The sequence below is a fragment of the Chitinophaga niastensis genome (genome assembly GCF_003014755.1).
Lineage (GTDB): Bacteria > Bacteroidota > Bacteroidia > Chitinophagales > Chitinophagaceae > Chitinophaga > Chitinophaga niastensis.
Map to the genome: position 1 here is coordinate 1 of NZ_PYAW01000003.1, position 57,671 is coordinate 57,671.

Annotated in this window: 36 protein-coding genes (1 of these 36 running past the window's edge); 13 read left to right on the forward strand and 23 right to left on the reverse strand. The window is 43.9% G+C overall.

Features of this window, described 5'->3' with window-relative positions; genetic code table 11:
* The 10 genes from CLV51_RS14780 to CLV51_RS14825 form a co-directional block, all read right to left on the reverse strand.
* A partial coding sequence (locus tag CLV51_RS14780; protein WP_146151289.1) for a DUF6443 domain-containing protein occupies positions 1-5,735 on the reverse strand: 5,735 nt, incomplete at its 3' end.
* Positions 5,736-5,764: 29 nt separating this feature from the next.
* Positions 5,765-6,580 carry a hypothetical protein gene (locus CLV51_RS14785; protein ID WP_106528843.1) on the reverse strand — a complete coding sequence of 272 codons (816 nt, stop codon included), beginning with the start codon at positions 6,578-6,580 and terminating at the stop codon, positions 5,765-5,767.
* The gene (locus CLV51_RS14790; RefSeq protein ID WP_106528844.1) at positions 6,580-13,359 is read right to left on the reverse strand and encodes a PA14 domain-containing protein; all 6,780 of its coding nucleotides are present in this window, start codon (positions 13,357-13,359) and stop codon (positions 6,580-6,582) included. The genes CLV51_RS14785 and CLV51_RS14790 overlap by 1 nt, the downstream gene beginning before the upstream one ends.
* Positions 13,356-13,889 (reverse strand): hypothetical protein, encoded by a 534-nt coding sequence (locus tag CLV51_RS14795; RefSeq protein WP_106528845.1) that lies wholly within the window; start codon positions 13,887-13,889, stop codon positions 13,356-13,358. The genes CLV51_RS14790 and CLV51_RS14795 overlap by 4 nt, the downstream gene beginning before the upstream one ends.
* Positions 13,889-14,992, reverse strand: a complete 1,104-nt coding sequence (locus CLV51_RS14800) for a DUF928 domain-containing protein (protein ID WP_106528846.1) — start codon at positions 14,990-14,992, stop codon at positions 13,889-13,891. Before CLV51_RS14800 ends, CLV51_RS14795 begins: the two co-directional genes overlap by 1 nt.
* A 6-nt stretch (positions 14,993-14,998) precedes the next feature.
* A complete protein-coding gene (locus CLV51_RS14805) occupies positions 14,999-17,476 on the reverse strand; it encodes a hypothetical protein (RefSeq protein WP_146151290.1) in 2,478 nt (825 codons plus the stop codon).
* A 1,074-nt stretch (positions 17,477-18,550) separates the two neighbouring features.
* Positions 18,551-19,345: a glycosyltransferase family 2 protein gene (locus CLV51_RS14810; protein ID WP_211302013.1), complete on the reverse strand. Its 795-nt coding sequence runs from the start codon at positions 19,343-19,345 to the stop codon at positions 18,551-18,553.
* 438 nt (positions 19,346-19,783) lie between these two features.
* On the reverse strand, positions 19,784-21,202 hold the full coding sequence (locus CLV51_RS14815) for a DNA/RNA non-specific endonuclease (RefSeq protein WP_106528849.1): 1,419 nt from the start codon (positions 21,200-21,202) through the stop codon (positions 19,784-19,786).
* Positions 21,203-21,614: 412 nt separating this feature from the next.
* On the reverse strand, positions 21,615-25,148 hold the full coding sequence (locus CLV51_RS14820) for a T9SS type B sorting domain-containing protein (RefSeq protein WP_158267029.1): 3,534 nt from the start codon (positions 25,146-25,148) through the stop codon (positions 21,615-21,617).
* 274 nt (positions 25,149-25,422) lie between these two features.
* Entirely contained in the window at positions 25,423-26,637 is a 1,215-nt protein-coding gene (locus CLV51_RS14825) for a family 16 glycosylhydrolase (protein WP_211302014.1), read from the reverse strand.
* A 267-nt stretch (positions 26,638-26,904) separates the two neighbouring features.
* On the opposite strand from CLV51_RS14825, the gene CLV51_RS14830 reads away from it, so the two are divergent.
* Entirely contained in the window at positions 26,905-28,146 is a 1,242-nt protein-coding gene (locus tag CLV51_RS14830; protein WP_106528851.1) for a multidrug effflux MFS transporter, read from the forward strand.
* On the opposite strand, the gene CLV51_RS14835 is transcribed toward CLV51_RS14830, so the two are convergent.
* Together CLV51_RS14835 and CLV51_RS14840 are read right to left on the reverse strand one after the other, a co-directional pair.
* Positions 28,143-28,868, reverse strand: coding sequence for an SDR family oxidoreductase (locus tag CLV51_RS14835; RefSeq protein WP_106528852.1), 726 nt, complete (start codon positions 28,866-28,868; stop codon positions 28,143-28,145). The two genes, CLV51_RS14830 and CLV51_RS14835, sit on opposite strands and share 4 nt — an antisense overlap.
* Positions 28,869-28,940: 72 nt before the next feature.
* Complete coding sequence (locus CLV51_RS14840; protein ID WP_106528853.1) at positions 28,941-29,522, reverse strand: Crp/Fnr family transcriptional regulator; 582 nt, start codon at positions 29,520-29,522, stop codon at positions 28,941-28,943.
* Positions 29,523-29,616: 94 nt separating this feature from the next.
* Here CLV51_RS14840 and CLV51_RS14845 point away from each other — a divergent pair, with 94 nt between their 5' ends.
* The 3 genes from CLV51_RS14845 (at position 29,617) to CLV51_RS14855 (ending at position 32,419) form a co-directional block, all read left to right on the forward strand.
* Positions 29,617-30,684: a serine hydrolase domain-containing protein gene (locus tag CLV51_RS14845; protein WP_106528854.1), complete on the forward strand. Its 1,068-nt coding sequence runs from the start codon at positions 29,617-29,619 to the stop codon at positions 30,682-30,684.
* A 39-nt stretch (positions 30,685-30,723) separates the two neighbouring features.
* Entirely contained in the window at positions 30,724-31,065 is a 342-nt protein-coding gene (locus CLV51_RS14850; protein ID WP_106528855.1) for a TfoX/Sxy family protein, read from the forward strand.
* A gap of 118 nt (positions 31,066-31,183) precedes the next feature.
* Complete coding sequence (locus CLV51_RS14855; protein WP_106528856.1) at positions 31,184-32,419, forward strand: cation:proton antiporter; 1,236 nt, start codon at positions 31,184-31,186, stop codon at positions 32,417-32,419.
* A gap of 334 nt (positions 32,420-32,753) precedes the next feature.
* On the opposite strand, the gene CLV51_RS14860 is transcribed toward CLV51_RS14855, so the two are convergent.
* Positions 32,754-34,910: a glycoside hydrolase family 3 protein gene (locus CLV51_RS14860; RefSeq protein WP_106528857.1), complete on the reverse strand. Its 2,157-nt coding sequence runs from the start codon at positions 34,908-34,910 to the stop codon at positions 32,754-32,756.
* Positions 34,911-35,057: 147 nt separating this feature from the next.
* Here CLV51_RS14860 and CLV51_RS14865 point away from each other — a divergent pair, with 147 nt between their 5' ends.
* Both CLV51_RS14865 and fusA read left to right on the forward strand, forming a co-directional pair.
* Positions 35,058-36,179, forward strand: coding sequence for an aminotransferase class V-fold PLP-dependent enzyme (locus CLV51_RS14865; protein WP_106528858.1), 1,122 nt, complete (start codon positions 35,058-35,060; stop codon positions 36,177-36,179).
* Between the two features lie 559 nt (positions 36,180-36,738).
* Entirely contained in the window at positions 36,739-38,814 is a 2,076-nt protein-coding gene (fusA, locus tag CLV51_RS14870; protein WP_106528859.1) for an elongation factor G, read from the forward strand.
* A gap of 52 nt (positions 38,815-38,866) precedes the next feature.
* Here the strand turns inward: fusA and CLV51_RS14875 are convergent, their stop codons facing one another.
* From CLV51_RS14875 to dusB, 6 genes are all read right to left on the reverse strand, one after another.
* The gene (locus CLV51_RS14875) at positions 38,867-39,511 is read right to left on the reverse strand and encodes a hypothetical protein (RefSeq protein WP_106528860.1); all 645 of its coding nucleotides are present in this window, start codon (positions 39,509-39,511) and stop codon (positions 38,867-38,869) included.
* 8 nt (positions 39,512-39,519) lie between these two features.
* Positions 39,520-40,026, reverse strand: coding sequence for an RNA polymerase sigma factor (locus CLV51_RS14880; RefSeq protein WP_106528861.1), 507 nt, complete (start codon positions 40,024-40,026; stop codon positions 39,520-39,522).
* 158 nt (positions 40,027-40,184) lie between these two features.
* Positions 40,185-40,571, reverse strand: a complete 387-nt coding sequence (locus CLV51_RS14885) for a type II toxin-antitoxin system VapC family toxin (protein ID WP_106528862.1) — start codon at positions 40,569-40,571, stop codon at positions 40,185-40,187.
* The gene (gene vapB, locus CLV51_RS14890; RefSeq protein WP_106528863.1) at positions 40,571-40,774 is read right to left on the reverse strand and encodes a type II toxin-antitoxin system VapB family antitoxin; all 204 of its coding nucleotides are present in this window, start codon (positions 40,772-40,774) and stop codon (positions 40,571-40,573) included. The genes CLV51_RS14885 and vapB overlap by 1 nt, the downstream gene beginning before the upstream one ends.
* A 64-nt stretch (positions 40,775-40,838) precedes the next feature.
* A complete protein-coding gene (locus CLV51_RS14895) occupies positions 40,839-41,432 on the reverse strand; it encodes a nuclear transport factor 2 family protein (RefSeq protein WP_106528864.1) in 594 nt (197 codons plus the stop codon).
* A gap of 111 nt (positions 41,433-41,543) precedes the next feature.
* Entirely contained in the window at positions 41,544-42,581 is a 1,038-nt protein-coding gene (dusB, locus tag CLV51_RS14900) for a tRNA dihydrouridine synthase DusB (RefSeq protein ID WP_106528865.1), read from the reverse strand.
* A 197-nt stretch (positions 42,582-42,778) separates the two neighbouring features.
* On the opposite strand from dusB, the gene CLV51_RS14905 reads away from it, so the two are divergent.
* From CLV51_RS14905 to egtD, 5 genes are all read left to right on the forward strand, one after another.
* Positions 42,779-44,161, forward strand: a complete 1,383-nt coding sequence (locus tag CLV51_RS14905; RefSeq protein ID WP_106528866.1) for a mercuric reductase — start codon at positions 42,779-42,781, stop codon at positions 44,159-44,161.
* A gap of 43 nt (positions 44,162-44,204) precedes the next feature.
* Entirely contained in the window at positions 44,205-45,149 is a 945-nt protein-coding gene (locus tag CLV51_RS14910) for an ABC transporter ATP-binding protein (protein WP_106528867.1), read from the forward strand.
* 6 nt (positions 45,150-45,155) lie between these two features.
* Positions 45,156-46,724: an ABC transporter permease/substrate-binding protein gene (locus CLV51_RS14915; RefSeq protein ID WP_106528868.1), complete on the forward strand. Its 1,569-nt coding sequence runs from the start codon at positions 45,156-45,158 to the stop codon at positions 46,722-46,724.
* Between the two features lie 12 nt (positions 46,725-46,736).
* Positions 46,737-47,897 (forward strand): ergothioneine biosynthesis protein EgtB, encoded by a 1,161-nt coding sequence (egtB, locus tag CLV51_RS14920; protein WP_106528869.1) that lies wholly within the window; start codon positions 46,737-46,739, stop codon positions 47,895-47,897.
* Positions 47,898-47,959: 62 nt separating this feature from the next.
* On the forward strand, positions 47,960-48,949 hold the full coding sequence (gene egtD / locus CLV51_RS14925) for an L-histidine N(alpha)-methyltransferase (RefSeq protein WP_106528870.1): 990 nt from the start codon (positions 47,960-47,962) through the stop codon (positions 48,947-48,949).
* On the opposite strand, the gene CLV51_RS14930 is transcribed toward egtD, so the two are convergent.
* Positions 48,946-49,422, reverse strand: coding sequence for a DinB family protein (locus CLV51_RS14930; protein ID WP_106528871.1), 477 nt, complete (start codon positions 49,420-49,422; stop codon positions 48,946-48,948). The two genes, egtD and CLV51_RS14930, sit on opposite strands and share 4 nt — an antisense overlap.
* 215 nt (positions 49,423-49,637) lie before the next feature.
* Between CLV51_RS14930 and CLV51_RS14935 the strand changes: the two genes are divergently transcribed.
* Positions 49,638-52,328 carry an outer membrane beta-barrel protein gene (locus CLV51_RS14935; RefSeq protein WP_106528872.1) on the forward strand — a complete coding sequence of 897 codons (2,691 nt, stop codon included), beginning with the start codon at positions 49,638-49,640 and terminating at the stop codon, positions 52,326-52,328.
* A 151-nt stretch (positions 52,329-52,479) separates the two neighbouring features.
* On the opposite strand, the gene CLV51_RS14940 is transcribed toward CLV51_RS14935, so the two are convergent.
* The gene (locus CLV51_RS14940; RefSeq protein WP_106528873.1) at positions 52,480-53,340 is read right to left on the reverse strand and encodes an OmpA/MotB family protein; all 861 of its coding nucleotides are present in this window, start codon (positions 53,338-53,340) and stop codon (positions 52,480-52,482) included.
* A gap of 283 nt (positions 53,341-53,623) precedes the next feature.
* Between CLV51_RS14940 and CLV51_RS14945 the strand changes: the two genes are divergently transcribed.
* A complete protein-coding gene (locus CLV51_RS14945) occupies positions 53,624-54,649 on the forward strand; it encodes a LacI family DNA-binding transcriptional regulator (protein WP_106528874.1) in 1,026 nt (341 codons plus the stop codon).
* Between the two features lie 237 nt (positions 54,650-54,886).
* Here the strand turns inward: CLV51_RS14945 and CLV51_RS14950 are convergent, their stop codons facing one another.
* Positions 54,887-56,125, reverse strand: coding sequence for an alkaline phosphatase family protein (locus CLV51_RS14950; protein ID WP_106528875.1), 1,239 nt, complete (start codon positions 56,123-56,125; stop codon positions 54,887-54,889).
* A gap of 126 nt (positions 56,126-56,251) precedes the next feature.
* A protein-coding gene (locus CLV51_RS14955; protein WP_106528876.1) for a S9 family peptidase crosses the window boundary here: on the reverse strand, positions 56,252-57,671 show its 3' portion. Its footprint extends 743 nt past the window's final position; 1,420 of the gene's 2,163 nt are visible here — the last part of the coding sequence; its start codon lies off the right edge, out of view; the stop codon is at positions 56,252-56,254.

Sequence of the window (57,671 nt, forward strand, 5' to 3'; positions counted from 1 at the left end):
TCCAGCTGTGCTACATCATAGTAGGTCCGGGTAATCTGTGCGTTGGTGCCACTGTTAATGAACAGGTTTGCAGTAGCATCAGGCACAAAAGCGGGTGAACCAAGATCCAGTGCATTCTTTTTCTCTCCTACTTCTGTAATTCTGCCCAACAAATCATAGTTCGTATAGCTGTACTGGTTAGTTCCCAGGTATTGAACCGCATTACGGGATGCAATCAGCCGACCTTTCAAATCGTACCAGAAATAGCTGGTATTGGCATCGGGGGTATTTTGCTGTATTACCTGCCCCAGCGAGTTATAAGCGTAATCCGTGCTTAAGCGATGCCTGGGGTATACTGAGGTTGTCTGCACTTCTGTGGTGCCACCATCCGGCAAGGTGGTAGGCGAGCCGGGAGCTGGTGTATTGAAACGGCCCCATGATATTGTATCACGCAGCAAGGCAGTGCTGTAGGCTGCTGCCAAACCAAGACATGACTCTTTAGCATTGGCTGCTATTTCTGTGCTGCTGAGCAGACGTTTGTACATGCGCAGTTGCCGCAGGTAAGACAGGTTTTGCGCAAATGTGGCAGTTCCTGTTGTTGCTGAAGTAATGTCCCATCCGCAGCCGCCAGTCGGGGCATTGGGTGCTACCGGGCAACTTACCCCGTTTACAAATACGCTGATGATCCCGCTGCTGTCCATGTCTGGTCCCTGCAGCACTACGTGTACCCAGGGGTCCAGTGGCAACAGGGCACTGATATCTACAGATACATCGTTGGATGCACTAATGTCGACACTACCCGTAACAGGGGGGACCAGTTTATATATGCTGGCATTCAGGTAACTTCCATCTATGCAAAGATTAAAATAAGCTTTATCTACGGCAGCAGAGAGCACCTGCGTAGGACCTCCGTCCGGATTATACAACCACATTTCCACAGCCTGGTTGGCACCGGTAAGGGTAGTTCCCAACCTGTTCAAAGTGGTATCGGGATTGGTATTAACCTGAGGGCCGGAGTAAGTACACGAGCTGTAATCAGCACGACGGGCGCGATCTATCTGATCCAGTTTTCCTGCATCATCTATCAGGTCCACTCCTTCCGGTGGAACGGTGCGCAACAGATTACCTGCCTGATCATAATAATACAGCGTATAATGATATACCTGCTGAGAAGTATTCAGGCTTACTTTAGTACGTGTTCCACTGCAAACGCTTACATACTGGTTACGGAAATCGCGTTTCACAGAATCGATATAAGCACTGTAAGACCTGTTGGCGCCTGTTACGGCGCCATCCACCAGGCTGAGCATACAGCTGTAAGGATCCACCGCTTCTACACTGTAGGCCGGCGTATTACACAAGCCCACGAGAGGGTTGGTCTGTAGCTGTCTGCGATAGTTATCATAATCTCCGAAGCTAAGGGTAAAACCCCATCGCTGGTTCAGGTAATTCCGGTATACATTTTTATAGTTGGCGTGCAAGGAATCAACAGTGTTCCCCATAGCAACATTAAAATCATTTCTTGCCGTCCAGAATTCAGCAGCGGTAATACAGCCTTTGGCAGTACCATCCAGGAATACGGGCAGTTTCACTTCCCCATCCAGCAGATAGCGGCAGTTACTACAGCCTTTCAGCAACATATCCAGCTGGGCTGAAGTAATAGACATCCCTTTACCATACTTCGCCACCAGGAAGTTATAAAAAGTAACGCCCGGCTGGGTAGTTTGCTGCTCCAGCTTTAATGCATTCAGGCGCCTGCAGGTACCTGTATCCGTAGCATTAACTGACCTGGACACCGTTTGTGCTTTGACGTTAGCCGGGTAAGGTACATCCAACAGCCATGGGTTGCAGAGCATGTTGAACGGTGTTGCACCCATGTAACGCTTTAGCACCTGCTGAAAGGAGGTGTCACCATCTGTATTGGGCTTTCCTCCGATGGTAGTGCTGGAACCGTATATGTGATCAATATCTCCGCCCAGGGAGCATATTTCTATAAGCCGTGCGCGGAAGATGTCTATTGTCGCAGGCGGTATGCATCCGCCAAGCTTTGCCAGCCATTTGTCAACAGTAACCCCACAAGAGGTTTGTATCTGCGCGGCTACTGCTACTCTGGCTTTAGACAGATAAACACTCGTATCAGAAGGTGCGCTTTCGTTGTAATTGTAATTGTTGGTACGGGTAATTTTGGTGCTGTATCCTACAGGGCAAGTACCCGGCGGGATAGTCGGTGTACCGTAACAACTGAATTGCATTTTACTAAAGACGAAGTCTGCCTCAGGAACAAATGTTGAACTGGGTCCCCGCTGATCCCCGGTAAAGAGAGTTGTATATATCACATCCTGAGCCCTTCCTGAAATAGTACCGTATATATCTACTCTAAGCGTTAATCCGTCTGGTATAGTCGGTGAACTGGCTTTCCTGCTAACATTAATCCTGGTAGTATATCCAGGATGAGGTGGATCCAGCCACCAGGTAATCATCGAGGCATTAAAATCAGCGCATGTCAAAGCAGACGATGATGGCGGCGGAACATAGTTCGTGGAATCTATTAGCGGCACTCTTCCTACAGCACAACTACCTTTACAATACGCATCCGTATTCCTCAATTGCTGATAATACTTTTCTTTTGCTTCCAGATAAAAGTTCACATACATCTGCCACTGCTTGTCCGGAATACGGCAGTTAGCATCAGGCGTACACTGGTTCCATCTGATAATAAAATCGGGGTTACTGTTTACATTGCTGGTGCCACTGGAGTCCATACAATATAACTGGTAGTCCACGTACTGCGACAGGCTTTTATTATTCAGTCTTGAATCAGTAATATGTAAAACGCTAGAAGCATAATTGTCAAGGTCTGTTTTAAATACACTGTAATAAGCAGCTCCTTTGCCGCCTGTTGCAAAAAAAGGATCTGCTGCCAACAGCCAGGAACCATTGTTTAGATCATATGCCAATCCGGAACTGATCTGGGGGATATCGGCTACCGTAGTATAGATCTGCGCCAGCCGCTGATCCCATGCCTTGTAAGCGCTGTGATCATTACAAAATCTCAAGGCACAATACTCAGGATGGAATGGTAAAAACTTGCTGCCCCAGTCCGGTTGCCAGTATTTTAACAGCATCTGCAAGGTGAACGACTGATCACAGGGAGAAATATAAGAGCCATCTTCCAGTAGCACTTTGCTGGCTTCGTACAAAACGTCGCCGGGTGGTCTCACAGGAAATGAATCGCGCCAATGCAGATAAAGCACATTGATATCTGTTTCCAATGGATTACCCGCAGAATCAAACAATGCAAATTGCCCGCCCGGACTTACATCCTGTATCAGTAAATTTTTTAAACGATCACAGGGAGAAGCCATACAGGTAGTGCGCAAGGTTTGGCAGTTGCTGTACAACGCATCATACAATCCGCCGGACCAGGTATCAATAGCCGCCAGATTGAGAACTGTATCCACCCCGTTCTGCTGCATCCTGACTCTGAGGCCGCGCATAAAATCCGCTTTCAGGCCCAATGCATCACGGCAGGTAGTACATTCTGAAAAGCATCCGGTAAAATCCTCTCTGCTCAACTGCTCCATTACAAACTGGAACTGTGTTTTCAGATTGGTATTGCGTGTTATAAAGTCGGTCGTGTATGATTCAATTACACGTGAATTGAGTGCCAGTTCAAAAGTGATATAGTACTCCCCAATTTTATTCATGGGGGCGGTAAAAGTAGTATCACTGGTGCCGGTGAGGCTACAATCTGATAAGGCGCTTCCTCTTTTTATATTGGCAAGGTCCAGTATCTTATTGTTACAATCATCGCTCATGCTGATCTTCAGCTCATAATAACAATTACTGCAAATCGTTACTCCGTTCTGCACATAATTTTTTATCAGCTTATCCATGCTAAAGGTGAAAGATGCCGTTGCATCCGGCACGGAAGCCAGGTAAGTGGTGGTGGCAGTAAGCTTCAAGGTGGCCGGATCAAATACAAATCGCTCCGGCTGCAGCAATACCAGATTCTTTTTTATGGCCGCCGGCTTTGATGGCAACGGGAGTAAAGTGGTATCGGGAGTATCTCCGGTAAGTGCCGTTGCCACTGTTTTTCCTGATGCATTCTGGTAAGAAATGCTGATTTGCCCGTTGGGATCTATCACCATATTTTTCAGATAGTGGTCTGCAAAACCGGCATCATTACCAAACAATCTGTCCAGTTCCCATTGTTCCGGTTTTCCGTAGTAATACCTCGTAGCATGATTATTCAGTACCGTAGTATTAGGCTGTAGTATCGCGCCCACTCCACCTTTCACGGCTACCCTTCCGGTGTTATCAGGAGTATAGGAAGTAATGGCCAATGGCAAACCTTCTGCATCCGGAATATATTTATTGTATGGGTCTGTGGTTAAGAAATCATTTGCGGGAGAATAATACTTAGCGGCTCCGCCAGTGGTTTCCAGTAGGTCGGGCTTACCGATGCAGTTGCCCACCAAACCTTTGAACACATTAGTGTAGGTATATGCTCCGCCACCAACTTTCCGGTTGAAGGAAGGGAAATACTGCAATATCTGTGAATTGGTAGGCGCCGGTAAAATATTGGCTACTGAGCGGCCAAACTGATCATAAACATTTTCCTGTACAACAGCTACTGCATCGCTGTTATTGACCGTAACAATCTGCCTGTTCCGCAGGGTACCATCAAAATAGCTCACCACTTCTTTTTTCTTGCCTTCTTCTGCGTAAGAAGCATTGTATTGCCAGTTAAGTCCGGGCTGATGCCAGCTGTTATTCAGTATTACCACACCGGGAACCGTTATCCCGTCAGATTTAATCTGATAACTCCAGGGGCCTTCATTTCTGTAAGTACCGCTTTCATCTACAGTACGTAACCGGAGAAGGAGATATTGGTTGTTGTTAACCAGTGAAATAACATAGCTGTTCTGCACTACCGTAACGCGGGTGGCGTTATTGCGGAACATAGGCGCCAGCACAGCAACAGTGGCAGAAGTGCCTGCCTGTGCCAATATAGCGCCATTGGAGGATTCTTCATCTATAAAAGTCCATTCAAGATCATACTTCTGTGCACCTGCTATTACATCCCAGTTCACGCTTACGGAGCTGGCAGTGGGAATAATGGCGGCAGCTCTCATGATCATGCCTGAGCCGCTCTTCACCGTGGGATCACTTCCTGTGCCGGTGTTGACAGATACAGATGGTATCAGTGATTGCCCGCTTTGCGGAAGATAGTCCCTGTTCACCACCACCTGTGCATTCAATGAAAATATAGGTGGTAGCTCCTGTAGTTCTTTACTACTGATATCGTTGATGGTGATCTTTATCTTATAGGCATTTTTAAAATCATATTGTGCAGACACCTGGTACACAGCCCCCACTGCGGTGTCATAATTGATTTCAAGAAGGGCATGTTCAATAGTGATGGGGAGGTCCTGCCCGGGTTGACTCCAGTATTCTATCTTCAGGTCGGCCTTACAGGAGAATGGTTTATCAAATACGGTGATGGAATCACGGTAAAGACTAAACGTGATTACGTTCAATACAGAATTGTTCCTTATGCTGTTCCAATCATAAGCGGGATTCTCGAACTTTTCGTCTTTCACCAGCAGGGTATCGCCTTTTTTTAGCTGTCCCTGTATCTTTTGCTGGTAAGGCTCTACGGCAGCCGTTGACTTGCTGGCACTGGCACATAACAGTAGCATTGCCACTGCTATAATCCCGGATAATTTCATGAAGTGCTTGATCAAAGCCATATATAAACAGGCATTAAATGAGGTTAACATTAGAATAAGCTGATCAGTGTGTAATCCGCGTAGGCGCCGGCGGGTTTCCACCCCTCCCGTCCCTGTACGAGGTAACTGCCTGGCCGGAGTAAAGCATCCGGTATATGATCTTCTCTCCATTGGTTTATAGAAATCTTCACCTCCTTATCCATGCTGTTATTCAGCGGATCATTGAGATTGGTAAGCCGCATATAAAGTCCTTTCAGTACTCTGGCCGCCGGGTCATAATCGAACCGGTATTCCTTACAGGTAATGTGGTTGCCGCATAATAACCTGACACTGCCCTTTGATTCTTCTGCGCTGCCCGCAAGGGTATAATGTTCACTCATCCAGATCCTGACCAGGCTGTCTGCCGGAAGCTGGAAAGGCGGCATTACTTTCCTGGCCGGCCCAACAAACATTTTCTTTGTGTTATGACTAACGGAGACGTATATATTTTTAAGCGCGATCATTTCCACGTCGCCGGTCTGATAATACAGCTCATCTCCATTTTTGCAGAACCTGAAGGGACTATGCAGGGAGGCAGTGCTATCAGCAGGATCAGTAGCGTCCATTGCACCGCTGGCAAAAACTACGCGGCAGGAATCCATGTGAGCATATACTGCAATCAGTTCATTCAGCCTGTTTTTATCTTCCTGGGAATAAGTAACCCCATTATCTGCAACAGGTGGTGTTACCGCTGTATGCGGTGCACCATGCAGCCAGTGCGGCACACGGGCAAATGTCACCGCTACAACGGTAATTGCCAGTAAAGGGACCAGTATCTTCAGCAACCAGGCATATTTTTTCATAGCAAGGGATTGAATCTTTTTCATTAATTAATTTTGCGAAATACAGAACGGGTTTCTTTCAGTGTCATAATCCCCAGATCGGTTTCTTTCTTCACTCTGACAAGGGTACCTTCATCATCGTACTCATAAAATGTGGCAAAATTGTTTTCATCCATTTCGGCCATCAACCGCAGTGTCCTCTCATCGTAAGCATACGTTTTAATGGTGGCGTTATATGGGAATATGCGGATATCATCAATAGCCGCAGATGCCGATGCCGGAATCAATAACCGGAGCCCGCCTGATGTAGTGGTTATCAGTGCCATATCCAGCACTCCTTCCACTTGCTTCCAGCCTTCCACTACAGCTTTCACTTGCAGTGGGATATTTTGATTATTGGCATAGAGACTTATAGGCTGACTGCCACCGCTGCTGCCGTCTTTCACCCATGCCGAGAAAACATATTTCTTTGTCGGCATAGGCTGAAAACCTTGAGGATAAAGGCCCTGGGTGAGTTTACGTATATACTGCCCCGTTACATCATTATCCAGGTAATTGCCACTCTGAGGTTTATGCTCCAGGCTATGTACATTGGCTACCAGTTCTATGGATTTAGTCAGTTTGAGGCAATAATTGCCGGTATGCGCATCATCAGATTTCAGGTAATCAGCATAAGTACTGCCCAGGGAATTGTAGATATTGAAACTACCATCTCCACAGGAAACAGCGCCGCAAATGCCATTAAATTTATAATCCTCAAATCCATCGTAAAACAATTCCCGGCTCATGCTGTTGCTGCCAACGGCCACCGGAATGGCGCCCCTGTAGCCATATACCGCACTGCTGTACCTGAACAACGCATCTTTATTCTCCAACTCCTGACCATACTTATCGTATAATGTTACGTAGCGGCTGGTAACCCATTTATCATTGGCAGGAACGGCATCCCATTTAACACCGGTAGCATCATAGTACCAATAGGATCTAAATCCGGGGAGATAACCACTGTTACGCAAATTAAGCCCGGCACCTTTGTTAGCAAATATCTGCTGATCAGTACGGCTTCCCTCATACACTTTTTCTTCTGACACACGCCAGTTCCCCAGAACACCGGTCAGGTAAGGGTTAACTATTACCGACCTGGAATCGCAGACATAGGGCGAATCACAGATGTTGGGAGTTGCTCCGTTCACGCACTGGTACCTGGATATTCGTCTGTTACCGTTCTGGTCCAGTATATAACTATTTACCGGAGCCGTATTTAGCGCGCCCGTATTTAGTGTATCCTTGAATTGCGTTGAGGAAAAGACAGTGTAGTTACTCACCAGGCCTTCACTGATATTGAACAAGGCATCAGGCGACATGCTATAGATTTCAAGACCTGCTGCACCCGGATTCTGAGCATCCGGAAGCATTGGTGTGGAAATATTCTGGAACTCCATACGCAGCCGGTGTTTGCCTGTTGTAACCGTATAGGGGACTATCTTCCATGCGTTGTAGTAATTTACATTATCGCCCAAATTGGGCGTATTAATTACCAGCTGATCATCAATATATACTCTCAGTAAATTATCTGCACCGTAACCAATGGCATATGTTCCTGCTGTTGGCGCAGTAAAACAGGCTTCCACCCCCATCCAGGTATTCATATAACCAATCGCCACACCATTAAGCCAGATGGCTACCTGGTTCATGCGCCCGCAGACGGTGGATACAAGCGGTACTATTGAGTTCATGCTTATAGCCGCGGATTTCATGGCTGCAATTTTGCCGGCAGAATCTGTAGGAACACTGGCTGCAGGTGTGCTGCTTGCTGCAAAGGAAGCGCTTTGCGCCATGAAGGAGGTTCCACCGGAGCAATTGCCACCCCAGAATGAGTTCGACTTAGTTTTGGTACTATTATCAGCCATCACAAATACAGCACCGCTGGTTCCATATACAGCGTTCATTAGTCCGGTTACCACCTTCAACGTATCATTCATATTTTTAACCGGCAAAAGTTCACATCTGGTGCCATCCGGGTTAAGCGTATATCCCGACGGACAGCTGAGACACATTTTTGCGCCCCACTCCTCTTCATATAATACGGCTTTGGCATCTGTTACTTTATAAGAAGTACCATCTGCTGTAGAAAAAACAGCCAGCTGGTTCGCTACAACAGGATTTTTCAGACATAATATGGTGCCCGCAGAAGCGCCAGGCTGGTTCCTGTAGCCAGAGCGATACAATTTTACATCACCGTTAAAATTACTTACGAGATTACCTCCATCGTCTATCAGTCTTACGCGGCTAACTGCATCATTGGCTGTTGGAGAACTGATCACCCAATATCTCTTACCAAAATTATTCGGATTATTCAGATCCATCATTTCATCACCACCGGTAAGCAGACTTGAAAATTGTGGCGCTATGATACCGTTGGCATCAGTAGTAAGTTGCTTAAAAACAGTATTTATATTCTTATATGCACCCGACATTTTATTGTACCTCCAATAAGCCGGCAGATTCACGGAGTATACAGGATCGTTGTACTCATTATTAGTACGTGTAACAACCGGTTGACCTGTATAGCGGTCAAATACCAGGTTGGCAGCAGTAACGGTAGATCCGTTTATAGTTTTCACTACATGGTCCAAAATACCCGTTTGCTGCACTGTTTTAAGGACAGCAGCTGAACGGAACAGTTTATAGTTATCGTTATCCTTGCGGGGCCAATGTGGTATGGGTAGTGGTATTCCAAATATAAACGGGATCACATCAACTCCCAGCTGAATGGCTGTTCCAAAGTCTTTGCTCTCCTGTTCACGCATATCTGTAATCATCTCTATTTCACGGCCAATCACTTCCGCCGGATTGATATTACCTTTTTCATCGATGGTAGCCACTGTATTGTTCAGTTGCTGTTTACCAGCATCCAGTGCAGCCGATTTATAATAATAAGCGGAGGACGATATTTCCGCTCCACTCTGGTTAAATACCCTTTCTGCCTTTGACTTGCCATGCATATCATTTAACCAGATCACATATCCCTGCGACATGGCCAGCTCATATACCTGATTGGCGCCGCTGAAAGAAGACCAGCCTGAAGGCCCTTTCCGCATTACATCCGGCCTTGCCTGAGCGGCTACGATAACCGGATAATCCTTTGCAGTATAAAATTCGTGTTGTATCCAGCCGGTTGACTTCAGTGGATCTGCATTGCCCGAGGCATCCAGATCCCGCACAATTACATTGCTATACCCTACCTGGGGCGCAGGGAATAAACTTTCTCCAAAAGGTTCTTCCAGATAAAAATAATTGGTAAGCGTTCCTTTGGATTCCTGGCTATAAGGTACCGGCATACGCATAGGATTTTCATCGGCCCCGATAGAAGGCTCATAGGATGCCACACCACTGCTGATAGTATCAGCACCTGTGGTAATACGATATTCGTATTGCTGCCCGTAACCGGCAGCGGGAGCTGTATTGCCGCTCATTACATCCCAGGCATCCATCATCCGGATTTTCCTGACCCTGGCCGGTCCGCCTATTTTGATACCATTACCTTTCACCACACGGGCAAAACTTTTACTAAGATTGGCAGTAACTGCAAAATTGTTTTGCTGCGCCCGTTCATTAAAATTCTTTCTCAGTTCACTAAGATTACCTATAGCATTTACAATCGCATTCAAAGCTCTTTCAATACCTGACGCGTCTTTGATCCGGTCTTCATATCCCGGATAGGCGTACATAGGGTATTCCAGCCGCATCTTCTGCCAGGCAGCCATAATGAAAGGATTTGCGGTAACATTTCCTTCGGTAATATCCTTAAAGATGATGTTATAGGTCCCGTCTTTATTATCCCTCACTTTTACCACTTCCCCATAACACGACACATTATCAAAATAACTGTCGGAGGTATTGTAGGGCTGGTCGGAGACATTCATATTCATCTTTACATAAAAATCATTTCTCCCGTTCAGGTAATCCGTCACAAAATTCTGCAGGATAGCGGCATCATTTGCCCCCCGGAGTGGGCCAGGCGCAGCTATCTTAAAGCCGTGAGCATCTCCCATAGAAGTAGTTACTGTACCAAGGCTATCCTTTACCATTGCATTAATGCTGACCATCTGCATGGCTCTACGATCCTGCACATACGCATAGTCTCCCGATTCATACTCCACATTAATGCTTCCTCCTGTGGGCAAGGTTATTGTGGAAAGGTTCCATTTTCGGGCGTTGTTATTGGTAATGGCAGTATCCTGAATGGTATAGGGAAACTCGTCATTTCTCATAGCGCCAAAACCACCACCGGCATTATCTGTACCAGGCTTGAACATCCCCCAGCGGTCTGATGAGAGGAGCGCATAGTTCTGATTATTGGCATAATCAAACTGATAAGGATGATGCATGCCTTTTTTTGACGTTGCATATGTAAAGTATACTTTCTTCAATGTGAGTTTTCCGCCCCCTTTGCTGTTATTAGGTACGCCGGGGCAGAGAGAATAATCATATTCGAAGTAGGCGGTTTTAATAGGCTGCGTAAGGTCACTTTTAGAATACAACCTTATTTCTTTCAGTCTGCGTTGTTTTACGTTGTTATTAATCTGGCCATAAAAATTTGTTACACCCAGCGCATCGTCCCTGTCATCCGTAATAAAATAGGCGATCTTTGTTTTTGTTTCTATAGAATTGAGATACCACAATTCTTTTTCACCATATATCACGCTGCCCTTATCATCTGTAGGATCTGCATTCAGTCCGCGGTTGTATAAAGCCTTGCCGGCTGCCATTGGTGTGCGCCAGCCAAAGTTGCCGTCAACTTTCGAGTAATTAAATTTCACAGCAGTACCCAGATCATCGTCGGTAATCCCGTTGTTGGTCACGTCTACATAATCAGGGCTTAATATGGAAGTGAGAAGAAAAGAAGATGCGTAAGCCGGCTGTATTTCATGCTGGTAATATTTATCTTTCCCGTAATCATGCATGACCTCCCCGTTCGGCAAAGTGTCCATACTGATTAGGTTCTGCGCGATATCTGCCTGAGTAGATTTGTATGCCGGGTTTACTGCAAAAGTATATTCATCCTGATGCAGGTTATAAACGGGTAATCCATATACTGCCCTTTTGCCATCACTTTCGGTGACGGTAATCTCCGAAATATGTTGCATTTTTTTATTCGCATCTTTTCTGCTGATAACGGATGCTATATCCGGCCCGCAGACAGGTGGCGTCTTTAAAGTGCTGTCGTAAAATTTATACGAATTATAACTATTATTGGCAGAGGTTCTCAATGCCTCTGCTACAGTAAGATAACTGATAGGAGAAGTCCTGATCTGACGGCCATTTTTCTTATACGCACCAGATGGTATAAAGGTATTCCCATTTTTATCATGCAGTTTTGCCAATGCGGTTCTTTCCGTCAGCGATACAGCCACCAGCTTATCTCCCTGTATGCTGTTCACATAACCTGCATCTTCTGCAGTCTGTTCATTCATCATCTTAAAATAGGCCTGTTCTTCCAGCAGCTTGGTGGGATCACTTTTATAGTCGGCAACGGATAAAAACAAATTATTGTTCTGCCACTTCCTGGTAGTATTGGTTACCGTCTGGTCATAAAACTGCACACCGCCATGAAAATATCCTCCAAAGCCATAATCTGCTCCTATAGATAAATTGCTGGACTTGTCCTCCACATTAGGATCGAACACTACGCCGGAGTTTCCCCTTTGCAGCCTGAATTGGCCGCTGCCAGCCTGATTGGTATAGGAAAATACATCCGGCGTAACCACAGGAAGTGCTATGTTGGGTAAATTGGCGATAACAGGATTTTCTTTTTCCCGCATGAAGTCCATGACGGCTTCTTTTACATTCGTGCCCCTATCCGCATACAAATAGCCATAAGCCGCATTTGTATTAATTTCAGACTGCACTTCCTGTTTGCTCATGTAACCTGTAAGGCCTCCGCCGGCAAACACCGTATATCCGGCGCCACCTATCGTAAGCGCATATGATTGGCTGGATGATTTATATCCGAAACCGATTTTAGGATGAAACGGTGGTGTATTATAGGAATAGATGGAACCCACCTCCCCGCTCAGGCGGGCAATTGAAAAAGTATTTCCCAGTGTAAGCTCTTTGTATCCTTCACGGGTGTTATAGCTCAGGTTGGCGGCAACACCTGTGGACACAAATTCTGCATCTTGCACATGTGCATCCAGCGACAAACCTGCGCTTACTGTTACACCGCTGCTGGTATTGGAATTAACCCCGGCATTTAAGTTTCCCGTGAGTAAGCCGTTATTGCCAAGACCTAATGACAGCCCCGCATTGACACCAAATTCGGCACCCATACCGGTATAGCTGTCGCTAAAAACACCCAGGGAGATAGACCCTGATAACTTCGCCACGTCTGTTCCTTTCAGTTCAAGCCTTACCATTCCTCTTCCCCCATAAGTGGTCCGGGGAGCGGTATAATGTTTTGTGGTGATAACATCTCCGGAGAAATCATCCGGCACGCCGCGTAATTGCCTGTTAACAGCGCCTACATTGAGGTTCCAGCCAAGTCCCACCCAACTCGCTTCGTCATCCATGCCAACACCAGATGCATAATTAAGGTTCACCGGATATCCGTCTACATCCATAACCGGTATGTTATATTTAAATGCACCTGTAAAAGGGTCCACCATATCATTGGTGCTATACGCAGCAAACTGCTTGTGCTCCGGCTGATTAGGGCCGGAGGTGAGTGCCAGGGAATAAAGCGGCAATAAGGTTTCCAGCGATAGTAATGACAGGAAAAAAAATGCCAGTGTCTTTTTAATCTTTATACTCTTTATGATCATAGCCTGCAGCTTAAAGAATCAGATTTTTGGAGATAATTTTTTTGTAGAGGGAATACCAGTCGTGTGGAGGTGAACAGCCAGTCTTTGTACACCAGTGCCGCTTGTTGCACTGCTGACAATGGTCTCCGCTCAAAAATGACCAGGTATTCCACACCGTTAATGTTGCCGTTGGCAATACGTTGCGCCAGCAACGGCGACAGGGTATCGTGATTCAGTATCAGTTGAAAAATGGTATCCAGTCCATAGCTCATGGCTTTATTCTCCTGCTTCTGGCTATCGTTTACGCCTGTACGTAGAATATTGATCTTAAAACACATTTCCGTCTGATCTGCTTTTGCAGCTTTATTATTCACACGCTCCCAGCATTCCGGCAAATAGGTCAGCCTGACTACTGTATTACCAATATGTTTTTCCTGTACCAGTCCGCTTTTCCGGTCATCCATCAATTGCTGCAATGGGCGACGGGAATTGCCATTGCAGGCGGTCATCATTAAATAAATGGCTAACAGCCATTTCACGGGCCTCCTCATTATTCAGTTTCTTTTTTATAAAGGAATCTTAATTGCTTCGTTTCTCCGTCGGGGAGTTTAATGGTTAACTGGTAGTAGTAACCATCCGTAAAAGAGCGGTTATCTTCCAGATCGATGGTAACATGATTATTACCTCTTTCCAGTTTTATGGAAGGCAGTTTTTTAATCACCTGATCGGGTGCGGTAATACAGGTAATCGTGTATTCAAGCGCTGTTTTGTCGTAAATATTATGCACCGCAAAAAGGATACGTCCCCTTGCCACATAAAAATTACCTTTCACCAGATCGTCAATATCCCGGAAGCTTTCAGGTACCTTCTTTTTCACACTATCTGTGCAGCTTATTTTAAAAGTCCACATTTCGGAGTTGGCCAATATCATTTCGTTTCTGTAGGCAGTTACCTGCCATACATATTGCCTGCCTTCTTCCAGCTCCCGGGCAGCAGGCGGAAAAAAAAGCATTGGCATATTTATAAATTGCTGGTTAATGAGCGGCAGGTTGTATCGCAGCGCCTCTGCCTTCGCCTGACCTGGTTTCAGCGCTGTAAGTATCAGCCGGTACTGCAGGCCAGGAACGGCAGGCAGCAGCGGTTGCCAGAAGAAGGTAGGACGCTTGTCGCATATATCATCTTCTTCCGCCGGTGTTACCAGCAACAGCGGAGAAAAGGGTTGGAGATAATAGTTAAAACACTGCTCCCCTATTATGTCTCCCGCATGGGAATTATCGGCAGCTGTTAATTCAAAACAATAATCATATTCCTCTTCCGTAAAATAACCTGATTGTCTGCAGATCGCAGCTATTTTATTGTTACCAAAATTAATGGTAGCTCCAGCCATTAACCCTACCGGAACGGGGTTCAATCCTGGCATGAGTTCAAAGGGCCTGGTTTTGATGGTTACCACGCGGCCAGCTTTTTGTGCCGTTACCGTGATATTCAAATTAACCAGCATCTTTTGCGATGCCGGCGCATTCAACCTCACCTGGAAAAGTCCATCCAGTGTACAGCCATGCACTTCAGGTAAAAAAACGAACGACACCTGTGCCTTTGCGCAGATTCCCAGGAATAAAAATAATACAATGATCAGGTATCTAAACTTAGCCATGTCGCTCTATTTATTCAATAAATAATATAATGCCAGCTGTGTGCTGAAATTTCCGAAAAGATAATTCTGTGGTGTATTCAGCAGATTTTTTCTACAATCCATATAAAGGTTCATGTTCAGCCGGTTAAATAAATTTGCAGCAACTGTTTGTTTCACGCCTACCTGCTGTACTACCTCCTTATTATCCAGGTAAGTGAGGCCGCTGGTGCAAGAAAACAGTTTTCCCAACTGATAGCTCCAGCCGGTTTCCGCTGTAAGCAGGTTGCCATACAGCGCCTGATCTTTGATATCCTTATTATAGAACATGCTCACAGAAAGCACATGCGTGTTTACTACAATACTATGATTGACATTCAGGTTCAGCAGCAGGCTTTTAAGCGGGTAGATATCCATCTGCTGAAAACCAAGCGTGATGTTGTTATGCTGTTGCAGGTCAAACATTTTTCCACTAAGCTGAGAAGTAACACTTATCTGCCGGTTCAGGTAACCGGTTTGGCTGATATGCGCGGAAATGTTTTTCATGGCCGACTGGGCGATGCGGGCTGACAAAGAGAAATTCTTTTTCACCCGGATGCGGGTATCCACTGCATATTGGCTGTTCTTCCATTTACTGTCGGTGATGGCAGACATGCTCATATCCTGGCGGTCCATCTTAAAACCTACAGTCACCCTTCGTTTGTTCCATGATTTTTTCAGTCCCAGGCCATAGCGTACCGTTCCCCTGCTGGCTCCTGGTGAAGCAGGGTTGCTGTAACCAAGTCCGGAGTAGCTCACATAGGCTCGCTGGGATAATTGCATGGCATCAATAGCACCGGTATAGTCCAGTCCTATTGATACTGTTTGCCAGAAGTCGTTCATCAATGTAAAAGCCGCTGTTTTGGAGGCAAGTGCATAATCATTACCGGTACCGGCATTTTTAAATTCATTATTAGACTTGGATATTTCTGCAGCGATACTTCCATATGCTCCCAGATCTATCTGTTCTGAGAAGGCGCCCACAAAAATATTCCGCGACAAACTTTGTGTATTAAATCCATTGCGCGTTTGATTGCTGGTGTTGGCATTCACCAAAGCTACATGGCTGTGGGCTTCCGTTATATCTCCCTTACCCATCTGCAGGAATTGCATCTTATATGAGGCTGGTTCCAATGAAGATGAGAAATGCTGGTCCTTGAAAGAGCCGCCGTCATTACGGTTACCCAAGCCCATCATCAGGAATTTGTTCTTATTAAGAAAAGACCCCTGTGCTCCGGACATAAAAAGATCGCTCACTCCTCCTTTGCTACCGCTGGCAGCAATATTGCCGACATTGAGACTCTTTGTCTGTAAGAGCAGGCGTTGAATAAAATTAAGTGGTAACAGTTCCTTTATATTCCTTTGCTGTGCTTCAGGATCATTCATTCGTTGCTTTACATTGTTATCAAGGGCATGCTGAGCAGAAAGGGTTTCTTTTGCTGCCAGGCCTTTTTCAACCATTGACTTCAGGTCTGCCACCTTGCTCAGGTAATGCCTGGCAGCTATAACTGTGCTGGCATGCGCTGAAGTTGTTAGTGCAGTATCCGGGAAGGCGCCTGTCAGTTCACCTTCATTCAGCTGCAGTGTTTTATTATCCAGTAAAAGATGTTTGATCTGATTGCTATCGAGATATACCAGTTGTTCTGCTGAAATCAGGTTCCTGAATTGGGCCACCTGCGCAGGGTCTAGCAGCGGCGTTATTTCGCTACAGGCATTCTCTATATGTTGTGTTGCAAATGATTTAACGGCGGCAGACACATTAATATCTTCCAGAAAATATTTCCTGAGGTCGTACGATTTATTAAGGTAACCATTCATTCTCTCCACATAAGCGGCTTTGTCAAAAGAGAATTTCTTCAGGCTCTGGTCTGTCATGTTACGATCCAACGTACCTACTCCAGAAATATTTGTATAACTGATGTTTACCGGGATATTTCCTATTACCACGTTATCTTCTATATTAATACTGAATCCGGTTTTCGCCACTGCACCGGGTGTATTGTCATAGAATGCGTTACCCCATAATGTTTTGAACTGATTACCATATGCCCCGGCTTTCATAAGGTTTAATGCATTGGTTTCATTTCTGAGTGCATAAAAACCTCTTAGCTTTTCATCCAGATAGCGGTTGGTACGGGTCGTATCTTTTAACAGCTCGTAACCTTTCTTTACATGCTGTAACTGCCTGGCGCCATATGTGTTGCTCACATGATTAAAAAACTGTTGCTCAGCAACAGCATTAAGTTGCGGGATAGCTGCTCCGGGCATGTATTGTAAACTTCCGGAGGATTTTATCCGGTGGTTAAGGGTATCAATTACGGCTGCCTGTAAAATGGGATTATTTTTCAGCCATTGCTGATGAATAACTCCGGGAGGTCCTTGTTCAGCAGTGCGGGGAACAGGTTGCTGTGCCAGCATTATTGCAGGTAGCAGCATAAGTGACAGGGTTGAAAATATATTCTTAAACATACAAATTGTGTAATCTTGGTATAAGGCTATCTCATCGGGGTGCATTTTAAACACCTTAACTTATGTTTGAAATGAAACAACAGTGAGAAACTCACAGTAGAAGATGCAGGTATAGTATCATAGTCAGCTAATAACAGACAGGTGATGTAATAAGGGTTATCAATTTAAAAATGACATCTTTTAATGTATTTTCCGGCTAATAATAGCATGCATTCCCTTTGGGATAATAACTTTTTCATTGTAATTGAGTTTAATAACCGGTGACTCCAACCAGTTAGTAATCTATAGACAGATTTGTAATAATATCAGGTAAACCGGGACTCACAAAGGGATACGACAGTACATAAAAAAGTCTTACATGATGATTAACAAGCTTATTTTCAATACGATGCAAAATTAATTTAAAAAATCTGCTTATCAATAACACTTTTGGGTGAGAAGCATAAGATCAGTTTTTGGGGTGATATTTTCTTACTGTCTTAGCTTCTCAAAAGAGTATGAATCAAAAGTAGTGACACTTTACGCAGCTTATTTGCGTACAAAATCATTTCTTCTTCAGCTCATTTATTTGTTTTGGAAGTTTACTATGGCTTGCTCTATAACTATTTTTCAAAAAGTTTATCAGGATATATCATTAACCATAAAAGATTTCATGTTTTCCAGGAATTTTCCAGTGAAGGCTTTGACTAATTAAAAGGGCTTTCGGTCAATGTTGGCCAAAAGGGAAAGGGCTGTATTCATTCGCCTTTGTTGTATTGAAATCAATTTATCAAAGATGAAAAAATCGCCACGCTGCTGCTACTAATAATCACAATGATGCATGCACAGGTAACACAAACTATGAAGGAAGAAAAAAGATAGGTAACCCTGTTACCCCATCAGTATGTAGCAATAATTGACAATACAGATATAAACGTCATGAATGACATCGTAACAAAAGAGGAGAAAATAAAATCGTTGCTAAAGTAATTTTATGAATATGCTGACAGTCCGGTATTTGTAGTAACAGAATATATAGTAGGTAAGGGCAAATAATTTATTAGCAGTTAGTTTATTAGTACTGCAGGCTAACTGCTAATGATGGTATCCGTTGGTACAGTAGGCAATCCCCTGTTTTAATGTATTAAGATATACGGTGTAATTAATGTTCTCATGTACCCGGTCGTTAAAAGGGTGATGGAGATGATAACACACTGCTTTCAGCTTTATTTTCTTCTGACTCAGGCCTGAATTAATGAAACGTGCTGCCAGCTCAATATCTTCATGTCCCCAGCCCTTCAGTTCATTATTATATCCATTTACATTTAAAAAGTCGGCTTTCCAGAAGGCACAATTACAACCAATGAGGTTCCTGGAACGTTTACTCTTTTTAATCAGCAAAGGTGCCAGCAACGGTATGCGGAGAGAGTTGAACCTGTTCTTTAATCCTCTTGTAAAGGTGGATACTGCTTCAAAAGTGCCTGAACGCAGGAAGTGGCGGGTTTTACCTTCAGGTAGTAACACCCTGCTACCGCGGATATAATATCCTTTTTCCGCTTCGCTGATGTGATCTTTTATAAAAAGTTCATGTAATACGATATCCCCGTCAATTTGAATAATATAGTCAGATGCAGTACCGGTGATCGCCTGATTAATGATAATCGTTTTACGAAACCCTTCATCAGGATGCCAGAAATGTTTAACAGGAATGGTCGTTTTTTTAATAAAAGCATTCACCACAGCCCTGGTAGCTTCTCCTGAGCCATCATCTGCTATAATGATCTCGTCCGGGAGAACGTTTTGTACCAAAACACTCTCCAACACAAGTTTCAACGCTTCCGGCCAATTGTATGTTGTTACAAGCAAGGCCACCGACATTCTATCACCCATATTAATTAAGTCTAGTATTAATGTTTAAATGCTTTGCTGATATAGCTTCCTGCTTGTATAACGCCATCCGGCTCCGGTTTATTACGCGGTCATCTCTTTCCCCCAGCGTACACAGCCGCTGGATATTATACGTAGATATAATCAGGAAGAATCGTAGGTCCATAGTAACTTAATTGGTCAGTTATACTTAATCAGTTTGCGCTTACCTTGTATGCTAACGCTTCAAGCATATAATAAGTTACACATACAATGAGTTTTTCAATGATTTTCCAATAAAATTATGCCAAACTGATTTATTTCCAACTTCGCGTGTCTGTTTCTGGTATTACCGGCCATTTTGGTGACAAAATACAAAAACATAACAATTTTATGCAATTTATAATATATTATTGCAATGGCATAATAAATTTTTAACAAGCAATGAAAGCCTCACAAATGCTACTCTCCGGCATCCACTTTTTTCACTAATTCCTGCCGCACGGCTTCAGGTACATTGTTCAATAATTTATACTTTGTAACCTTCTCAATTTCTTCGATTGATGTAAGATAGGCTGTCCAATGCGTATTCACATCATTTTTATTGGGCGTATTCACAGCTATGATGCGCGTATTTTTTGATATGCGCTGCAGGTCATTGTTCCCGTCTGGCAATATTACCAATACTTTCCAGATATGATCCGGCACATTGATGTTGTCGTCATCAATCTTCTTAGCCAGGCCATTCCTGCCAACGCCCCCGGAGCCATAACTACCCATAATCACATACACTTCATTACCATCCCGCACCAGCTCCCGTGTATAATCCTCCAGGTTCTTCCATAAATGCTGATTGTGGTAAGGCGCCTGCGGAATCATGTTAGTCATCAGAAAAGTAGCCTCATTAGCATCCCTGGTGGCGGTACGGTCGCCGGAAGGGCAATTATGCCCCCTGTCAAACCCACTACCAATATAGCTGGATTGTGTTACCTGGTACCAGCTTTCCGGCAAATCAGCATCCGGCCGGAAGTCGTTGGCACGCGACATATTTCCCAGATCGCGTGCGCAAACATGCCAGCATACCCAGTTAGGAGTGCACTTATCCCGGTTGTAGGATAATTTATAGTAGCCCTTATCCATCAGGTAATTATTCACCATTACCAGCGAAGCGGTAGCATTACTGGGATTACCAAGCAACAGGTTATCATCATCTCCCCCAACTGATTTTCCCGCAGGTGCAGGTGCAGTGGACACTAACTTCCCGCCGGCTGTTACCCGCAATGCATCAAAGTTGAGGCGACTTTTGGTTTTATCTGTTTTACGGATATCAAAACGGATGGAGCCGGTAGCATTGACAGTGAAAGCAGCGCTATGCAAACCGGTATCCGTGACACTAACGGCATTGCCTACACGAAAATAACTTTGTCCGCGGTTAACAGACGCCCACAGCTCCCAGTCACCTTTATCATCATCTCCGTACAGGGCATATTTCAGTGTAACCGTTACCGTGCTTTTAGCCGGTATATCGAAATTCATGCTGGCGATACCGTTATTCCGGATACGAAGCGCCTGCGTACCTACTTTATGATCTTCTTCCAATGCGCCGGTAACAGCATCTTTAAACTCCCAGGAACCGCTGGAGAGCGTAATATCATCGCTGTTATAATTGGTTTTTGAACCGGATTCAAAATCCTCCTGCAACAAAGGAATAGCTGCGGGTAGTTTTCTGTTTTTTCTGTGAGATGATTTTTTTGCAGGATGTTTCTCCTTAACACCGGCTATTTTCCGGGAACAGGTGGTAACAATAAATGCAGCAATGATCAGTATAACGATAATGGCAAAACTATTGCTTTGCGAATTATTCTTTTTCTTATTTGGCATAGAATGGTAACGAACGGCCGCGAAGATAAAGAATTTGTCTTACTCCCGATTAGGCTGATTATACTGATTACCCTGATTTTTTTATTTTGATTTTAAAAAGATTAGAGAAGATCTAAGCGGGTATTTATCTGAACCAGGATTTTTAGGATTGAATGGATTATCTTGATGGGTGCCGAAGATCTTAGCGGAAATATTCGCTTATATCTTCCAAACAAAATAACATAACACCCATCAAGATAATCCATTCAATCCTAAAAATCCTGGTTCAGATAAATACCCGCTTAGATCTTCTCTAATCTTTTTAAAATCAAAATAAAAAAATCGGGGTAATCAGTATAATCAGCCTAATCGGGAGTAAGACAATTTGCATTGAGAACCGGCTTTCTTTTTATATTAATTGCTCCAAATAGTTTTAGCGGATCAACGTCACTGCACCCTTGATCAGCTGCGTACTGCCATCCAGCAATTCTACCGTAGCAAAATATACATAGGTACCCATTGGTGCAGGAGCCCCTTTCACATTGCCGTCCCAGCCAAAGCTTCTATCGTTTGCAGGTGTGTTATGCGCTTCAAATACTTTATTGCCTACCCGGTTAAAGATGGTAAAATCCCGCAACAGTTTGATATCCCAGCTACCTATCACATAAAACCAATCATTCTGTCCGTCGCCGTTTGGTGTAAAAGCATTAGGCATGGTTACCCCGAAATTGGTAAACGTTTTAATGTATACGGAAGCTGTATCTGTACAATAGTATTCATTAGTTGCCATAACAATATACTTCATGGAAGAAGTGGCTGCTGCAAGAGGATTAGGGCAGTTAAAGCACGACAACCCATCCTGCGGCGTCCAGGCATAGGCCGAAGCCCGGCCTCCATTCACCCGCGAATATAAGCCTACAGTGGCTGGTCGTGGCAGCTCAATCCAGGAACGATCCAGCGACACCGTGAAAGGTGTATACACAGCAGGTCCCAGGTTATTTGCGTAATTGGTTTCATCTATCACAAAGCCATTTTTACTGTTTACCACCGCTACAATCTCATTGCTTCGTGGCGCGGATACTACGTGCGTAAATTCCTGGCAAACACCTGCTGTTACAGGCGTATAAAACAATGGAGATAATAATTGTGATTTTTCATTGGCAGGATCCCCGTTGAAAAAAGAAACCGGCAACCTGGCATGAATGCTATCATAACCATTATTTGTGCAGATACTGAATTTCACGAGTACATGATCATTATCGTAGCAATTAGTTTGCAGCAGCCGGATAGTAAAGTCCGGTGGAAAAATGCGTACATATTGCTGATCCTTTAACACACAACCATATTTATTAGTAAGCTGTACACCTACAAAAGCACTGTCCAGCATAGACGCCCTGGGTACAGCGCATTTATTGCAGCTCAACGTATAGGCGATATCGTTTTGCCATAGTATATCGGTGGGGGTAAACGTAGAAATACTGTAGTACAAAGGGAAAGTCGCTTTCCGGAATACAACAGTGTCTTTCGGAAAAACAGACAATACCGGCGTCACATAATTCCATACAAACGTATTGTTAGCACGATTCGCTTCATTCAAACCTGTTTCCGGTGCATGAATGGTGGGATCTTTATTTACAATGGCAAATACATTACCGGTAGTGGTATGTTTGATATAACTACCATAGGCAACGCAGTTACCGATACTGGACATCGGTGTCACAAAACCCGTTCCCAGCAAGGCCGCTGAGGGATCAGCCGGTGCTCTGTCAAAAAAGTCCACTGATAACTGCGCCGGAATATTTCCTTTGGCATATAAATTACACAGGGAGAAATCAATATGTAAACTATCCCCTTTGGCACAATCCACATTTTTCATTGTTACTGTATAATCATCTACCACAGGTATATGCAAAGTAGCAATAGTACTGTCATAACAGGCATTCTGCGTGTATCCCATTACCCTTACAGTAGCAACGGTATCTTTTCTGTAAGGTGCGGTAAAAGTAGCGTTCACACAATTCGTACAATCCAGGTAAGGAGAAGCATCCCAGACGGCACTTTGAACATTACCGTTGGCTCCAACTGGTTTCAATACTACCTGTTGTTGCGGCGTAAGAGTGTAGTCCGCAGGAGTCAGTGCTACTTTAAATTTAAAACTGTTTTTAATACTGATGTTGTTACCATAGGCACTCTCTTCCAGGCCGGTATTAGGCAGCACTAAAGGCAGCGTAGTGCCGTTATCGTTCAGTACCACGGCCAGGGTATCAATACCAGCGCGACCTACATCTACAGTTGCAGTATACAGCGCGCTGGAACATTTTCCAGAAAGATCAGCAGGCAATGGCCATATCCCTCCTACCCTTTTGGTACCGGCTTTACGGGGATCTCCATCATAAAATGCGATGGGGGTATTTTTAGGAATGGTATGATAACCGAAGTTGTGGAAGTACAGCGATACCTTCACTTTCGTCTGCTGATAACATTCTATTTTGGTTACATAAACGGCACCATCCGCAGTAGCATCATCAACCGTGATTTGCACCGCATTGGTAGTATCAAAACAATGACCATCGGTAGCGGCTAAACGAACATGGTAGATACCAGGAATCTTAAAAATGTATTTCAGTTGTTCCACCGTACTTACTTCCTGTTCTGCCATCCCCTTATCATTACTCATGAGCCAACTCCAGCTGGTAGCATTGCGGGAGCGATTGTTAAACAATACACTATCCAGTTCAATTCCATCCTTAGCAGCTATTTTTCTTTTGCTGGGCCAGAAACGTGCTACTACGCCACAACTCACAGGCACCATATCATTAGCCGTTGCATGACAGCCAGTCACGGTATTGGTTACACGAAGAATGATTTCATAATTCTTTTTTGCGGTTACTGTCAGCAGCAGTGTGGGTGTATTACCTTTCGATACGCCGTCTACCAACCATTCATAGGCATTTCCGCCGGTACTGGTGCTGGTAAAAGTAACTGCATCCCCTACTACAGGATAATCCAGACTGCGTGTAAAAGAGGCGGTGATATTGTCCGGACAAGGGCTATTACATACGGTGCTTGCCAGCATACCTGTTAACGCTACATCAATGAAATTATGCATCCGCTCTGCCTGTCCGGCAGTAAAGCCAAGGATGCAACCGGTGCCCTGTCCATAATCCATGAAGTTATCCGGCAGATCCGGCACATCTGTGGTAAAGCCCGAAAGCGTATCTGTGCTGCATGAATTCTGGGGCATGCTACAGGCATATCCACCGGTGATAGTTCTTTCCGGAGGCGTATCACATACCTTATCTCCATCTACCAGGCAGTCATTATTTTTACAGTCCAGCGCACCAAAAGTATGCAGTAAGCTGAGATAGTGCCCCATTTCATGCGCCACTAAACTCACGCCAAGACCTGCTACCACTATATCCCCGCCTGCACTGGCATAACCACCCATTTTCAGGCGGGTCCAGACACCACATTCGAAGGCCTGCATGTATTCCGACTTAATATCCTTTACTACCCATATATTGATATAACGACTGCCATCCCATTTACCCAGGGCCGTAAGATTACCCCCTTCCATCTCGTTATCAAAATCTTCTAAATAAGAATGCGTTCTGACGATACCGGTAGTTTTGCCGCCATCGGGAGCAGTTTTCGCCAAACAGAACTGAATTTTTGTATCAAAGCGGCCGCCACTAAAAGCACCCGTTGTTGCATAGGCATCATTCAGTTCTTTAAGGGCCTGTATAATGGCTACATCAGGGAAGGCGGTCGGGTCCTGATTGATAATATGAAATACTACCGGCAGTGTTACCAATGTAGGCACAGTACTGGCAGCACCGGGAGCGGTGATGTATTTCTTTTTCAGTATCGCATTATTGATCGCTTGTTCCCTTGCCAGATAAGAGGCATCTTTCCGCCACTGCTGCTCCAATATATCTGTACCACAGGGCCGCACCGTGGCAGGCATTCCCTCCTGTGCTTTTACTAAAACAGGAAATAGCTGGCATAGTAGGCATAGCAATATTAACGCGCTTAGATTTTTCGGGACTGGCATGTGCATTGAAGACAGATAAAATGTAACAGTCGCAAATATATAACCATTTTTATTCATTAGTTAATACCCCGTACATTAAATTATTCAGTTATTTTGAATGAGGTATTGTTTAAGCATGATAGTGGATCACCAAACAAAAAGGCCGGCTGTAAAAAACAGCCAGCCCTATCCATCACCCTATGCTATATTAATACCTGAATGCCTCCCAACCGGAGATAGTGGCGCGATTGCAGGTCATTGCCTGCGTTCCGTTTTCACACGAAACATACTTACCATTATTTCCGCGGAGCGATATAGAGCCATCGGCATTAACGATCCAGTCAAATTTTTCCCAGTCGCCCACGCTGGTACGGTTACACGTAATAGGACTCGCCCCGTTTTCGGATGATACATATTTACCCTGGCTGAGCAGTGCTATTTTGCCACCACCGGCATCTACCACCGTAAATTGTTCCCATGCCTGGGCAACAGTACGCGTACAGGTCATCGGCTGCGTGCCGTTCTCACTACTTACAAAAGCATTATTGAAACCTTTCAGCGTAATGGTACTACCAATAGGTGCAGTACTACCACCATTGGTAATGGAATAAACTCTTACATAATCCACATACATACTGGCAGGGAGTTTACTTTCATCCACCGTTTGACCCGGGAAATCGCCACCCACCGCCAGGTTCAGGATAATGAAGAAGGGATTATGAAACGCACCGGTGCCATTGATACTATTCAGGATATTAGCGGTGGCATATAGGTTACCATCCACATACCAGCGGATCGCACTGGCATCCCACTCCACTGCATAGACGTGATAATCTGTAATAGTAGTGCTGGTAGTACCACCATAAGATACATGCCCGTTTACATACCAGTGAATAGTGCCGTAAATGGTATTGCTGGTATTTACCTGTTCCATAATATCTATCTCACCGCATTGGGGCCATCCTACTGAGCCAATGTTATTGCCCAGCATCCAGAAGGCAGGCCATAAACCCTGTCCGGATGCGAGTTTGATACGGGCTTCAATCCGTCCGTATTGCGTGGTAAAATGTCCCGCCGTATTCATACGGGCAGATGTATACAGCTGTCCGCCTACACTTTGTTTCCTGGCAGTGATCACCAGATTACCATTGCTTACACTGGCATTGGAAGATTGATAGTATTGTCTTTCATTATTGACACCGGGGCCGGTTTCGAAAGACCAATTAGACGTGTTTACACTACTGCCGTCAAATTCATCAGACCATATCAGCTGATAGGTAGCTGCTGCCTGCGTTGCTACAGCAGCAGGTTTGCCATTCAGGGGTTGCAGGGTGTCTGTTTGTTTAACATCTTTTTTACAGGAGATGACAGCGGCGATTAACAGGAACATGCCTGCGCCAAAAAACAGGAGTTTTGTTTTCATGGAATTTACAATGATTAAAGGTGAACAATGAACGGTGATGGATCAACGTGGAACTATTTTTTTCAGGAGAAATAAAGTTGGGGGTTATTTAACAGGAGGCAAAATTTGGGAGTACATCAAAAGTACATCAAGGGTAAATTAGTTGCATTATTGCTGCTGAAAAAGGCACCTCCCCAACCCCTCCTTGTTATTATCTTTCCATTACCTGCTTTCGGAAGCGAAATGGATGCTATACTTTTGCAGTATAAATTATAAAGCAAGATTACATTGACGAACGAACTCACCCGGGCCAAATATTTTTCTCTTATTCTGATATTGGGTACGCTAACCGCTTTAGGACCATTTTCCATTGACATGTACCTGCCCGGATTTCCAGCGATAGGTAAGGATTTGGGAGTAGACCCCACCAGGGTTGCACTTTCATTATCCAGCTTTTTTATTGGCATATCCGCCGGACAGTTGCTGTATGGTCCGCTGCTGGACCGTTTTGGCAGAAAAAAACCTTTGTACATCGGACTCGTACTTTACATTATATCTTCTGCGGGATGCATGTATGTATCTACACTTAACAGCCTGATTATCCTCCGGTTCATTCAGGCCATCGGCAGCTGCGCCGCCGCAGTAGCCGCCGTAGCTATGGTACGCGACCTTTTCCCTGTAAAGGAAAATGCCAAAGTATTTGCATTGCTGATGCTGGTGGTAGGCACCTCTCCCATGATAGCCCCTACAGTAGGTAGTTACGTGACCAGTGCCTTCGGCTGGCACATGGTTTTCCTGATCCTGGGCATGATGGGTGCATTGATCCTGCTGGCCACCATCCTGTGGTTGCCGGAAAGTTATAAGCCGGATACCAGTTTATCATTGAAGCCAAGACCTATTATTACTAATTTCCTCGCAGTAGTGAGTGAACCGCAGTTTTATACATATGCTTTTACAGGCGCCATATCGTTTTCCGGATTGTTTGCCTATGTGTCTGCCTCCCCACTGGTTTTCATGGACATCTATAAACTAAGCGACAAAGCCTATGGATGGGTTTTTGCCTTTTTATCAATTGGATTGATAGGGTCCAGCCAGGTAAACAGCTGGTTGCTAAAACATTTCAAGAGCCAGGAAATAGTGCCGGTAGCGTTGATGAGTCAAACCATCATCGGTCTTATTTTTATTGTATGTGCCTGGAATAACTGGCTGTCGCTGGCAGGCATTATTGCGTTGCTCTTTGCATTTCTCTGTTGCATGGGTTGCATCAATCCAAATACATCAGCCTTGTGTCTGGCACCGTTCAGTAAAAATGCCGGGAGTGCTTCCGCACTCATGGGTGCGCTGCAAATGGGAATCGGTTCACTGGCATCGGCAGTAGTAAGTTTGTATGATACACATACCGCCACTCCAATGGCTGTTACCATGTGTGGTTCTTCGCTACTGGCACTGATCATTTTATTATTGGGTCGCAGAAAAACCGGCAGCGCATTAACTGCTGCCGGTAAAGATGGTGCCGTACTGGTACATTAAACCAGTACGGCACCGCCGTCTACTACAATCACCTGTCCGGTACTGAATCCTTCCCGCATCAGGTATAAATAGGTTTGTGCAATATCTGCTACCTCGCCTACACGGCGCACCGGTAAAGCATTGCCAATATTTTGATATATCGCTTCACGCTCAGCAACCGGAATATCTGCCCATAAATCTGTTTTAACAACACCGGGAGATACTGCATTTACGCGGATAGGCGCCAACTCTACTGCCAATGCGCGGGTGAGTGATTCCATGGCACCACAAATACTGGCTCCTGCTGCCCAACCCGCCTGTGGCCGTGCACCGGCAATACCGGTAGTTAATACCACGGAGCCGCCAGGTAATATATGTTTACTGCCATACTTCACTGCATTCCATGTACCTAAAAAACGTAAGTGAAATGCTGCCTGCACATCGCTGCTGCTGATATCTTCCAGCTTTCCCAACAGCAGCCTGTCGCCAGCTGTAAACACCAGGTGATCGAAAGATCCTGTTCCCTGAAAAAAATCACGCACTGCTGCTTCATTACCCAGGTCAACGGCGTACCCCTGCGCGCTTTCCGGCAATGTAGCCAATGCCTTATCTATTCTTTCCTGATTGCTGGAAACAATAATTACGTCTGCTCCTTCGCTGGCGGCTGCATTGGCCGTAGCCAGGCCAATACCTGCACTGCCACCCAGTATTATTACTCTCTTACCTGTTAAATGCGTACTCATAACGAATTGTTTTTTATGCGTACAAAATTCGTCAGGAGTAAGGAGTGCACATTTAACAAATGGTAAAAAACATCAGGGGAGAAAATTTTTTCTGATCCTGCTGAGAGATTGTTGTGTAATTCCCAGGTACGAAGCTACATCGCTCAAAGACACGCGCAGCGCAATGTCTGGCTGATGCATTAAAAAATGACGGTAACGGGTGGTAGCATCCTGCCCCATATAAGTATTGCGTGTATTAATTTTATCCAGCAGTGCCTGCTGTACAATTCCACCAATCAACTCTTTGAGATAAGGCAGCTTTTCGTATAGCCCTGTCAGTTGCTCTTTTGTCAATACAATCACAGCTGTATCACAGGCGGCAGCTATGCCTTCCTTAGCAGGAATGTTATTGGTGAAACTATCGAGAATAGTACAAAACTTATTTTCTTTGAGAAAGAACAAAACAATATCATTCCCCTCTTCTGTACGTTTTACGATGCGCAGCACACCTTTGCACACAAAAAACATTTCTTTGGCGATCTTACCTTCCCGTAATAATTCCGTGCCCTCCTTTATTGTGCGTACACTCAATGCAGCTTGAATCATGTCCCAATCTGCTGCCGGAATCGGGCGGAATAATTGTAAATAATTATACAGCGGCAATACTGATTTCATATAAAAATAGAATTTTAATGGTAGCTCCCGGTTGCTACAATATAGGTTTGAAATTTGAGAATACTAACCAGGTCATCTATCTTTAATATTTTTTATGAAGATACCCACACTGGCACTTACCTTTTGCCTGCTCATCTCTCTTACTACCCGCGGACAACAATTCAGGGCTTTAGCTGACAGCATCCGGCAAACGTATCATATACCTGCGTTGGGCTATGCCGTGGTATCTGCAGACAGCATACTGGAGATACAGATGCTGGGAGATAAAAAACTGCATACACCCGCTACCCTCAACGACAGGTTCCGGATTGGCTCCAACACCAAAGCTATCACGGCTATGGTAGCAGCATTGCTGGTAAAAAAAGGAGCTATTAAATGGGATACTAAATTTTTCGCCCTTTATCCGGAACTGCAATCACAGAGCAATCCTGCGTATTATAACATTACGCTGTTACAGGCACTCACCTTCCGCAATAAACTGCCGCACTACACCTACACCAACGAAGCTCCCACTGCGGCGCAAATCAAGGGCAATGAAGCACAACAACGATATGCATTTGCCGCCTGGATACTGGCACAGCCACCGGTAACTGATACTGCGGAGATTAACTTCTCCAATGCCGGGTATTCTCTCGCCGGACTGATGCTGGAAAAGGTATCGCATAAAACATACAAACAACTGATCCGGGAACTGGGTAAGCAGTTGCACATTAGCTTCAGATTCGGCAACCCTAATTACCCGGACAGTACACAAACATGGGGACATGATAGAAACGGGCAGCCAGCACCACCTGCTAACAATTATAAACTAAACTGGCTGCTGGCAGCAGGTAATATCAATGTTAGCCTGCCCGGCTATACACGCTTTATTCAATTACAACTAAAGGGACTGGCGGGAAAATCTGATCTGCTCACAGCAGCCGAATTTTCATTCCTTCATTATGGCCTTCCCACCTTTGCTGCCGGCTGGTTTTGGCAATACAATGAAGCCAATCACCTGGTATCTCAAAACACAGGCAATCCCGGCACATTTATTACTGAAGTACATATTATAAAAGAAGCTGACAGGGCCTATATCTTCTTCACCAATGTGCAACGGGATGATGTTTACGAGGGACTAACAATCCTCAGAGAGGCGCTTGAAAAGCAATACGGCAATTAGCAGGAAGTTGTATCTTTAGTACATCCAAAAAAATACTATATGGCCCACAACGAACAACTGGCTGACCGCGTGCGCGAAATACTTGCGGCATCGACTCACGCAATAGAAGAAAAGAAAATGTTTGGCGGCTTATGTTTTATGGTCAATGATAAAATGTGTGTCGGCGTTCGTGCAAACAATATGATGGTAAGGATAGACCCTGCTAAAACTGAGCAGGCACTGGAAGAAGAAGGATGTGAGCCTATGATACATGGTGGTAAACAAATGCCTGGTTTTGTTTTTGTAGATGAAGCTGCACTGCACACTAAAAAGCAATTGCAACATTGGCTTAAAATGGCATTGGAATACAACCCGCTTGCCAAGCCTTCCAAAAAAAAATAATGTCCTGTTGCTGATCGATCAATGATTTGCTACATTTTTTCTATCTTTAAAGCCCTTGAAAATTATTGCAGCATCATTTTGGAACCTGATTGCTTAACCGGCATTATTCGATTGGCTTATGGATACATTTACACTTATAACGGCTTTAGTTACTATTAGTTCATTAATTGCTTACATCAATAACCGTTTCATTAAACTGCCCGGAACAATAGGCGTGATCGTGGTTTCACTGCTTTTATCTGTGCTGATATTATTGACCGGTAAAATTTTCCCCAACGCTTATACCTTCATAAAAGACCTTACCAGCGGTATAGATTTTACAGGAACATTGCTGGACGTTATGTTAGGCTTCCTGCTCTTTGCCAGCGCACTGCATTTCGATTTCAACAAGCTCAAAGAACAACGATATCCTGTGCTGGTATTAAGCACGGTGGGAGTTATTGGCTCTACCTTTATTTTCGGTTTTCTCCTGTATTGGGCCACCGAACTATTACATATTGATCTGCCGCTGATCTATTGTTTGCTCTTCGGTGCACTCATCTCACCTACTGATCCGGTGGCGGTGTTGTCTATCCTGAAAAAAACCAAAGTACCACCGGCACTGGAAACGATCATCGGCGGAGAGTCGCTGCTGAATGATGGTACAGGCATTTTGTTGTTTGTTATTATAAAAGAAGTAGCCGGGCAAACAGATACACATGTTTCCCTCTCGTACGCAGCAGCCTTGTTTTCACAGGAAGTATTCGGTGGTATTATGCTGGGTGTAATCTCTGCCATAGTAGCTTACCGAACAATGAAACGCGTAGATGATTTCCAGATTATTGTGATGGTATCCTTATCTATGGTGATGGTAATATCTGTGCTGGGAGCCATATTACACGTATCTATTCCACTGGCAGCCGTTTCTGCCGGATTGATCCTGGGAAATACTTCATTGGGTACCAAACAGTCGGCAGACATGCAACATTATTTTCATAACGTATGGCGCCTGATCGATGAACTATTGAACACCATTTTATTTGTGATGATAGGCCTGCAAATTGTGATCATGCCGTTCCTCAAAAACTACTGGCTCACCGGCTTATTAGCTACCGTATTCGTATTAATAGCCAGGGCATTGAGTATCACCATTCCGGCAGTTGTATTAAAACGTTCCTTAAGAACCAACTATAAAAGCATTACTATACTGGTGTGGGCAGGATTACGTGGGGGCATCTCCGTTGCACTGGCGTTGTCTTTACCGGAATCTCCGTACAAGGAAACTATTCTCTCCGCCAGTTATTTTGTGGTGCTGTTCTCTATCATTGCGCAGGGGCTTACGCTAAAGAAGGTGGTGGAAAGGTTACAAAGGTAATAGTCTTTCTCCCGATTAGGCTGATTATACTGATTACCCTGATTATATTTTTTTGATTTTAAAAAGATTAGCGAAGATAAAAGCGGGTATTGTCTGAACCAGGATTTTTAGGATTGAATGGATTACCTTGATGGGTGTTATGTTGTTTTTTATCTGGAAGATATTAACGAATATCTACGCTTTGATCTTCGGCACCCATCAGGGTAATCCATTCAATCCTAAAAATCCTGGTTCAGACAATACCCGCTTTTATCTTCGCTAATCTTTTTAAAATCAAAAAAATATAATCAGGGTAATCAGTATAATCAGCCTAATCGGGAGAAAGACTATTATTTTACTCAACATTTACCTCCCTTATCAGCTCAAAATCCGCAGAACTCTTTCCTACATTGATTTTGTAGCTTCCCTTATATAACTTCCATGTATGTTCCTGCAGATCCCATTTTTGTAAGTCCGTTACCGGGATCTCCAGTTGCACCACTGCTTTTCCATCTTTCTGAATATGAACACGCTTAAAAGCTTTTAACTCTTTCAATGGCATCCGTTCCGCAACAGGATAAGTAATGTATGCCTGCACTACTTCATCACCATCATAGTTACCGGTATTTTTCACGTCAATGGCCATACGAATAGTATCATTGATGCTGTAATCTTTGGCAGGCGCTTGTTGCCATGCATAATCAAATTTCGTATAGCTAAGACCGTAGCCAAAAGGATAAGCTGCTTTCCCTTTAAAATAACGGTAGGTACGGTTTTTCATGCTGTAGTCCTTATAATCCGGTAAATCCTTTAGCGATTGATAAAAGGTAACAGGCAGGCGCCCTGCGGGTGAATATTTTCCGAAGATGATATCCGCGAGTGCGTTACCACCTTGTTCTCCGGGGTACCAGGCCAGTATAACAGCATCCGCATAAGGTGCAATGGCTGCCACATCTACCGCACTACCCGCAGTGATCACAGCGATAATAGGTTTTTTATGTGCTTCCCGGAGTTTCTTCATAAACAATATCTGCGAACGGGGAAGGCTCAACGAATTTCTATCGCCACCGGAGCCGGAAAGAAAGGCATCTCCTTCTTCTCCTTCCAGCAAAGGTGTTAAGCCGATCACCGCTACCGTAACATCGCAGTTCTGAGACGCCCATATGCCACCAAAATGCAACGTATCCGTAAAGTCGCAGCCCTGGTCATATTGCATAGCCATACCTGGTCCGGCTGCTTTTGCCAATCCGGCTGCAAACGTAACCATATTGCCGGATACCCCGTGATAATTGCCCATCAAGGCTTCCAGCGAGGCGGAATTAGAACCGGCAACGAGCATAGACGCATATTTTTCCTGCTGCAATGGCAACACACCATCGTTCTTCAGCAATATCATGCTCTCTCTCGCCGCATCACGGGCCAATTGGGCATGATAGCTGTTGTTTACACTATCGCCGGCATAGCTGCTGTATTGACTCGCAGAGGGATCATTAAACAACCCCAGTTTCATTTGCGTACGCAAGCTGGCACTCAGCGCACTATCTACATCGGCATTGGTAAGCCACCCTTTTTTAATAGCACTCAGCACATCATCCTGCAGAATATTGGCGCAGTCGAGGTTTACGCCGGCTTTGATCGCTGCAACGGCTACCTCTTCCCGTGTAGGAATCGCTTTATGTCTTAACCAGATATCATCCAGCGCCCAGCAATCAGTAACTACCTGCCCGCCAAATTTCCATTCATGACGCAGAATGTCCTGCAGCAGCGTGTTACCCGTGCAGCAAGGCTGACTGTTTACCCGGTTATAAGCGCACATGATAGATTCCACTTTATCATCTACCATCCTTTTAAAAGCATAGAGATATGTTTCACGCAGGTCTTTTTCATCGATGATGGCATTAAAACTATGGCGATCCGCTTCCGGTCCGCTGTGCACTGCAAAATGTTTGGCACAGGCGGCGGTCTTCAACATACCCGGTTCATCTCCCTGCAAACCCTGTACAAAAGCACCGGCCATAGTAGCCGTCAGGTAAGGATCTTCACCATATGTTTCCTGCCCGCGGCCCCAGCGGGGATCGCGGAAAATATTAACGTTAGGTGTCCAGAAGTTAAGGCCCATGTATTGTACATGCCGGTTCAACTGTGTAGCCATATTGTATTTTGCACGGGCCTCTGTAGCAATGGTGTTGGCTACTTCTTTGGCCAGTGGCGCGTTAAAGGAGGCAGAAAGACCGATAGCCTGAGGAAACACCGTAGCTTCACCACCGCGGGCAATACCATGCAACGCTTCATTCCACCAGTTATAGGCAGGAATATGCAAACGGTCTATAGCCGGACTGTTATACCCCAGCAATGAAATCTTTTCTTTCAACGTAAGGGTATGCAACAGATCATTCACCCGCTCATTAACAGGAGCGCCTGCTTGTCTGAATAAAGCGGGTTGCTGCGCGGTAGCCTTAATGGCAAATAAAAATGTAATTGAACAGATAATGAGATTCCGTTTTCTCCACATACTAAAACCTTGATTTGTAAATGAAATACGTCCTTGTAGAACCGCAAGTTATTACATAAAAGACAGAATCTCCGCTCCCCCCTCCTTCTATGGTTTATATTGTGTATTATAGTGAAGAAAATAATAAAATAGTATAACTTTCCGCATATGAATAAATGGGAAAAAATAAGGGCAGATTACCCGGTTTTCAACAACTATGTTTATCTGTGCACCAATGGCGGCGGGCCTGTGAGCACCCCCCTGGTACAAAAAGCAAATGAACTGCTAACGGAACTAAGCGAAAAAGGCAGGATGGTAATGCCCGGATGGGATAATAAAGCAAAAGATACGCGCACCTTACTGGCGGAGATGATCCATGCAAAGGCCAGTGAAATAGCGTTTATTACCAGCACCGCACATGCTATGACCATGCTGTACAGTATGTTTCCAAAGCATTATGAAATCATCACCATGCATGATGAATTCCCCACCAGCTTTGTGGGCTGGATACATAATGGCCACACCGTGCATCTGGTAAATAGTGATCCTACCGGTCATATTTCTGTAGCTGATATTGCCGCACAAATAACCCCTGCCACTAAAATACTGATCACCAGCCACGTGATGTTCAGAACCGGCTTCCGGCAAGACCTGAAACGTATAGGTGAATTATGCAAACAACATGGCCTTATTCATATAGTGGATGCTACACAATCTTTTGGTGTAAACCACCTGGATGTACAGGAATTCAATATTGATATCCTCATCTTCCACGCCTACAAATGGGTAACAGCAGGATATGGGATTGGTGCTATGTACGTATCGCAAAAGCTGTTGGATCAATACCAGCCAAAGGTAATGAGCTGGTACAATGTGGATTATTCAACAGCGGATTTTCATTCTGTAAAAGACTACACACAGTTTACACCAAAGAAAGATGCATTGGTATTTGAAACAGGTACGCCTCCCTTTATTAATATCCTCTTACTGCGTGAAGCCTTGCAATACCTGCATCGTATAGGCATTCCCGATATCGAAGCATATGTGCAGACGCTGATCAGCTATCTTGCTGAAAAAGCCGAAAAACATAACATCAAGCTATTATCGGACTTTTCGCCAGCACACCGTTCTGCCATTCAACGACTGGATATTACGCCTGCGCAATTTGTACAGGTACAACAAAATAATATTGAAGCGAGGTATAAAAATAATCAGCTCACTATTGCGCTGAGTTTTTATAATAATAAAGAAGATATAGATAAATTATTTGATTGTCTTGCTCAGGATTAGGCTGATTATACTGATTATTCTGATTTTATTTTTTAAATCTTCCAAAATCAAAATAAAATCAGAATAATCAGTATAATCAGCCTAATCGGGAGAAAGACAAAAATCGCGTGCTTTCCTTTAACAAATTATCTTTTTAAATATAATTGCCGTATCTTTGCATCGCAATTTCATCAACACATGAACAACATCCTTACATATCAGACAAGCATCAACGCAAATACTGTTATCAGAGCGGTAATTGCAAGCACATGCATTGTCTTTATTCAAAACGGGGAGGCAGATCCATCCCGGATATGAGAGGTTAATATATAACTCCTGAAATCTTTTCAAGGGCCTCTTCATCCGAAGAGGCCCTTTTTATTTGTCTCCCCCACTACCCTGACAATTTACCATCATAAAACGATAACAATGAACTGCAACAGGAAATTTTTAATTAAATCATTGTCAATTGCATATACACGGCTGGTCCGGTAATGTCAGGCATCTTGTTGCATGTAGCAAAGACCTCTCATTACCCAATGAGAGGTCTTTTTTTATTTCTTTTTTAAACAATAATTATATGAAACGCTTAGCGGATTTTAGAAATATAGGTATCATGGCTCACGTAGACGCAGGGAAAACTACCCTGACAGAACGCATGCTGTACTTCACCGGCATTACACACAAACTGGGTAACGTGGACGAGGGAAATACCGTGATGGACAGTGACCCACAGGAAGAAAAAAGAGGTATCACTATTTCATCTGCAGCGATTACTACCTATTGGAAACATAATAACAATACCTGGCAGGTAAATATTATTGATACGCCCGGCCACGTGGATTTCACAGCGGAAGTAGAACGATCATTGCGTGTATTGGATAGTGCAATAGCGGTATTCTGCGCCCGCTCCGGTGTACAGCCGCAATCAGAAACAGTATGGCATCAGGCGAATCATTATAATATACCCCGTATTGTGTTCATTAATAAAATGGACCGGCAGGGCGCCGACTTTCAACGTGTTGTGAAAGAGATACGGCAACGGCTAAACGCTAATGTATTACCGGTACAATTGCCCATTGGCGCAGAAGATACTTTTACGGGTGTGGTAGATCTCATAAAAATGAAAGCATTGGTATGGAACAGTGAAGATGGTAAAACATATGACGAACTGGAAATCCCTGCAGACATGCAAACAGTGGCCCGTGAAGGACGTAATTATCTGCTGGAAGAATTATCATTACTGGATGAGTCCTTGCTGAATAAATACACCGCTGATCCGGACAGCATCACGGCAGATGACATATACACCGCCTTACGCGGTGCTACCATCCGCATGGAAGCAGTGCCGGTACTCGCAGGTGCAGCGTATAAAAACAAGGGCATACAACCCCTGCTCGACGCAGTGGTTACGTATCTCCCTGCTCCTGTGGATATTCCGCAGGTAAGCGCCATGGATCCGTTAACAGATGAACCGGTGATGATCAATACCAACGAAACAGCGCCGCTGGCGGGTCTTGCTTTCAAAATCATCACAGATGATTACGTAGGGAAGTTAACGTTAGTACGTATCTATGCCGGCACTCTGAAAAGTGGCGACACCCTCTGGAACAGCCGTACTGGCCGTAAAGTAAGGATCAGCCGTTTGATGCGTATCATGTCCGATAAATATGAAACGATAGATGAAATCAGTGCAGGCGACATCGGCGCGGTGGTAGGTTTAAAAGATGTAAAAACCGGCGATACATTGTCGCATCCGGACCATCCGCTTTTACTGGAAAAGATCAGCTTCCCGGAACCAATGATCGGCTACGCGATAGAAGCAAAATCAGCAAAGGATTCGGACAAACTGGGCGAAGCCCTGGCGCGCCTGCTGGAGGAAGATCCTACGCTGAGTGTAGCCGTAGACACGGCCACTGGTCAAACCATCCTGAAAGGAATGGGCGAACTGCACCTGGAAGTGGTATTGGAAAAACTGTCGGCAGAACATCACCTGGAAGTAAACAGAGGGAAACCACAGATTGCCTACAAGGAAATATTCACGAAAGCCATTACCCACCGCGAGGTGTACAAAAAACAAAATGGCGGCTCCGGCAATTTTGCAAACATCGAATTTGAAATATCGCCACGGGAAGATGATGTAGCCGGACTGGAATTCATCAACGAAATAAAAGGTGGATCCATTCCTAAAGAGTTCATCCCTGCTATCAGCAAAGGCTTTGAGGCCGCCATGCATAATGGTGCCCTGGCAGGTTACCCGGTGAAATCTATGCGGGTACGGTTACTGGATGGAGCCATCCATCCTACTGATTCGCACGCATTGGATTTTGAACATGCCGCTATCATCGGATTCAAAAACAGCGCTACCAAAGCAGCGCCACGTTTACTGGAACCATGGATGAAAGTGGAAGTCACCATGCCGGAAGAATATACCGGTATCCTGACAGGTGATCTGAACAGACGTCGTGGTATCATTAAACATATGGAAATGAATGCGCAGGTGCAGGAGATCACTGCACAGGTGCCGTTGGCGGAATTATTCGGTTATATAACGGTGTTGCGTACACTCTCTTCGGGAAGAGCCTCAGCTTCATTAACGTTTGATGGGTACCAGACCGTTCCTGATAGTATTGCGAAAGAGATCCTGGCTAAATAAAAAAAATGCTCCGGTGATTTACCGGAGCATTTTTTATTTATTTAAAAATTTCTCATCCCACTTCTTTTTTAAAATCATCTATTTCTTTCAGAAACTCCCGGGCTTTCGCAATTGATTTTCCGCCATCATTCCATAGCAAAGCTTTTACCCATTTTTTATCTTTGTTTTTGAAAGATATATTCCGGTATAACCAAAGCGCCAGAAAAGTGAGGGCACCGGTGATAGTGATCTGAATAACCCAGTAAAGCGTTCCCCCATGGGTGATCATATAATTTGGGATAAAAAAGATAGAATAACCGGGCATAGACAACCACATTACACGCATAAACTTAATAGCAGACACCTGCAATATGGCCAGCTGTTCCTGTGTTTCGGTGATGCTGGCGCTGTAGTTGATACTATTAATCAGCCGGATCTGCTGAATATACCCTATCATAGCAATGATACTGAAAACAATGCTCGATAAGGCACCTACGGCAAAGAAAAACTGGTGCCAGCCGTGATACAAAAGAAATCCTACAAAGAGCACCCAAAAGACACCTAATACTACCGCAATAGTGCTAAACCGCACCAATGGCCGGAAAGATAACCGCACCTGCTGCGACTGTATCATTTCAATTATATGAAGGTTCACTTTCATGGATTTATCCAACCTGGCATCATAGGCCTGCCAGATGGCTTTTAAATCTGCTTCCATGGTATTGTTTATTTATGGTTTGAAAAATTTTGTTTTAACCGGGCTTTTAACCGGCTTAGCTTTGTAGCCACATTCGTTTCTGTGATACCGAGGATCTCTCCTATTTCGCGGTAACTTTTTTCTTCCAGGTAAAGGATCATCAATGCCCTGTCCAGCTCATTAAACTGATTTATATATTGCTGTAATAAACTGATCTGCTCTTCTATCTCTTCCACCGGCTCCTCCACCTCTTCTATTGCTATCAAATGCTCCGTCACAGGCACAGTCCTGTTACTGCTTTTCCCCTTCCGGTAAAAGGAGATAGCCACATTTAACGCAATGCGATACATCCAGGTGGTAAACTTATAATCTGCATTATAGGAAGAAGATGATTTCCATAGCTGGTAAATAATCTCCTGTGCCAGATCCTCGCGGGCATACTGGTTATAGCAATAGGAGGTGCATATCTTAAAAATAATACGCCTGTTCTCCTGTATTAGCTGTAAAAATGCTGCTTTATCCGGTATAGTGTTCATTGAATGCGGGTAATGTCTTGCTATATTATTCGCAAAGCGGGGCAGATAATCACAGGTAAGATAGATTTTTTTATAGGGTGAGAAAAATGCAATCTAATAGGGGTGAGATAAAAGAGAAGTCTTATAGTAGCGTCACTATAAGGCTTCCATTCATAAAATCAATTCCAGAGTATTCTACTGGTGTAGCTTCCAAAGTTTTCGTCCTTACTTACAATAGTAAAATGCTCAACAATACCCTGCGCTAATATAATTCTGTCAAATGGATCTCTATGATGCCATTCAAGGGAAAGGAGTTTTTGTATATGACTAAAAGTAATAGGCAAGATTTCAATATCGTTATCTTCAAGAATTTCAATTATTTTATTAAAATCTGATTTCAATTCAAGTTTTTTCAGACTAATCTTGATGGCCATTTCCCATATACTGCCAATACTGAGATAACATTTATTATTAACATTTTTTATAGCGGCAACTACCTTTGGTGGGAGCGAATCATCACCAGCCACAAACCAGATAAAAGCATGCGTGTCCAGCAGTAATTGCATTATTGATAATCTTTAAAATCATCAATTGGTGCATCAAAATCAGCCGAAACTTTAAAAAAACCTTTGGCATACCCAAATTTTCTTTCTTTCAGGTTCTTCTTTGATCTTGATTTCTGCTTCAGAAACTCAACAAAATCTTTTACCTCTTTCTTAAGATCTGCCGGTAAAGAAGAGATTTGTGTATACAATTGAATATCTGTCATATTCGTCTGATTTTTACTTTTTATTCATCTTTCAAATATAAACAAAATCTCTCGCATTTATAATTCACCGCACCTTCACACTATCCTCCCGCACATCCTGGTAAAACTGCTTTACCAGCCTGCTGTCCGGCAGTGAATTGAGTACCGCAATAAACCATTTACCTCCCTTCTGCACTACTTTGCCTTTGTAATATCCCATAGACATTAGCTGAATCTGTCCTGTGGTCAGATCTGTCCATAGCCAGGCACTATACATGCTTACTTTCACCGTATCATCTGCACCCGGGAAAAACTGCATATTGGTAATCATGTGCCGGGTCTGATAATGTGTATCCTTAATGCTTTTCTGCAATTCACCTATTTTAGCAGACCAGTTCTGCTTGCCTTTCAATTTCACACCATCTATTTCACCACGAATGCTGTCATCCATATACTCCAGGCATTTATCCAGTGCACCATTATCGAAGTGCTCACAAAAACTGAGTACCACTTTTTCAATATGCTGCTGATCTCTATAACGGATACCGCTATACGAATTACTGTCAGGCAAAACAGTACTGCTTTTTAGCAAAGGATTTTGTTTGGGAGATGAATTACAGGAAATGATCCATAAAAAACTGCAGATAAGTACTGCGACTGGAAGAGTAGGTTTGAGCATCAGGCGAATTTTATGATATAACAAAACATATGCATAATATGTTTTAATATATCATAAAATTTCACCAGCGCGATGGAGTTTCCTACGGGAGATATTTTTACAGATAATTACCTATAATGGGCAGTTCTGATGATAATCAATCAGTTCAATAGGAGCATTAGCTAACTCAATGCCTTTATAATAAGCTTCAATTTCATCCAATACTTCTTCTACTTCTTCAACTGTTTTCATTATTACCAGGCGGCTGCGGAATTGTTTGATATCAGGCAGTCCTTTGAGATAATTAGCATAACAACCACGCATTTCATTGATCCCCTGTACAGGTCCCTTCCATTCTACAGATAAACGCAGGTGTTTTTTGCTCACAGCAATACGCTCTTCCAGCGTGGGTCCTGCCATGATTTCACCGGTTTGCACATAATGTTTGATCTCACGGAATAGCCATGGGTAGCCAATTACAGCGCGACCTATCATAATACCATCAACACCATAGCGGTTCTTATATTCCAGGGCTTTCTGCGGACTATTAATATCTCCATTACCAAAAATGGGAATATGTATACGGGGATTGTTCTTTACTTTGGCAATCAGCGACCAGTCAGCTTCGCCTTTGTACATCTGGCAACGGGTACGTCCGTGAATGGCCAGTGCTTTGATGCCTACATCCTGCAGACGTTCTGCCACTTCTTCAATATTTTTGGAATCTTCATCCCAGCCCAGTCTCGTTTTCACGGTAACAGGCAGTTTAGTAGCCTTTACACAGGCATCTGTCAGCCGTACCATCAGGTCCAGATCCTTCAATACGCCTGCTCCTGCTCCTTTTCCGGCCACCTTTTTTACAGGGCATCCAAAGTTGATGTCCAGCAAATCGGGATTGGTAACATCTACTATCTTTGCAGCCATCGCCAAGCTGTCCTCATCTCCACCAAATATCTGAATACCAACAGGACGTTCGTACTCAAAAATATCCAGTTTCCTCCTGCATTTAATCGCATCCCGGATCAACCCTTCGCTTGAAATAAATTCAGTATACATCAGGTCGGCCCCCGCGTCCTTGCAGATAGCGCGGAACGGAGGATCGCTCACATCTTCCATTGGTGCCAGCAGCAATGGAAAATCGGGTAGCGTTATGTTGTCAATCTTTACCAAAGTCAATAATTTTTTCCGGAAACCGCAAAGATAATGCAATTAAAAATTACGAATTGCGAATTGCGAATTACGAATTACGGTTATCCGCGAAGATCTTCCCGTTGATCCGTAATTCGCAATTCGTAATTCGTAATTTTTAAATATATTTATTATCCTCCCGGGCATAATATTTGGCCCCGCTCTTTAAAGATGTCAATATGGAAAAATTTGACGCTATTGTAATTGGTTCCGGTCAGGGTGGTACACCCCTGGCAAAAAAACTGGCGAAAAAAGGATGGAAAACAGCCATCATTGAACAACGGTACCTCGGTGGCACCTGCATCAATGACGGATGTACACCCACCAAAGCCATGATAGCCTGCGCTAAAGTGGCCAACACCATTGCCCACAGCAAAACCTGGGGCATTCATAACAATGGATACACCATTGATCTCCCTTATATTGTGGCAAGAAAAAATGATATCGTTGAGCAATTCCGGAACGGTACGGCAAAAGGCCTGGAAAGTACGGAAGGTGTAACGGTCATCTTTGGCAGCGCCGCTTTCAGCGGTCATAAAACCATCCGGGTAGCCCTGCACAATGGCGGCAAAAGCACACTCACCGCAGAACATATCTTTATCAATACCGGCGCTACGCCATTAATACCACCCATACCAGGGCTCTCAGATGTGCCCTACCTCACCTCCACTACTATGCTCGATGAAATTGCTGTACCAAAGGACCTCATCATCCTGGGCGGCAGTTATATTGCATTGGAAATGGGGCAACTCTATCAGCGTTTAGGCAGTAACGTTATGATCATCGAAACAGCACCACAACTGGTATCAAAGGAAGATGCAGATGTAGCGGCTGTAATAAAAAAATTCATGGAAGCGGAAGGCACCAGGGTATTTACCGGCACCACCGCAGAACGCATCTCTAAAACACCTGCCGGCATCGCTGTAGATATTATCACCGGCACCCGTAAAACAACACTAACGGGATCACATATACTGATAGCTACCGGTCGCAAGTCACAATCTGCTGCTTTACAATTAGCTAACACAAATGTAATAACAGATGAAAAAGGGTTTATACAGGTAAATGATCGCCTGGAAACCAGCGCACCGGGCATCTACGCTATCGGTGATGTAAAAGGCGGGCCGGCATTCACACATATCTCTTACAATGATCATCTCATCATCTATAAAAATTTGTTTGAAAATGCTAACTTGTCGATCAAATCAAGGCAAGTGCCCTATTGTATGTTTACTGACCCTCAACTGGGTCGCATAGGCATTACAGAAAAAGAAGCGCTAAAAGACGGTATTCCTGTGAAAATAGCTTGCCTGGGTATGGATAAAATAGCAAGAGCCATAGAAACGGGGCAAACAACAGGTTTCATGAAAGCCATTGTACACGCAAATACCGACGTGCTGCTAGGTGCCGCTATCATTGGCACCGAAGGTGGAGAAACAATGTCTATCCTGCAAATGGCCATGTTAGGAGGTATAACGGCCATGCAGATACGGGAAATGATCTTTGCACATCCGTTGTACGCAGAGTCACTAAATAATCTTTTTATGACATTGGAAAAATAGCCGTCAATCTGAGTATATTTTTCCCCATTCCCATGAATTGCTCATGATTAAACTGGATCATGTTACAAAGTATTTCAACACAGCAAAAAAAGCAGTAGATGATATCTCCTTTGAAGTACAGGAAGGAGAAACACTGGTATTGCTGGGCACCAGCGGCTGTGGCAAAACCACAACCCTGCGCATGATCAACCGCCTCCTGGATCCCGGTAGCGGCCACATCTATGTAAACGGAAAAGATGTACAACAACAATCACCGGCTGTTCTTCGCAGGAGTATTGGATATGTCCTGCAAAACACCGGCTTGTTCCCGCATTATACGGTCAGTGAAAACATCGGCACAGTGCCGGCATTGTTGCAATGGGACAAAACACGCATCCGTAACCGCACTATAACGTTAATGGATAAACTCCGTTTACCGGCAGCCACCTATGCAGAAGTGTATCCCCATCAACTCAGTGGCGGACAGCAACAACGGGTTGGCCTGGCAAGGGCACTGGCAGCAGATCCGCCGGTATTACTGCTGGATGAACCCTTCGGTGCACTGGATCCGTTAACGCGCATCAGTATACGAAAAGAATTCAAAGCACTGGATGAACTCAATAGCAAAACGATCATCCTGGTAACACACGATGTAGAAGAAGCTTTTGAACTGGGCGATCGTATCTGCTTAATGAACGAAGGACGTATTCAACAGCTGGGACCCGCTACTGCATTGCTCTTTAAACCCGCTAATGATTTTGTGCAAACTTTTTTAGATCCGCAACGATTACAACTGGAACTGAAATCGCTGTTATTACAGGACCTCTGGCCCTTTCTTACTACCAAAGATATCCCTGCCGGCTTACAGCAACTTCCCGCTGAAAGCTCCTGTTGGGAAGCATTGGCAGCAATGACCCATAGCCCGGTAACTGTTGTCTGCGACCAGGAACAAAAAGAAATAGATGGTAACGCATTAATGGATGCTATAGCCTCCTATAAAAAACAATAAGCCCGCATGGATGCACCGGAAACTTTTTTCGATTTCGTACAACAACAATCCGGCAAACTGCTGGAGCAAACGCTCACGCATACCGGCCTTACTTTCATTTCGGTATTGCTGGCAGTAGCCATAGGTGTGCCTTTGGGCATTTTCATCACCCGCAGAAAAAAGATGGCGGCATTGGTACTCGGTTTTGCAGGTGTAATGCAAACCATTCCCAGTATAGCCCTGCTGGGTTTCATGATCCCTTTATTGGGCATCGGACCCAAACCCGCTATAGTAGCCTTATTCCTGTATGCATTGCTGCCCATCATCCGTAACACTTACACCGGTATTAACGGCGTGGATAACAATGTAATAGAAGCCGCTACCGGCATGGGATTGAGCCGGCAACAATTGTTGTTTAAAGTACAGCTTCCGCTGGCCTTACCGGTAATACTCGCCGGTATACGCACCGCTACAGTGATTAACGTAGGCGTGGCTACACTGGCTGCTTACATTGCTGCCGGCGGACTCGGGGAGTTTATTTTTGGCGGCATTGCCCTCAACAATACCAATATGATGCTGGCAGGAGCAATACCAGCAGCACTCCTGGCCATCCTGTTCGATTGGCTGCTCTCCCTGCTGCAACATATCAATATCCGCAGATCCGGGAAGGCGCTCTACGCGCTGCCGGTCATCTTCCTGGTACTATCCTCCTTTTACCTGATCCCCGATACCTACAGCAGTAAAATGCTGGCGGGTTTCACACCGGAATTTATGGGCAGAAAAGATGGTTACCTGGGACTTAAATCTGTATACGGACTTCATATCCGTACGCTCGTGATCAGTGATATGATTATGTACAAAGCTGCCTACGAAAAAAAACTGGATGTTATCAGTGGAAGCAGCACTGATGGCAGGGTAAAGGCTTTTGATCTGGTAGTGCTGGAAGATGATAAACACATTTTTCCGCCCTATTACGCCGCTCCCATTGTACGCGACGAAACACTGGAAAAATATCCCGAACTGGAACCGGCACTCAACCTGCTCTCTGGTACAATTAATGATAGCATAATGACGGAATTAAACTATCGGGTAGATTATCTCAAACAAAATCCGGAAAAGGTGGCAAAAGATTTCCTGGTAGCTGCAAAGCTCTGGAAACCAGCCAGCAACGGTAGTAAAGGCACCATTCGCATAGGCTCAAAAATTTTCGGCGATGGCTATATCCTCGCAAATATGTACAAAATGTTGATTGAAGGCTACACCGATCTGTCGGCGATGACTAAAACAGGATTAGGGGGTACCAAAATTGTTTTTGATGCCTTAACGAATGACCAGATAGACATGTACCCGGAATACACCGGTACCGGTTTGCTGGTGATCCTGCAAACGCCGCAACCGGTAGTAGACAGCATCATATCAGACAGCAAAAAAGTATACGATTATGTGAGTATGGGATTTGAAAAACAGTTTCAGGTAAAATGGTTGAAACCAATCGGATTTAATAACACCTATGCTTTGATGATGCGTAGGTCTGCCGCTACCCGGTTGCATATCAACAGTATTTCAGCATTTACAAACTACGTGAACCATCAGTAACCACCTGTAATTATGTCATTAAAAAAAGAATATGAAACCGTGCGTAAAAGAACGGAAGCCATCTGCGCACCGCTCAAAACAGAAGACTATGTAATACAACCCATAGGAGATGTAAGTCCGCCCAAATGGCATTTGGGCCATACTACCTGGTTCTTTGAAACTTTTATTTTACTCCCTAACGCTAAAGGATATACGGAATTTGATCCGCAATATAATTTTGTTTTCAACAGCTACTACGAATCAGTGGGTGCCCGCGTTATCCGCACAGACCGTGGCAATCTTAGCCGCCCTGCAGTAGAAGATATTATGCGTTACAGAAAACATGTAGATGAAGCCATGTTCGTTTTCCTGGAACAGGAAATGACGCCGGCATTACAACAGCTCTTCACATTAGGATTGAACCACGAAGAACAGCACCAGGAACTATTATACACCGATATTAAATACATTCTTGGCCATAATCCGCTGTTTCCGGCTTATGATACCCATCGCAAACAACACCAGGAAATACCGGCAGTGAACAATCACGACGCTTCCTGGTTAAATATGAAAGCTGGTATTTATGAGATAGGATTTGCAGGGGATGGATTTTGTTTTGATAATGAATTAGGCAGACATAAAGTATACCTCCCCGATTACGCTATCAGTACTGCGTTGGTTACTAATACCGAATACCTCAGTTTTATACAGGCGGGCGGTTACCAGGATTTCCGTTACTGGCACGCGGAAGGCTGGGATTGGGTTAAAAACAATCAGATCGCCAAACCCATGTACTGGTATAACATCGATGGGCAATGGATGCATTACACCTGGCAAGGCCTTCAGCCGCTAATGCCGGATGCTCCGGTAGCGCATATCAGTTACTACGAGGCAGCAGCATATGCCGCCTGGAAAGGACTCAGGCTACCCACCGAATTTGAATGGGAAGCCGCAGCGCCTCAATTGTCGTGGGGACTACGCTGGGAATGGACAGAAAGTGCCTACCTGCCATACCCCGGATTCACCAAAGCACCCGGTGCCATAGGTGAATACAACGGAAAGTTTATGATTAGCCAGATGGTATTGCGCGGTGGCTCAGAAGTAACTCCACCCAACCACAGCCGTATTACCTACCGTAATTTCTTCCATCCGGCATTGCGGTGGCAGTTTACCGGAATAAGATTGGCAAGATGATTGAAGATTTGAATATAAGGAGATAGATAAAAAATCAAAGGTTCCAACATCAAAAGACATTTATGACTGTAATTCCTACTTTGCCTGCACCATGCAAACGCAAACCGGCCACTGATTCATTCTACAATGATGTTGTGCAGGGTTTATCTGCACCGCAAAAACACCTGGACCCCAAATATTTCTACGATGCTGCCGGTGACGCCCTTTTTCAGCAAATCATGCAGTGCCACGAATATTACCTGACAGGTTGCGAAATGGAAATCCTTACCAGCCAATCCCCGCAAATAGCACAGGCATTACAAAAGTATGCAGGCGCATTTGACCTGGTAGAACTGGGTGCCGGAGATGCTACTAAATCTATTCATCTGCTCCGGGAATTACTGGATAACGCCGTCGACTATACGTATTTTCCTATTGATATATCTGCCAACGTAATTAAACAATTAGAAAAAGAGCTGCCTGCTAAATTACCTCACCTGCAATTACACGGACTGAATGGTGAATACTTTCATATGTTGCAGCAGCTAAATGAATATTCAACCCGGAAAAAAGTGTTGTTGTTTATGGGGGCCAATATTGGCAACTTCAATACAGCTGCGGCACGTAGCTTCTGCCAGCAACTGCGGCAGTATCTGCAACCCGGCGATCTGCTGCTGACAGGATTTGATTTGAAAAAACATCCGCAAATAATTCTCAATGCTTATAATGATGCCACTGGTATCACCCGTGCATTTAATTTCAACCTGCTGCATCGTATAAATCGTGAGTTGCATGCGGATTTCGACATCACAAAATTCGAGCATTTCCCTACTTATGATCCCTCCACCGGTGCCTGTAAAAGTTACCTTATCAGCCTCGAAAAACAATTGGTACACATTGGGGAGGATGTAACTGTTTCCTTCGCAGAAAACGAAGCATTGTACATGGAGATCTCACAAAAATACACCCTGGAGGAAACAGACCAGTTAGCTGCACAAACAGGATTTAAGCCGGTATCCTCCTTCTTTGATAGTAAAAAATGGTTTGTTGATTGCCTGTGGCAGTGTATTTAGCCCCAGGCACCCAACATACGGCGCAGGGCAATAATTTCTCCGGTATGATAACTGTTGTGATCTGCCAGCAATACCGCTTCCCGGAATAAATGCTGACCATCGCCATGAGGAAATGGCGTAAATAAATCCGCATCCGGTGCTTCCAGTAGCGCAATAAATTCGTGCACTTCCCTGTTGATACGATCCAGGCTGTGATGCCAGGCAGTATCATCTTTTGGAGCTGTTTCCTTCGGCCAGTAATCCTTCGGCCAATTGATACTTTTATAGTGTGGATTCCTCGAAAAATCAAGTATATCGTATTGCGTGATACGGATATGCTCAACAAGCTGCCAGATGCTGTAGGGCATGTTTTCCGGCACCTCCCCCCTTAACTGCACAGGCAATTTTTTAACAGCCTCCGCAAATGTCACATGAGCATTCCCTTTAAGCAACAATTCTTTCAGTGATGTAATCAGTGCTGCATGGTCTTTCATATGATATTTTTATTTTGAATATAAGAATAATTTTGCAGGAAGTGTACTGTAATAACTTAATAATAATGTAACATCTGTTTTTATAAAATGTTATAATATTTGAGAATTTTATTATCCAATTGATCTTTTTTTAAGTAAAATAACATCGTTTACATTGAATTCACAATTGACTATTTAAACAAAAGTATCATTGTATTGATTAAGCAACCCATATAATGAATAAATCCGTATTAACGTTAACAATACTTTTTATCTTCCTGCATATCACACTCTTTGCCCAACGGGAGATAAAAGGAACCGTATACGAAAAAGATACACGGAAACCATTGGTAGGTGCAAGCATATTATTGTTTACCGTTAATAAATCGATATTAAAGGCGCAATCGCTGTCTGATGAAACAGGGCATTTTTTGATACATAATCCACCTATGGGGGAATACATGCTCATTATAAGTTTCATGGGCTTCGAAGCACTCCATCTCCCTGTTTCACTTACTGAAAAAAAACAAACAGTAACATTTGATTATAAACAATTGGCCCGTAACAGTATCGTACTTTCAGGTATAGATATTAAAGTAAACAAGCCCTTAATTGCCATCCGGAAAGATACCATTGAATTTTCTGCCAGTGATTTCCAAACAGCCGATAATGCCTCGCTGCAAAATCTGATGCAAAAAGTACCAGGGCTGACAATGGATATGGAAGGCAACTTCTTCTTTCAGGGAAAGCCAATTAAAGATTTATATGTAGATGGACGACCTATCTTTCAAAACTCCCCCAATGGTTCGGGTGATCCCAAAAAAATAGCGCAGGTACTCATGGCCAACATGATTGATAAAATACAGGTGGCAGATAAAAAAGGGATGGACGGATTAATAGATCCGGGCAAAAATGAAAAGGTGATAAACATCACTATCAAAAAAGAAATGAAAAAAGGTGTAAATGGGGCTGCAGGAGCAGGATATGGAACAGATGGCCGCTATAACACCGGCGCCAATGCCAATATGTTCAGAGACAACAAACAGGTAATAGTGATGGCAAATTCCAACAACGCCAACACCTCACGAAACCCCTTCTCTACAGATGAGGCAACTAATCTGAATGAGAATAATCCCGGGATAAATACTGCTACCAATATAGATGGTAGCGCATCCTTTGATCTTACAAAAAAAACCAAGGTTAATTTTAATCTCTTTCGCCTTAGCAATAAAGCAAACAGTGATGAATCGCACCAGCGGGAAAATATTCTGCCGGACAGTAATTTTCGTTACAACAGTACCACGCAAAAAGAAACCAGGCTAAACGGCACAGCGGGTTATGTTGATCTTGAAATGCAACCGGACGAAAAAAACAAGATCGGCATAGGAGTCAATATTACCAGCTCAAACAGCCACTCATCTTCACAAAACAAATATATTACACTGGGAGGTAGCCACAACGATACCATCAATACCGGTCGTATAATAAACACTGATAACGGGAACAACCGGAGGATCAACTTCTCAACACAATATACGCATCAGTTCAAAAAACAAGGCCGCGCATTAAATGCCTCTTTCAGATTTGAGCAATCGGCAACAGATAATGACCAAAACAATTATAGCCTGAACAATACAAAAGCAGCTGTATCAGATACTATTAATCAATTGGTGAAACCACGGCTTGGCTACAAAATGTTTTCAGCAAATGTAAGCTACGTAGAGCCCCTGAGTAAAATCCTCTCGCTCAATACATCTTACAATTTCACCAACACAACAATCGACAATAACCAGCAGGCATTTGATTATGACAACATAAAAAATGGTTATAACATCATCAACAAAGGGCTAACGTTCAGTTTTAAAAACACCAACCAGGTACAATCTGTCAGCACAGGCCTGGAAATGAACAAAGGTAAGATACAAAGTATGGTTAGCTTATCTTACAACATCAATAATTCAACAAGCAAAAATTTTACGAATGGCGTGAATTATCAACAAAAGATTAATTACTTCTCCCCCACTTTTTCCCTGTCTTATAAAATCGATAACTACAAAGATCTGCGCGTAAGCCTGATAAGCATGCCAACGATTCCTGAGAGATCCAGCTTAATGCCGGTAGTATCTACCGAAAATCCACTTTACATACAGTTGGGTAACCCTGACCTGAAGCCGGGCTACCAGAACCAACTATTTATAGATTATCGTTCCTTCAGCATCAAAGGTCTTACATTTGGGGCCAGTCTTATTGGTATGCTGCAGGATAATGCTGTTTCCACTTCTGTATATTCCGATTCTACCGGCCACCAGGTAAGTAAGCCTGTTAATGTAAGTGGCACCTATAGTTTCCTTCCAAATTTATCCATAGGCAAGCGATTCGCAAAATCTGCGCTCACCTTAAACTACAATATTGCACTGTATCTTAATCGTAATATAAATTATGTAAATAAAATTAAGAATGCCACTACAAATTATACTTTAAACAATTCCTTCTCCGGCTCCTGGATGTATAAGAAACTACTGGAATTTAATGCGATGGCCCTTATCCAATACAATGGTAACAGATACTCCATTCAAAATAATGCGTATTATGATTTCATAGATTACAAGATCTATCTGAGTGTTAACAGCTACCTTCCGCTAAACATCAATGTTGGTACTGCTGCCATCTACAATAGCAATACAAGCCTGCAACAACAGTTTACCCTGCTCAACGGATGGATATCCAAAACCTTTTTACACGATAAAAGTTTACTGGCCAAATTATATGCGTACGACCTGTTGAGAGAAAATAAATCACTTAAATCAGCTTTAGCCCCCACTTACCTGGAAAGGGCTCAGTTCACGGTGTTATCGCAATATTTTATGCTCAGCATGACATATTTCTTCGGCAAAAAAGGACCTAAACAACCGGGAGAGGCTCAATAGTTTTTAATCGTAATGAGGCTTCACCGGCATATCAGGATCATTAATTAGTTAAAACAAAAAGCGTATAGCATAAAGCAATTGAAGCGAAGATAAAAGCGATAATTAATCCGCTTATATCTTCGCTTCAATTGCTTTGTGTTTTGTACTGCTTTTAATTAGCGGGTTTCTCCAGTAATTTGAAGAACTGATCCAGCTGCGGCAATATTACGATCCTTGTTCTGCGGTTAGCTGCGCGGCCTTCAGGTGTATCATTGGAGGCAACAGGCAGGTATTCACTTCTACCGGCGGCTGTCATACGTGCTGGCGGAATGTTATACTGATTCTGCAGAATACGTACTACAGAAGTAGCTCTTTTCACACTCAGATCCCAGTTATCAAGTAATACATTCGGACGGTAAGGAACATTATCAGTATGACCTTCTACCATGAATTCAATATCAGGCTGATTGATCAATACTTTAGCTACTTTACCTAATACTTCTTTAGCTCTTTCATTGATGTCATAGCTACCACTCTTAAACAATAGTTTGTCGGAGATATCTATATATACCACTCCTTTATCTACCTTAATATTGATGTCTTTGTCATCCATATTACCGATAGCACCTTTCAGGTTCATCACCAGTTGCATGTTCAGGGAGTCTTTACGGGCAATAGCAGATTGGAGATCTTTAATGTAGGCATCTTTTGCGCCTATATTATCCAATGATTTTTTGATGCTTTCTGCCTGAGAACTGGAGATAACGGATAATTCTTTCAGATGATCCAGCATCTGGCTGTTGTTGCTTTTCAGCTGTGTTTGCTGCTCCTGCAGTGATTCTACTTTGTCCTTGTAAGAGGCTGCGTTGCGGGCCGCATCTTCTTCACATTTTCTCAATTGACCGGAAGCATTTCTGTAAAGACTATCCAGTTGTGCATTCCTGACCTGAGACTCTCTCAATTTTCGCGGTGCAGAACACGATGCAAAAATAGTGACTAAAGCTACGGGCAAGGCTAATCGTTCTATTCTCATAAAATGCATATTTTTATAATCTAAAAAATAACTATATATGAAGTTAACAGGATACAATGGTAAGCAAACGCTGAGTAGCAAATAGTAGGCCGAAGCAACCGCAGACAGGTTATAAACGGGTTAAAAAAACGATAAAATCAGTCCTGGCAAGATGAAAAATTATCATATACTTATATATGATCCCTTATTCATAAAAAAAAGTTAATGTTTTGCAATAACTAAGTAACTTGTCCGCCAGAGTACACGCTATATCTATTTTCCATTAATTGCTGAAATGTATTGTATGAGAAAGGTGGTTTCTTCGGGTCAACCAACAATAAAGGAAATTGCAAAAAGGCTGAACATCTCTGTATCTACTGTATCAAGAGCATTACATGATCATCACAGTATCGGCCTGAGAACTAAGACGAGAGTAAAACAGCTGGCGGCAGAAATGAATTATGAACGCAACCAGACGGCGATCTATTTCCAACAGGGTAAAACATTTACAATAGGTATTCTTTTACCGGAATTGTCGGAAGCTTTCTTTTCCAGTGCCATCAGCGGTATTGAAGATACTGCTTACAGTAATAACTATACAGTACTGCTGGGCCAGTCCCACGATGATGAAGACAGAGAAAAACAGATCATTCAGAGCATGAAACAACACCGGGTAGATGGCTGTATTGTCTCTATCGGGAAAAATACCAGCAGCTACGACCACTTCGAAATGCTGCAACAAGCCCGTATTCCGGTAGTATTCTTTGACCGCATCCCCGATCTTCCCAACATTCATTCCGTATCCTGTAACCTGGAGTCAGGTACCGTACAAGCAGTGGATTTCCTGCTGAAACAAGGACATCGTATCATTGGTATGATCAACGGACCAGAAACAATGGTAGCCAGCAAAGAACGCGCTACCGGCTATATCAAAGCGCTGCGTAAACATCGCCTGAAATATGATCCGGAACTCATCGTAAACGCAGATCTCACGGCCACCGGCACGGCAGAAGCCATGCAATACCTGCTGTCCTTAAAAAGAAAAGTAACAGCGGTAGTTACTTTCAATGACTATGTAGCCATGGACGCGGTACAATATGCACTCAAACAAAAATTGGAAATAAATAAGGATATTACTTTTGTATCTTACGCCAATACACCGGTAAGCGGTTATACGGCCTTTCCTCCTGCTGCTTCTGTAGAGCAGTTCCCTTATGAACAAGGGCAGGCGGCTACCAATATGCTAATGTCACTCCTGAGTGGAGAACAGGCATTAAACGATTATAAACATACCATTATGGAGTCACAACTGGTTATTCATCACCGCTAGGCATTTTACTTGCCGATAACCTTGCCACAGCAATAACCGTGGCACAGGCTATTCGACTTCATTGTTCGCTGTCTATATTGTTCGCTGTCTATAATTGCTGCTTTTCGAGCTTAATTCAATGTGTTCTACTTTTTCATTAATTGCTACAACGATTCTACACGTTTTTTTTAACATTCCGTATACGCAAACGCTTGCGTTAACCACGCAAGCGTTTGCGTAAAGGCTAAAAAAGGCATTTTACTTCACTACTGCCCATCTGTTCACAGTATTCAACGGTGCTTCTAACACTATCTTATAAAAATCAGCCGGCATTCCTTTCACACTGATCGCAGCACTTTCGTTTGATACAGGTACTTCTCCTAACAATTTATAATCATCGTGTCCACCGGTTTTATAATTGTTGGTGGTAGCTACCCAAATCTTCACTTTCCCTTTTTTATCATAGGCTTTCCAACCCAGGTGCAGCATGTTGTTCTCTAATGTAGCAACGGGTTGCGCCAGGGAAATAGCACCGGTAAGTGGTACCCCATCTAATTCACGTGCATTTTCGGTTGGTATTTTTACATCAAGGAAACGCGCCATGGACGGGAGTATGTCTACAATACCCGGTTGCGCGGTCTTAAAATAAGTATTCAGTCCTTTTGCATTGGTAACAATCCAGGTAGTACGCTCCCGGTCCGACTGTCCACCATGACCATAACCACCCCTGGCATCGCGGCCGTGATCCGTAGTGATATAGATTTCCCAGTCCTCATTAAAATTTTGGCGACGATATTCCATCGCATCCCAGATCCTGCCCACCATATCATCTGTCATGCGTACAGCGCTGTCCATTCTTGGACTGCTCGTACCATAACGGTGCCCCATATCATCGCTGTACTCCAGGTACACCCACGTTAAATCAGGTGCATCACTGCGCACATAAGCCGCTGCTTTTGCAGCTACTTCTTCATCTATCAGATGTGTATACCAGCTGTCTTTATCATGCGGAAAATGCACGGTATCTTTCTCCAGCCCATCCACAGCATGATCTATATGCAAACCGCCTGTTTGCGGCAATCCATCACCTACTAATTTGGTGCGATTATCCAGCCACGTAGAAAATATAGCTGTTGTTTTTTGCGGATAAGCCGTTTTAAAAAAGCGGAAAATACTTGGGTAAGCATAGTTCTGCGCAGCAATATCATTATCCCACACATTATGCTTATTTACCCAGGTGCTTGTAAGCAGACTATTATAGCCTACTGCCGATATAGTAGGTGTTTGCGAATAGCCTTTTTTTTCTCCACCTACATAAGCGCGGCAATAGCCTCCTTCTTTGGCAATGCGTTTCAGGTTAGGCGTTGGCTGTGCTTCAATTACATCTGCGGGAATACCATCTGCAATAATAAATAATACTTTATGTTTCCTTACCTGCGCCTGCATGGTTAAGGTAGAAAAGGATAACAGGCCTATAGCCAATAGGATACATTTCATTGTCAACTGTTTTAGCGATTAGCTTTTAGCTTTTAGTTATTGAAGCGGTAATAAAATCGAAAGATAATATTTCAAGAATATCTTCGCTGCATTTTTACTAAAAGCTAAATGCTAATAGCTAATAGCTTACTTCAAATATGCATCAAAATAATTGGTGATTTTCTGCATCAGGTGAACCCTGTCCTTTCCCAGCACATTATGCAGATGTCCCGGATATACAAAGTAATCTACCTGTACTTCATTGTCCACACAGGCTTTCAGGAAGTCAATAGAATGTTGCCATACCACTACATCATCATTAGTACCATGAATCAACATCAGGTGACCCTGTAAATTTTTAGTTTTTGTAAGCAGGTTCGCAGCAGCATAACCATCCGGATTTTCCTGCGGAGTATCCATATAACGCTCTGTATACATCACTTCATACATGCTCCAGTCGATCACCGGCCCACCGGCAACAGCAGCCTGAAACACGCCAGGGTGGCGCAACATCAGCGACGTTGTCATAAAGCCACCAAAGCTCCAGCCATGCACACCCATTTTTTGCTGATTAATAAACGGCAACGACTTCAGATATGCCACGCCCTGCAGCTGATCATTCATTTCTACAGTACCTAACTGACGGAAGGTGGCCTGTTCAAATGCCATTCCACGATTATCGCTGCCACGGCCATCCATTGTAAAAATCACATAACCATGCTGGGCCATATATTCATACCACAGGTTGCCACTGTAAGGAAAAGTATTACGAACCAGTTGTACATTAGGACCATTATACAGGTATACAATTACAGGATAGGTTTTAGTAGTATCAAAATCCACCGGCAATATCAGCTTACCATACAAAGGAGTGCCGTCGTCAGCTTTCAGCGTTACCTGCTTTACTTCCGGGCGTTGAAAATCTTTCAGCGGATCAGCAGCGGTGATCAGCGTTTGCTGCCATTTGCCTTTGAGCGCACTGATCTGTGCTACGGAAGGAACCGTAGCAGCACTATATACATCCAACACATAATGTCCATCGTTGCTTAATTGCGCATCATGCCAGCCGGCAGCATTATCCAAACGGCGCAGGGCAGCGGTTTTCAGGTTCACCGCATACACATGCTTTTCCATAGGACTTTCTTTAGCAGCAGTAACTACTGTTTCATTGGTTTCCGTATTAAAACCGGTTAATTCATTCACATCCCAGGTGCCTTTTGTTAACTGTCGCTGTAGTTGCCCTTGTGTATTATAGAGATATAAATGCGAATAGCCGTCGCGATCGCTCCACCAGGCAAACTGATCAGGTTTGCCGGGAATAAAGGTAAGCGGGTGCGTTGGATGCACATATTTGGGATCCGTTTCTTCGAACAAAGTTTTTACCAGATCACCGGTAGCAGCACTATATTGATTCAGCCAAAGATGATTTTGTTCGCGGTTCAGCAAAGCCACATATACCGATTGCTGATCGGGCGACCAGGTAACGCAGGTAAGATAATGATCTGCAGGGCCTTCTGTTTTCAGGAAGATAGTTTTTTGCGTAGATGGCTGATATACGCCCAGTGTA

What these genes read in the sequence shown, in the direction of transcription:
- CLV51_RS14785 (WP_106528843.1), bottom strand. Translation starts at nt 6,580, where the DNA reads ATGAAAAAGATTCAATCCCTTGCTATGAAAAAATATGCCTGGTTGCTG.
- CLV51_RS14790 (WP_106528844.1), bottom strand. Translation starts at nt 13,359, where the DNA reads ATGATCATAAAGAGTATAAAGATTAAAAAGACACTGGCATTTTTTTTC.
- CLV51_RS14795 (WP_106528845.1), bottom strand. Translation starts at nt 13,889, where the DNA reads ATGAGGAGGCCCGTGAAATGGCTGTTAGCCATTTATTTAATGATGACC.
- CLV51_RS14800 (WP_106528846.1), bottom strand. Translation starts at nt 14,992, where the DNA reads ATGGCTAAGTTTAGATACCTGATCATTGTATTATTTTTATTCCTGGGA.
- CLV51_RS14805 (WP_146151290.1), bottom strand. Translation starts at nt 17,476, where the DNA reads ATGTTTAAGAATATATTTTCAACCCTGTCACTTATGCTGCTACCTGCA.
- CLV51_RS14810 (WP_211302013.1), bottom strand. Translation starts at nt 19,345, where the DNA reads ATGGGTGATAGAATGTCGGTGGCCTTGCTTGTAACAACATACAATTGG.
- CLV51_RS14815 (WP_106528849.1), bottom strand. Translation starts at nt 21,202, where the DNA reads ATGCCAAATAAGAAAAAGAATAATTCGCAAAGCAATAGTTTTGCCATT.
- CLV51_RS14820 (WP_158267029.1), bottom strand. Translation starts at nt 25,148, where the DNA reads ATGCCTGCCACGGTGCGGCCCTGTGGTACAGATATATTGGAGCAGCAG.
- CLV51_RS14825 (WP_211302014.1), bottom strand. Translation starts at nt 26,637, where the DNA reads ATGAAAACAAAACTCCTGTTTTTTGGCGCAGGCATGTTCCTGTTAATC.
- CLV51_RS14835 (WP_106528852.1), bottom strand. Translation starts at nt 28,868, where the DNA reads ATGAGTACGCATTTAACAGGTAAGAGAGTAATAATACTGGGTGGCAGT.
- CLV51_RS14840 (WP_106528853.1), bottom strand. Translation starts at nt 29,522, where the DNA reads ATGAAATCAGTATTGCCGCTGTATAATTATTTACAATTATTCCGCCCG.
- CLV51_RS14845 (WP_106528854.1), top strand. Translation starts at nt 29,617, where the DNA reads ATGAAGATACCCACACTGGCACTTACCTTTTGCCTGCTCATCTCTCTT.
- CLV51_RS14850 (WP_106528855.1), top strand. Translation starts at nt 30,724, where the DNA reads ATGGCCCACAACGAACAACTGGCTGACCGCGTGCGCGAAATACTTGCG.
- CLV51_RS14855 (WP_106528856.1), top strand. Translation starts at nt 31,184, where the DNA reads ATGGATACATTTACACTTATAACGGCTTTAGTTACTATTAGTTCATTA.
- CLV51_RS14860 (WP_106528857.1), bottom strand. Translation starts at nt 34,910, where the DNA reads ATGTGGAGAAAACGGAATCTCATTATCTGTTCAATTACATTTTTATTT.
- CLV51_RS14865 (WP_106528858.1), top strand. Translation starts at nt 35,058, where the DNA reads ATGAATAAATGGGAAAAAATAAGGGCAGATTACCCGGTTTTCAACAAC.
- fusA (WP_106528859.1), top strand. Translation starts at nt 36,739, where the DNA reads ATGAAACGCTTAGCGGATTTTAGAAATATAGGTATCATGGCTCACGTA.
- CLV51_RS14875 (WP_106528860.1), bottom strand. Translation starts at nt 39,511, where the DNA reads ATGGAAGCAGATTTAAAAGCCATCTGGCAGGCCTATGATGCCAGGTTG.
- CLV51_RS14880 (WP_106528861.1), bottom strand. Translation starts at nt 40,026, where the DNA reads ATGAACACTATACCGGATAAAGCAGCATTTTTACAGCTAATACAGGAG.
- CLV51_RS14885 (WP_106528862.1), bottom strand. Translation starts at nt 40,571, where the DNA reads ATGCAATTACTGCTGGACACGCATGCTTTTATCTGGTTTGTGGCTGGT.
- vapB (WP_106528863.1), bottom strand. Translation starts at nt 40,774, where the DNA reads ATGACAGATATTCAATTGTATACACAAATCTCTTCTTTACCGGCAGAT.
- CLV51_RS14895 (WP_106528864.1), bottom strand. Translation starts at nt 41,432, where the DNA reads ATGCTCAAACCTACTCTTCCAGTCGCAGTACTTATCTGCAGTTTTTTA.
- CLV51_RS14905 (WP_106528866.1), top strand. Translation starts at nt 42,779, where the DNA reads ATGGAAAAATTTGACGCTATTGTAATTGGTTCCGGTCAGGGTGGTACA.
- CLV51_RS14910 (WP_106528867.1), top strand. Translation starts at nt 44,205, where the DNA reads ATGATTAAACTGGATCATGTTACAAAGTATTTCAACACAGCAAAAAAA.
- CLV51_RS14915 (WP_106528868.1), top strand. Translation starts at nt 45,156, where the DNA reads ATGGATGCACCGGAAACTTTTTTCGATTTCGTACAACAACAATCCGGC.
- egtB (WP_106528869.1), top strand. Translation starts at nt 46,737, where the DNA reads ATGTCATTAAAAAAAGAATATGAAACCGTGCGTAAAAGAACGGAAGCC.
- egtD (WP_106528870.1), top strand. Translation starts at nt 47,960, where the DNA reads ATGACTGTAATTCCTACTTTGCCTGCACCATGCAAACGCAAACCGGCC.
- CLV51_RS14930 (WP_106528871.1), bottom strand. Translation starts at nt 49,422, where the DNA reads ATGAAAGACCATGCAGCACTGATTACATCACTGAAAGAATTGTTGCTT.
- CLV51_RS14935 (WP_106528872.1), top strand. Translation starts at nt 49,638, where the DNA reads ATGAATAAATCCGTATTAACGTTAACAATACTTTTTATCTTCCTGCAT.
- CLV51_RS14940 (WP_106528873.1), bottom strand. Translation starts at nt 53,340, where the DNA reads ATGAGAATAGAACGATTAGCCTTGCCCGTAGCTTTAGTCACTATTTTT.
- CLV51_RS14945 (WP_106528874.1), top strand. Translation starts at nt 53,624, where the DNA reads ATGAGAAAGGTGGTTTCTTCGGGTCAACCAACAATAAAGGAAATTGCA.
- CLV51_RS14950 (WP_106528875.1), bottom strand. Translation starts at nt 56,125, where the DNA reads ATGAAATGTATCCTATTGGCTATAGGCCTGTTATCCTTTTCTACCTTA.